Source organism: Promicromonospora sp. NPDC059942, from assembly GCF_042731755.1.
Lineage (GTDB): Bacteria > Actinomycetota > Actinomycetes > Actinomycetales > Cellulomonadaceae > Promicromonospora.
On sequence record NZ_JBHWLR010000027.1, the window covers coordinates 1 to 57,671 of the forward strand.

The window sequence follows — 57,671 nt, forward strand, 5'->3', positions numbered from 1 at the left end:
TCCTCCCCCAAGCGGGCCGCATCCCGGGTGGGCGAGGGGCAGTGGGGTGTGGGGGGTTTGCCCTTTGGGACCCTCCAGAAGCGCAAATACCCAGCACTCAACGTTGCCGGCCGGGTTAGCGGCGGGCGGTCAGCCACGCCTCCGCGGCGGCCCAGTGCTCCTTGAGCAGGATGTACCGGTCCTCGTGCCAGGGCTTGACCGGGCCGGCCCAGTGGATCAGCCCGGGCTCGGCGACGAGCTCCTGCGTGGGCCACGCGTTCCACCGGGCGTCCAGGACGCGGTAGCGCGACCCGGCGTAGGCGTTGAGCACGTCCTGGTCGTTGAGCCCGTACCGCTCCGCGTACGGCACGAACTCCGCGGTGAAGCCGTCGGCGCGCATCACGGCCAGGTCGAGCACCAGGATGCCCGCGTTGAAGCCCTGGTAGCCGTGCCGGTGCCGCTGCATCATCGCCCGCACCAGGTCGCGCGCGGCACCCGGGTCGTGCTGGAGCAGGCGCGTGGACCGGATGACGTTCCCGACGCCGTGCCGGTAGTTGTACGAGATCGACGGGCGGGCCGCCAGCGGCGCACCGCCGAGCTCGGTGTCGTACAGCTCGGCCACGTCCACCACGCACAGCGCGTCCAGGTCGTGGTAGAGCACACGGTCGAGGTGCGGCAGCAGGTCGGGCAGCAGCAGGCGGTCCATCGTGGCGACGGTGATGTGCTTGAGCATGCCGAGCACGGGCCCGTAGTCGGTCCCGTCGCAGGCGTACCACTCGAACGTGACCTCGGGGAACAGGGCCGCGAGCCGGACGTGGTCGGCTGTTGTGTGGTCGCGCGTGAGCGCCACGACCCGCACCGGACGGTCGGTGTGCCGCACCACCCCGGCCACGACCACCTCCATCTGGGAGCGCAGGTTGCCGTCGAGCGCCACGGCGACGTTGAGCGCCGGGCCCGTCCCGGTCCGGGGCGAGACGGCCTCGACGACGGTCCGCGTGGCGCGCACCCCGGCGACGACGCCGGCCACGTCGCAGGTGCCTGAGGGCACCGTCACGGGCGCGGCGTGCGCCGCCCGCGCCAGCTCGACCTCGGGAGCCACGGTGGCGGCCCAGGTCGCGTAGACCTCGTCGCGCGTGGCGCCCGCGAGGATCTTGGCCATCGCCGGGGCGACGACGTCCCGGATCCGGCGCTGCATGGCGCGCCGGCCGGCCTCGTCGGCGTCGAGCAGGCCCGCGAACCGGATGTCGGCGTCGTTCCGGGGCCGGAAGTCGACGTCGGCCCCGATGGCCCACGCGGGCAGGAAGGCGTGCAGACGCGAGGTGACCACGCGCGAGTACCGGCTGCGGTAGCCGTCGAGCAGGTCGACGGCGTCGTACACGTTGCGGGCGAACGCGTGCCGGCGCACCTCGGGGTAGAGGTGCGTGACGGACTCGCCCGCGACGTCGTGCTCCGGGACGGGAGCGTCCACGTACACGGTCGGTGCCCCGGCGGGTGCGGGCGTGAAGCCGGCCGGGAACACGGTGTCGACGGTGGTGGTGAGGCAGCCGCTGAAGAACGCCGGGACGCCCGCGTTGAGCAGCAGGTGCACCGTGGTCCAGTCCCGGCAGCCGATCGGCCCGTGGGCCCGGAGGTAGTCGACGGCGGTGGGCGTGAGCACGGCGTGCTTGTTGATGTGGAACGACACGAACAACGGCTGCAGGTTCTCGTGGAACGGGAAGTCGAACCGCAGGTCGAACTGGCTGTGCATGTACCAGCCGTACGCCAGCATCCACGTGTTCTCGGGCACGGCGTCCAGCCGCGACATGTCCCGCTGGACCAGCGTCAGGTCGACGTCGGCGCCGGGGCCTGGCACGACGTGCTCGGGCCGCACGCGGTCGGCGAGGAGCCGCACGGGTTCGGTGACGGCGGCGTCGCCGTGCAGGCGCAGGCCCTCGTGCCGCAGCAGGTGGCCGAGGCTCGCGACGGTCTGGATGGTGTCGCCGATGTTGGTGGACGCCACGTTCTCGTCGGGCGCCTTGTAGTCGAGCACGGCGAACGACACGTGCCCGGCGGGCACCCGGGCCGGCGCGGCCGGCCGGTGCGCCTTCTCGATCCAGGGCGCCAGGTGGTCGATCGAGGCCTGGACCTGGTCGGTCAGGCCCGTCGCACGACGGGCGGCGTCGAGGGCCTCGGCGGCCAGCGCGGCCTCGTCGGCGATGAACAGCAGCCGCGCGAGGTCGAGCAGCACGGGGGCGTCGGACACGATCCCGTGCCGCACCCACGTCGCGGCGGTGCGGGCGACGTCGGGGCTGGCCATGGCGATGCCCGCCCGGAGGTACTCCGCCGGGGCGAGGCGGGCGGCGTCGTCCGGCCCGAGCTGGCGGAGCAGGTCCCAGGCGAGCTCGCGCAGGCCCACGCGCTGCGCGATCAGCGCGGCTCCGGCGACGCCGGCCCGGCGCGTCTCGGGGTGCGCCATGAGCGAGTGGCAGAGCGACCGCCACTGGGCGGTGTCCAGGCTGCCGGCGGTGCGGACGGAGGTGGTGACGGCCTCGTCGATCGGCAGGCCGCGGCGCAGGGCGGCGGTGACGACGGCGTCACCGGAGAGCGGTTCGGGACGCTCCTGGAACGGGCGGTCCGCGGCGCGGTCCGGGGCGGACCACACCTCCCGCGGCTGGCGGCTGGGCTCCTTGGCCTGGGTCCAGGACTCCTGGTCGGGAGTCGGCACGGGCCGGGCCTCGGGTAACGGGCCCGGATTGTCGGGATGCGGGTTGTACAGGGTCTCGGCGGTGGCGGTGAGCAGCGCCTCGGCGATCATCTCGTCGGCGGCCGGGACCTGGTGCGCAGTCTCACCGGACGCGGCGAGACGGCGGCTTGCAGGGGACATGAAGACTCCTCGTGGGGTCGACGGTTGAGCAGGAGAACCGTCGTCCCGGCGTGTGCACGGCGCCGACGGTGGCCAGAGCGTAGTGCCCTCCGGTTACGCCCCGGCGACGACTGGGTAGGCTCCCGGACATGTCTGCGCAACAACCTGCTGACCAGGCCTTTTCGTCGTCGCGGCCGACGGAGCCGGGCACCCTCGTGGGCTGCCGCATGCGCAAGTGGGACGGCACGCCGCACTGGCGGTTCGACGCCGTGCACCTCGGCCAGGACGAGCACGGCGTGTGGCTGGGCTACCCCGCCGGGACGCGCTTCAGCAGGCCCGGCCGGGAGTACCGGACGCGGTATCCCGGCGTCGTGCTCTTCGGCGAGGTCGGCTGGGTCGCGGACATCTACCGCGACCACCCGCGGGGCGTGCGCCTCTACATCGACCTCACGACCGTCCCGGAGTGGCGCGCCGTGCCCGACGGCGGGGACGGCCGGGGCCCGGCGTTCGAGGTCTCGGGCATCGACATGGACCTCGACGTGCTCGCCGTGCAGCCGGGCAGCGAACGGGCCAGGGCGCACGGCGAGTTCTACATCGACGACGAGGACGAGTTCGCGGAGCACTCGGTGCGGTACAACTATCCGCCGTCGGTCGTGGCCCAGGTACGGGCGGATGCCGACGCGCTCCTCGCCGCGGTGCGGGCCGGCGAGGCGCCCTACGACGGCCCGACGGCGGACCGCTGGTTCGCGGTGCTCGACGGGCTGTAGGGCCCGCCGGGCGCGCTCTCAGGAAGGGCCGCGCTCAGTGCGCGGCGAGCACCAGGTCGTCCTGCTCGACGGCGGCCCGCCAGTCGGCCTTCTCCGCGCGCCAGCGCTCGTCGTCACGGCCGAGCCGCCAGTAGCCCGACGCGGAGAGCAGCTCGCGCGGCACGCCCAGCGTCCCGCGCGCCCAGCGGCGCAGGTCGCGCACGCAGCCGGCCTCGCCGTGCAGGAACGTGTGCGGGGTGCCGTCCGGCAGCTCGGCGGCCTGCACGACGTCGGCCAGGCTCGCCCCCGTGGACCGGTGGACCCAGGTGAGGCGCAGGTTCGCGGCGCTGGTGATCTGCTGCTCCTCCGACGCGTCGGCGACCTCGACGAAGACGTGCGCCACGGCGCCGTCGGGCAGTGCCTCGCACGCGGCCGCGATGGCCGGGAGGGCGGACTCGTCGCCGGCCAGGAGGTGCCACGGGGCCTCGGGGGACGGCGCGTAGTCGCCGCCCGGGCCCACGAAGGAGACCTCGTCGCCCGGCTGGACCCGCTGGGCCCAGGGCCCGCCGTGGCCCACGTCGCCGTGCGTGACGACGTCGATGTCCCACCCGGACTCCGTCACGGCGCGGATCGTGTAGGTGCGCAGGACGGGGCGGCCCTCGGGCTCGGTGGGCTCCGCCATGACCAGCTTCACGTAGCGGTCGGGGAACGGCGTGGGGTCGACGTCGGCCAGGGCCTCGCCGCCGAGCGTCACCCGGATCATGTGCGGCGTCAGCTGCCGGACCGCCGTGACGGTCGCCGTGGTGCGGGTGCCCTTGCGGGGCCGGTCGGTGGGGGCGCTGGAGGTCTGAGACATGGTGAGGCAAGCCTAACCTCGGGCGCGCTCGGTCGCCGGTGTGGCGTGCGTCACTGGATGAAGCGCTTCTCGGGCGCTCCGGCGCCGGACCTGCGGACCGCGCGGCGCGCCTACCATGGGCCCGTTGTCGAACTCTTCCTGTCAGGAGCCTGGTCGTGAAGATCGCTGTTGTCGGTACGGGGTATGTCGGGCTGTCGAACGCGGTGCTGCTCGCGCAGAAGCACGAGGTGTGGGCGCTGGACGTGGACCCGGTCAAGGTGGCCCAGGTCAACGACCGGGTCTCGCCGATCGTGGACCCCGAGCTGGAGGAGTACCTGGCCGGCCGGGAGCTGGCGCTGACCGCGACCCTGGACAAGGAACAGGCGTACGCGGAGGCCGGCGTCGTGGTGATCGCGACGCCGACCAACTACGACGAGGTCACCAACTTCTTCGACACGTCCTCGGTCGAGACCGTGATCGACGACGTCCTGGAGCGGGTGCCCGACGCGACGATCGTGATCAAGTCGACGATCCCGGTCGGGTTCACCGAGCGCATGCGGGCCGAGCACCCGGGGGCCGCGATCGTCTTCTCCCCGGAGTTCCTGCGCGAGGGCCGGGCGCTGTACGACAACCTGCACCCCTCGCGCATCGTGGTCGGGGACCGCGGTGACCGCGGCAGGCAGTTCGCCGACCTCCTGCTGGAGGGCGCGCTGGACGAGACCACCCCGGTGCTGCTGACCCACCCGACCGAGGCCGAGGCGATCAAGCTGTTCGCCAACACCTACCTGGCGCTGCGGGTGGCGTACTTCAACGAGCTGGACACCTACGCGGCCACCCACGGCCTGGACACTGCGCAGATCATCGAGGGCGTGGGCCTGGACCCGCGGATCGGGACGCACTACAACAACCCGTCCTTCGGCTACGGCGGGTACTGCCTGCCCAAGGACACCAAGCAGCTGCTGGCCAACTACGCCACCGTGCCGCAGAACCTGATCAACGCGGTCGTGGACGCCAACACCACCCGCAAGGACTTCGTGGCCGCGGACATCCTGCGCCGGGAGCCGAGGACCGTGGGCGTGTACCGGCTGGTGATGAAGGCCGGGTCGGACAACTTCCGGGACTCCAGCGTCCAGGGCATCATGAAGCGGATCAAGGCCAAGGGCATCGAGGTCATCGTCTACGAACCCACCCTCGAGCAGGACGACTTCTTCTCCTCGGAGGTCGTGCGCGACCTGGACCAGTTCAAGTCGCGCGCCGACGTCATCATCGCCAACCGGCGCACCGACGTGCTCGACGACGTCGCGGACAAGGTCTACACCCGCGACATCTACGGACGGGACTGACCGATGCGCGTCCTGGTCACCGGCGGCGCGGGTTTCATCGGCGCGAACTTCGTGCACCAGACCGTGCGCGAGCGGCCCGACGCGCGGGTCACCGTGCTCGACGCCCTGACCTACGCGGGCGACCGCACCTCGCTCGCCCCGGTCGCGGACCGGGTGGAGCTGGTCGAGGGCTCGATCACGGACGCGCCGCTGGTCGACCGGCTCGTCGGGGACGCGGACCTCGTCGTGCACTTCGCGGCGGAGTCGCACAACGACAACTCCCTGAACGACCCGTCGCCGTTCGTGCAGACGAACCTGGTGGGCACGTTCACGCTGCTGGAGGCGGTGCGCAGGCACGACGTGCGGTTCCACCACATCTCGACGGACGAGGTGTACGGGGACCTGCCGCTCGACACCCCCGACCGGTTCACGCCGGAGACGCCGTACAACCCGTCGTCGCCGTACTCGTCGACCAAGGCGGGCTCCGACCTGCTGGTCCGGGCCTGGGTCCGGTCCTTCGGCGTGCAGGCGACCATCTCGAACTGCTCGAACAATTACGGCCCCTACCAGCACATCGAGAAGTTCATCCCGCGCCAGGTCACCAACCTGATCGACGGCGTGCGCCCCCGGCTGTACGGCGCGGGGCTCAACGTGCGCGACTGGATCCACGTCGAGGACCACAACGCGGCCGTGTGGACCATCATCGAGCGGGGCACCATCGGCGAGACGTACCTGATCGGCGCCGACGGCGAGACCAGCAACCTCGACGTGGTGCGCACGCTCCTGGAGATCTTCGGGCGGGACGCCGACGACTTCGACCACGTGACCGACCGGCCCGGGCACGACCTGCGGTACGCGATCGACGCGAGCCGGCTCCGGGACGAGCTGGGGTGGGTGCCGAGGTACACGGACTTCCGGGCGGGGCTGGAGGCGACCGTGGGGTGGTATCGGGAGAACGAGCCGTGGTGGAGAGGCGCGAAGGCTCTGACGGAGGCCAAGTACGCGGCTTCGGGGCAGTAGCTTTTTCTTGGGTCCCGGCTCGTGGCTGGGTCCGGTCCGGGCGAACGTGAGGGGTGCGCCGCCTCGCTCACGGGCCCCAGGGGGCCCTCCGCTACGGTTTTACGGCGGCGCACCCCTCACGTTCGCCCGGACCTCTGGCGCTCGGGTCGCCCTTGGTTGCTGGCCGGGTGGTTGCGTACTTGGCCTCCGTCAGCGACTGGTCGCTTGGGTGGCTTGGTCAGAGGCTGGCGAGGTAGGTGTTGACCGCTTCCATCGTCGGGAGGAGGCCCTGTTCCTTTGCTTCTTTCAGGGTGGGGGCTGCCTCGTCCTTGTCGCTGAGGAGGGGCTTGAGGGGGGTGCCGTCTCTGGCAGTGGTGGGCCAGCTGATGGCCAGGTCCTCGTCGAGGGGGTGGATGCCGTGCTCGCGGCCCGGGGCGTAGCCGGCCGAGCACAGGTACAGGACCGTTGAGGCGTCCTCCAGGGACATGAAGGCGTGGCCCAGGCCCTCGGACAGGTAGACGGCGCGTCGGTCGACGTCGTCCAGGAGCACCGTGTCCCAGGTGCCGAAGGTGGGGGAGCCCACGCGGAGGTCCACGACGACGTCGAGCACCGCGCCGTTCACGCACATGACGTACTTGGCCTGGCTCGGCGGCACGTCGGCGAAGTGGACGCCGCGGACCACTCCGGCGGCCGACACCGAGCAGTTGGCCTGCTGGAGGTCGAACGCGTGCCCGACGGCGTCGGCGAACGGGCCCGCCTTGAACGCCTCCAGGAAGAGTCCGCGCGGATCCCCGAACTGCTTCGGGGTGATCTCGAAGGCGCCGGGCACGGTCAGCTCGCGGTACTCCATGGAACTCCTCGCGTGGTTCGTCGACGGTCCTGCGGCCCTGGATAGGATCCTAGGGTGACCAGCGGACACAGCACGGCACAGCAGTGGGTGGTCTTCGGCGCGGCCGGCATGCTCGGCCAGGACCTGGTCGCCGCCGCCCGCGCTGCGGGCCACGAGGTGGCCGGGATCCGCCGGTCCGACGTCGACATCACCGACGCGTCGGCCGTGCTCGACGCCGTGGCGGGCCACGACGTCGTCGTCAACTGCGCGGGCTGGACCGCCGTCGACGACGCCGAGACCCACGAGGCCGAGGCCTTCGCCGCCAACGCGACCGGGCCGGCACACCTCGCGCGTGCCGCCGCGGCGTCCGGGGCGCGCCTGGTCCACGTGTCCACGGACTACGTGTTCGACGGCGGCGCGACGCGGCCCTACGCCGAGGACGCGCCGGTGGATCCCCGGTCGGCCTACGGGCGCACCAAGGCCGCCGGCGAGTGGGCCGTGCGGGCGTACGCGCCGGACGCCCTCGTCGTCCGGACCGCGTGGCTCTACGGCGCGGGCGGGAAGTGTTTCCCGCAGACCATCGCGCGCGTGGCGGGGGAGCGGGACCGGCTGAGCGTCGTGGACGACCAGGTCGGCCAGCCCACCTGGACCGCGGACCTCGCGGACCTGATCGTGCGGCTCGTGGCGGCGCGGGCGCCCGGCGGGCTGTACCACGGGACGGCGTCGGGCCAGGTGACGTGGCACGGCTTCGCCCGCGAGGTGGTCGCGGCCGCCGGGCTCACGACGCCGGTGGACCCGACCACGAGCGCCGCCTACCAGCTCCCGGCGCCCCGTCCCGCGTACTCGGTGCTGGGGCACGACCGGCTCCGGGAGGCCGGCGTGGAGCCGATCGGCGACTGGGCCGACCGCTGGAAGGCGGCGGCACCGACGGTGCTGGGGACCCGCTGAGCGCGTGGCGCTCGCGGTCAGGAGTCCAGCAGGCTCAGCAGGTACGTGCCGTAGCCCGACTTGGTGAGCTTCTCCGCGCGGGCGCGCAGGTCGTCGTCGGACAGGAAGCCGCGACGCCACGCGACCTCCTCCGGGGCGCCGATCTTGAGGCCCTGGCGGCGCTCGATGGTGCGGACGTAGTCCGAGGCCTCCAGCAGGGAGTCGAAGGTCCCCGTGTCGAGCCAGGCGGTGCCGCGAGGCAGCACCTCGACCTGGAGCCGGTCCTGACGCAGGTACTCGGCGTTGATGTCGGTGATCTCGTACTCGCCGCGCGCCGAGGGTTCGAGCCCCTTCGCGATGGCCACGACGTCGTTGTCGTAGAAGTACAGGCCGGGCACGGCGTAGCTCGACTTGGGCCGGGCGGGCTTCTCCTCCAGGGAGAGCGCCTTGCCGTGCTCGTCGAACTCGACCACGCCGTAGGCGGTGGGGTCGGCGACGCGGTAGGCGAAGACCGCGCCCCCGTCGAGGTCGGCGAACCTGGTGAGCTGATGGCCCAGGCCGGGGCCGTAGAAGATGTTGTCGCCCAGCACGAGCGCGGCCGACTCGGCGCCGAGGAAGTCCTCGCCGAGCACGAACGCCTGGGCGAGGCCGTCGGGCGACGCCTGTGTCGTGTAGGTGATCGAGATGCCGAACTGCGCGCCGTCGCCGAGCAGCCGCTGGAACTGGTCGGCGTCGTGCGGGGTGGTGATGACCAGGATGTCGCGGATCCCGGCCAGGATCAGCGTGGACAGCGGATAGTAGATCATCGGCTTGTCGTAGACGGGCACGAGCTGCTTGCTGATGCCCTGGGTGATCGGGTGCAGCCGTGTCCCTGAACCGCCGGCGAGAATGATTCCGCGCATGAGCCGGATCTTCCCACGCGACGGCCGGTCACCGAAGGGTGGAAGCGGGTGGTCGGAGGGTGTTCTCCTGCTCTTCCTCCGCCGTCTTTCTCTCATCAGGAAATACCCGTGGAGAATTCACCCGGATGAAATCCCGTTCTCGCACACGGGCCGTCATCGTGCAGGTCAGAGGCCGGGTGAACCACGGGTGATCTCTTTCCCAGGGTGATGCGGCGCCGGTCGTCCGAGCGGTACTCAGATGGGTATGCATGGACCTGATGGAGTCGGCGACCTCCTTACCGCGCCGCCCCCCGCCGAACCCGAGGCGGCTCCCGGGCGACGTCGTCGCCGGGGCAGGGGCTTCGTCGCGCTCGTGATCGTCGGCGCCCTGGTGCTCGTCTGCGCCAGCGGCGCCATGGCGTACTACGGCTACAAGATCTCGCTCGACGAGAAGATCGAGCGCATCGAGGACCCGTTCGCCGACATCGACGAGGCCGCCCGCCCCGAGCCGGCGCCCGTCGAGGGCACCGCGGCGCCCGTGAACATCCTGGCGCTCGGCTCCGACAGCCGGATCTCCGCCGGCGACCCCTCCGCCTGGGAGCTCGGCGCGCAGCGCACCGACGCGATCCTGCTCCTGCACCTGTCGGGGGACCGCAAGTCGGCCGCGGTGATCTCGATCCCGCGGGACTCCTGGGTGGACATCCCCGGCTTCGGCGAGGGGAAGATCAACTCGGCGTTCTCCTTCGGCGGCCCGGGCCTGATGGTCCAGACGGTCGAGGCCCTGACCGGGGTGCGCATCGACCACTTCGCGGTGAGCGACTTCGAGTCGTTCACGACGCTCACCGACACCCTCGGCGGCGTGGAGATCACGGTGCCCGACGGCGCGGGCGGCTCGGTGGAGCAGACGATGACGGGCCAGGAGGCGCTGGAGTTCACGCGCGAGCGGTACGCGCTGGCCAACGGCGACTTCGGTCGCGTGCAGCGGCAGCAGGCCTGGATGCGGGCGATCGCCTCGAAGGCCACCGAGAACAAGAGCGACCTGCTGAAGATGTCCAAGTTCCTGGAGGCGGCGGTCCGGGCCGTGGCGGTCGACCCGGACCTCACGATCGACCGGATGCTGGAGCTGGCCGTCAGCGCCAAGGATCTCTCCACCAGCGACATCACGTTCCTGACCGCCCCCTACTCGGGTACCGGCCGCAGCGACGACGGGCAGTCGATCGTGCTGCTCGACCGGGACGCGCTCGACCCGCTCATGGCGGCCGTGGCGCGGGACGAGCTGCCCGTCTACCTGGCGGAGCAGCCCGGCGGGATCGACACGCTGCCCGCCGTCGTGGAGTAGTCGGGGCCACGAGCGGTCGAGGTCCCGGCGCCGCGGAAAGTTGACCGGCCGAAATATTGCCCGGGTGAATCTCTGCCCCTTTCACCCGCTATCGCAATTGGGGGACATGTGCCGCTTGTAGCATCAGTTCACCAATGGCGCATCCTGGACCTCCGGCACCTTCTCTTTTCGCGCCTGGCGGGGTGCCCTTATCGCTGAATGCCCTCGGGCAGACAAGGACATTCTTGCCGTGAAGGATCGTGCGCCGGGCGTGGTGCGAGGGCTCCGTCGCGCGGTGTGGCACCTGCGGCAGGGCGGCATCGAGCAGCTTCGGACGCATCTGCGCAGGCAGCAGGTGCCGCTCGCCGGGCAGGTCGGCGGTTCGCGCCTGACGAAGGACGGCCTGGTCTTCGACCCGTGGCCGGCCCGTCCGACGTCGGGCCTGGCGGCGCGCGGGACCGTGGTCGACGGCGCAGCGGCCGGGCGCGACCCGGTCGGCGGGCCGCGCGACCTGCGGGTCGGCGTCATCCTGGACGACTTCTCGCGGCTCGCGTTCGCGCCCGAGTGGGACCAGGTGGCGCTGACCCCCACGACCTGGCGCGACGAGCTGACGGCGGGCCTGGACCTGCTGTTCGTGGAGTCCGCGTGGAACGGCAACGACGGCGCGTGGCAGTACCACCTGACGGGAACGTCGGCCCCGCGGCCGGCCTTCGCCGACCTCGTCGCGGCGTGCCGTGCGGCGGGCGTGCCGACCGTGTTCTGGAACAAGGAGGACCCGGTCCACTTCGCGGACTTCCTCGACGCCGCCCGCCTGTTCGACCGGGTCTACACCACCGACGTCGACCGCGTGCCCGCCTACGTCGAGGCCCTGGGCCACGACCGGGTGGGTGTGCTGGAGTTCGCCGCGCAGCCCGCCGTCCACAACCCGGTGCGGCTGCACGGCCGCGGTCCGGAGCGCGACGTCGCGTTCGCCGGCATGTACTTCGCGCACAAGTACCCGGAGCGGCGCGAGCAGATGGACCTGCTGCTCGGTGCGGCCCTGGACGTGTCGCCCCGGATGCGGCACGGCCTGGAGATCTTCAGCCGGTTCCGCGGCAAGGACGAGAAGTACCAGTTCCCGGCGCCGCTGGACGGGCGCGTCGTCGGCTCGCTCGACTACGACCGGATGCTGACCGCCTACCGCGAGTACAAGGTCTTCCTGAACGTGAACTCGGTGGTCGGCTCGCCGTCGATGTGCGCGCGCCGGATCTTCGAGATCACCGCCAGCGGCACGCCCGTCGTCTCGACGCCGAGCGCGGCCGTGGGCGAGTACTTCCCCGGCGACGAGGTCTTCGTCGCCGAGACCCGCGAGGCCGGCGCGCACGCGATCCGGGCGCTCGTGCGCTCGCCCGAGCTGCGCGACCGCGCGGTGCACAAGGGCCAGCGCCGCATCTGGCGCGAGCACACCTACGCCGCCCGGTCGCAGAAGGTGCTGGCCGACGTGGGCCTGGCCGGCTCGGCCGTCGTCGCGCGGCCGACCGTGACCGCCCTCGTCTCCACGAACCGCCCGCACCAGCTCGACCACGTGCTCGGCGTGCTCGGCGCCCAGGAGGGCGTGGACCTGCAGGTCGCGCTGCTCACGCACGGCTTCGAGGCGGACGACGCCGACCTGCGCGCCCGCGCCAAGGAGGCCGGCGTCGGCTCGCTGGAGCTGCTGACGGCGACGGCGGACGTGCCGCTGGGCACGTGCCTGAACCTGCTGCTGGACGCGGCCGACGGCGACGTCGTGGCCAAGATCGACGACGACGACCTGTACGGGCCGCAGTACCTGTCCGACCAGCTGTACGCGCTGGCGTACTCGGGCGCGGACGTGGTGGGCAAGCAGGCGCACTACATGTACCTCGAGGGCGCGGACGCGACGATCCTGCGGTTCGCGGAGCGGGAGCACCGGTACACGGACTTCGTGATGGGGCCGACGATCGTGGCGCGGCGCGCCGTGGCGGCCGAGGTGCAGTTCAAGGCCGTGAGCCGCGGCGAGGACTCGCGGTTCCTCAAGGGTGTGGTGCGCGGCGGCGGCACGGTGTTCTCGGCCGACCGGTTCAACTTCGTCCAGGTGCGGTCTGCCGCGGGTGGCCACTCCTGGGACGTCGCCGACGCCGAGCTGCTCGCGAGCGGCCAGGTCAAGTTCTACGGGCGTGCGACATCGCACGTGATCTTCTGAGAGTGCGGGGAACGAGAAACATGGGCATCAGCAGCGTCGGAGTCGTCGGCCTCGGGTACATCGGGCTGCCGACGGCGGCGATCCTCGCTGCCAACGGGATGTCCGTCACGGGCATCGACGTCAACCCGAGCACGGTCGACGCCGTGAACCGTGGCGAGGTCCCGTTCGTGGAGCCGGACCTGGCCGCCTACGTGAGTGGGAGCGTTGCCAGCGGCAAGCTGCGGGCCGTCACGAGCCCCGAGCCGGCGGACTGCTTCATCGTCGCGGTGCCCACCCCGTTCCAGGGCGACCACGAGCCGGACCTGTCGTACGTACGGGCTGCGGCCCAGGCGATCGCGCCGCAGCTGCGCGGCGGTGAGCTCATCATCCTGGAGTCGACCTCGCCTCCCGGGACCACGAGGAAGCTGGCCGACTGGATCATCGAGGCGCGTCCGGACCTGAGCCTGGACGGCGCCGACGGGCGACCCACGTTCCATGCGGCGCACTGCCCCGAGCGCGTGCTCCCCGGACGGGTGATGGTCGAGCTGGTCACCAACGACCGGATCGTCGGCGGGCTCACGCACGAGGCGGCGGAGCGGGCGCGTGACCTGTACCGGGCGTTCTGCCACGGCGAGATCCTGCTGACCGACGCGAAGACCGCCGAGATGGCCAAGCTCGTCGAGAACTCGTTCCGGGACGTGAACATCGCCTTCGCCAACGAGCTCTCGGTCATCGCGGACCGCCTCGACATCGACGTCTGGGAGCTCGTCCGGCTCGCGAACCATCACCCGCGGGTCAACATCCTCCAGCCAGGGCCCGGCGTGGGCGGGCACTGCATCGCGGTGGACCCGTGGTTCATCGTGGACGCCGCGCCCGAGGAGTCGCGGCTCATCCGGACGGCGCGGGAGGTCAACGACACGAAGCCGGGCTGGGTGCTCGACAAGGTGCGCGCCGCCGTGGACGGTACCGAGAAGCCCGTGATCGCGGCGCTCGGCCTCGCGTTCAAGCCGGACATCGACGACCTGCGCGAGTCGCCGGCTCGGCGGATCGTCGGGGAGCTGGCGGACGAGTACCCGCAGGCCGAGATCCTCGTCGTGGAGCCGCATGTCGACGAGCTGCCGAAGGAGCTGGCGAACCGGCGCAACGTCGTCCTGAGCACCGTCGAGGACGCCGTCGCGCGTGCGGACGTCATCGCGCTCCTCGTCGGGCACTCGGCGTTCTCGGAGATCAGGGACGGATCGCTCGCCGACGCGAAGCGGGTGCTGAGCTTCGTCGGTCCGGTCGTGGCGTCGCCGGCATGATCGCGGCCCCCTTCCGACGGTTCCTCGGCGGCGTCGTGCGCCGGGCCCGGCGGCCGCGCTTGTCGGTCGTCATGCCCTGCAGGGACGGCGGAGAGTACCTGGAGCCGGCGATTCGCAGCGTGCTCAACCAGGACTTCCGCGATCTTGAGGTGATCGTCGTCGACGACGGGTCCACCGACGGGTCCCGAGAGCTGGTGGCGCGCCTGCGAGCCCGCGACCGTCGGTTGCGCGCGACCCGGACCCGCGGCGACCAGGGTCCGGGCGCCGCGCGGAACCTCGGTGTGGAGCTCGCCCGGGGCCGCTACCTCGCGTTCGTCGACGCGGACGACGTCGTCCTTCCCGGGGCGTACGACGACATGGTCCGCCGGCTGCGGCGGCCGCGCACCGACATGGTGATGGGCGGGTATCTGCGGCACGGTGCGACCGGGAGCCATCGCCCCAAGGTGGTGGCCAGGGTGCACCGCGCCGACGTGCTCGGCACCACCGCGGCCCGGACGCCGGAGGCCGCGGACGAACCGGTCGTCTGGAACCGCATGTACCGCACGGCCTTCTGGCGACGCGCGGTGGGACCCTTCCCCGAGGCGGGCAACTACGAGGACCGCGAGCCCGCACTGCGTGCGACGCTGCGCGCACGCCGGTTCGACCTGCTGGAGCGCGACGTGTACTCGTGGCGTCTGCCCGAGGGCCGGGGCTCGCGCTCGCAGCACAAGGAGGAGCTCTCGGACCTCGAGGACCGCGTCGCGGTCATCGAGCGCAAGATCCCCCTGCTTGCCGAGGCCCCGACGCAGGTCCGCGACCGGGTCTGGGCCCGTTGGCTCGGTACGGACCTCGGGATGTTCGCCGCCCATGTGCCCCAGTGCGACGACGCCTACTGGGCCGTGCTGCAGCGGACGGCGGCCCGGTTGACGGACGGCGCCTCGCCGGAGGTGTGGGCGCGGATCCCGGTGTCGGACCGGCTCCTGAGCTATGTGATCAGCGAAGGTGCCCGGGACGACGCCGAGGAGCTGCTGGGCACCCGTGCGGAGGACACCACCGCGGTGCCGCTCGTGGTGGACGGCGGGACGCTTCGAGCCGTGCCGGAGGTGCTCGGGCGGCTGAAGACGCGGATCCCGGCGAACCTGCTCACCGTCGACCCCGCGTTGCTCGAGCTGGGGGTCGGGGTCCTGCGCACCGTGTGGGTCGCCCCAGGGCTGCTGTCGGTGACCGGGTGGGCGTTCGTTCCTGGCCTGGATCCGGCGACGGAGGGTCTCGTGACCTCGGTCGGCCGCCGTAACGGGTTGGACGAGGAGACCGGGTGCGAGCTGCATCCGGTTACCGACCCCGAGATCGACGTCGAGAGCGGCGACCCCTGGCGGTCGTACGCGCGGTCCGGGTTCGAGGCGCTGGTGAAGACCGACGGGCCGCAGGACCGGGACGTCACGCTCGTCGTCGCGCTCGAGCTGGGGGGACAGCGCTGGACCGCCGACCTCGCGGTGAGCCTCCCCGAAGGTGAGGTCGCGGGTCCGGTGCCGGCGGAGCCGCGCGGCAGCGGTTTCGGTCCGACGCGCGTGCGCATGGACGGGGTGCGGGTCGACGGGCCGCGCGTCGTGGTCGTGGGCAGCGTGTCGCCGGTGGTGCCCCGGCTCCGGGTCGGCATCTCCACCTCGCGTCTGTCGTTCGAGACCTCGGTGACCCCCGCTCCGGACGGCTCGTTCGAGGCCATGATCGCGCCCGTCGGCGCGGCGTTCCCGGGCGACGGTTACTTCGTGCGGTGGTCGACCAAGGACGACGGGCCGTTGGTGGGTTGGGCACGGCCGGGGCACACCCTCACGGAGGGCCCGGTCGCCGTTGACGGTGAGCTCCAGCGAGCAGCCATGAAGCGGCACGGCGAGAACGCCGTGAGCCTGACCGTGAGCGCCCCGCTGACCGCCGAGGAACGGTCTCGTGCCGGACAGCGGAGGCTGCGCGATGCGGCGCCGACAGGCGCCCTCATCCGGGCGATCGTGTTCGAGACCTTCAACGGCAAGTCGTGCGAGGGCAGCCCCCGCGCCGTGTTCGCCGCGCTGCGCGCGGCCGGCGTCGACGCCGCCATGTACTGGTCCGTGCGGGACCTCTCGGTGCCGGTCCCCGACGGTGGCAAGGCCCTGATCATCGGTTCGGCCGAGTGGCACCGCGTGCTGGGGACGGCCAGTGTGCTGGTGAGCAACAACAACTTTCCGCACTGGTTCGTCAAGCGGCCGGGCCAGTTCTTCGTCCAGACCTGGCACGGCACGCCGATCAAGCGACTGCTGTTCGACCTGCCGAACTCCGCGTCGCCACTGACCTACCGGCGGATGATGCGACGCCAGGTCCCGATGTGGGACCTGCTGCTGGCGCAGACGCCGGCAGCCGAGCAGAACCTGCGGACGGGCCTCGGGTACGACGGCGAGGCCTGGGTCGTGGAGCAGCCGTCCAACGGCGTGCTGTACGAGAGCGCGGGTGTCCGCGAGCGAGCTCGCGAGCGGCTGGGGATCGGTGCGGACGAGCGGGTGGTGCTCTATGCCCCGACGTGGCGCGAGGCGCACCGGAACCGGTCCCGGGCGGGGAGCTGGGCCGAGACGCTCGACCCGGCCGGGCTCGCGGCGGCCGTCGGCGCGCGGGTGCTGGTCCGCAGCCACCACGTCTCGGCCCGGGCCGCCGCCACCGGTGCGGGGGTGCTCGACGTCAGTGAGTACCCGTCGGTCGAGGAGCTGATGCTCGCGGCCGACCTGCTGGTCAGCGACTACTCGTCGGTGCTGCACGACTGGTCGGTCACCCGGCGCCCCGCGATCGTCTACGCGCCGGACCTCGAGTGGTACCGCGACGTCGAACGCGGTTTCTACGGGGACTGGCCCGCCACCTCGCCCTGGCCCCTCACCGCGACGCCGGACGAGCTGGCCGCCGCCGTACGCGCGGCGTTCGAGAGCGGGGCGGCAGGTGCGGCACCGCCCCTGGACGGGACACACGTCCGCGACGAGCGGCGTCGGCTCGTCGAGAAGATCTCCCGCCACCTGGACCTCGAGGTCGTAGGCGAGGCGGAACACATCGGTACCAAGGAGATTCGATGAAGCGCGTCATCACGTACGGAACGTTCGACATGCTGCACTACGGGCACATCGAGCTGCTGCGGCGAGCGCGTGCGCTCGGTGACTACCTGATCGTCGCCCTGTCCAGCGACGAGTTCAACGCGGGCAAGGGCAAGAAGGCCTACTTCTCGTACGAGGACCGCAAGCGCATGCTCGAGGCGATCCGCCACGTGGACCTGGTGATCCCCGAGCACACCTGGGAGCAGAAGGCCTCGGACATCGGCCTCTACCAGGTGGACACCTTCGTGATCGGCGACGACTGGGCCGGCAAGTTCAACGAGCTCAAGACGCAGTGCGAGGTCGTGTACCTGGCTCGGACACCGGAGATCTCCACCACGCAGATCAAGGCAGAGCTGACGAAGGCGTCTTGAGCGACCTGGTCAGGAAGACGGAGAAGATGGGGCGTCAGGTGAAGACGGGGGTATCCCAGCAGGTTCGCGAGGTCGGCCTGAAGGTGGCAGCCGGTGGTCAGGGTTCCGCCGCGGCCGCGGCGCACTACCGCCTCGCAGTGCTCGACATCGCCGCCGACCGGCTCGCCGGCGCTCAGACGAGGCTCGAACGTGCCCTGGCGATCGACGACAGCCAGGCGGTGTGGCACCACCGGCTCGGGTTCGTCCAGGAGCGCCGCAAGCTTTACGCCGACGCACTTGCGTCCTACGAGCGGGCGCTCGCGATCGACCCCACGGTGGCGGAGCGCCACTACCGCGCCGGCCGCTGCCTCCAGGCGCTCCGCAACCGCGGCCAGGCCATGCAGCGGTTCGAGACGGCCGTCGTTCTCGACCCGAAGCACGTCAGGGCTGCCGCGGCGCTGTTCGAGATGCTGGACAACAGCGTCCCGCTGTGGCGCAAGCACGAGATCCTCGACCTCGTGGCGCCGATCCTGGACAGCCCGGACGGATACACGCAGCAGGTGCAGGTCGCGCACGACCTGGGCCGGGACGAGGACGTGCTGCGGGTCGTGGCCCGACTGGAGCAGTCCCACCAGGCCGACTCCCCGACCTACCTCCTCGCCGGGCTCGCGGCCGAGAAGCTCGGTCGGACGGCGCAGGCCAGGCGCGAGCTGGAGAAGGCGTGCCGCCTGGACAACGACCCCCGCACGATGATCGTGGGGCCGGGCATCTTCTTCGAGCGTCAGGGGGACTGGCGCGAGGCGGCGGCCCGGTTCGTCGCCCGCTGGGACGAGGGCGTCCGTGACGCGGAGCTGGCGTTCAAGGCGGGTTACGCGTTCGAGCGGCAGTACCTCTGGGAGGAGGCGGTCCGGTGGTTCGACATCGCGCTCGGGCTCGACGCGCGTCTTCCGTACCGGCACTACAAGAGGGCCCTCGCCCTGGAACGGGGCGGACACCGCTCCGCCGCCATCGACGGGTACGCGGCCGCGCTCGAGCTCGGCGGGCGCTCGCAGCGTGACTGGTTCTACCGGCTCGGCCGGTGCCTGCTCGACGACGGACGTCCGGCGGAGGCGCTCGACGCGCTGCTGCGGTTCGCCGGTGCGGACGACCTCGCCGTGGAGCTGCTCCCGAAGCACCACCCGGACGACGAGCCGGCCGAGGACGGGCCTGAGGTCCGAGACCTGATCCAGGACCGTTCCGCAGCGGCTCAGCTGACCTACGCCCGATCGGGCGTCGACATCCTTCCCACCGATCCGGCGCTGTGGCTGCGGCTCGCGGAGACGCTGTCGACGGCGGGAGACCTCGGTGCGGCCGACGAGGCCTACTGCGAGTACGAACGGCGTGCACCGGAGATCGACCTGCGCAACCGTGCTCAGCACGCACTCGTGCTGGCGGGTCTCGGACGGGAGGAGACTGCCGCTCGCCTGCTGCTCGACGGCCGCGAGTTCGCCCTGCCCGACGGGCTCCCGCTCGGGACGATCACCGGGACGGACCACGCCCGGCGCCGCGCCCTGTACGTCGAGTACTCCGAGCGGTACGAGGTCGCCGAGGGGACGGTGCTCTTCGAGTCGTACTGGGGCGACAAGGTCGCCTGCAACCCTCTGGCCATCTACCGGGCCATGCTGCGCGACGCCCGTTTCCGGGACCACACGTTCGTCTGGGTGGTCAAGGCGGACACCGACGTCCCCGTCGACGTCCGGTCCGATCGCCGGACCGTCCTCGCGACGTACGGCAGCGAGCTGCACGTCCGGACTCTCGCGACGGCGGGCACGCTGGTGAACAACACGTCCTTCGTGGACTACGTCACCCGTCGCGACGGCCAGCTCTACCTCAACACCTGGCACGGCACGCCGCTCAAGACCCTCGGCAAGCGCATCGGTACGGGTGTGGCCGAGTACGCCAACGTCGCGCGCAACCTGCGCAACACGACGCACGTCGTCGCTCCCAACGCGCACACCCGGGACGTGCTCGTCCACGACTACGATCTCGACGTCACCTATCGAGGGGTCGCGGACGCGCTCGGGTCGCCACGTCTGGACGCGCTGGTCGTCGCGGGCGACGAGGAGCGCCAGGCAGCGCTGGACCGGCTGGGCCTGCGGGTCGGCGCAGGCGAACGGGTGGTGTTCTACGCCCCGACGTGGCGCGGCGGCGGCGAGAACCGCACCATCGACGCGGAGTCGGTCGTCCAGGACCTCACGGAGATGGGTTCGGTGCCCGGCACGATCGTCCTCTACCGGGTGCACCACATGGTCGAGGCGGTCGTGGGCGACATCGAGGTGCCGGCGATCAAGGTCCCTGCCGACATCGACACGTACGACGTTCTTCCCTGCGTCGACGTGATGGTCACGGACTACTCGAGCCTGATGTTCGACTTCCTCGTCACCGGGCGTCAGGTGGTCCTGTACACGCCCGACCTCGACGAGTACGTCGCGGAACGTGGCGTGTACTTTCGGCCCGACGAGGTCTTCGACGACGTCGTCCGGACCCGGTCCGAGCTCCGGGCGGAGCTCGGCCGGACCGCGCCCTTCGAGCCGGGCCCCCGGTACCTGGAGTCGCGACGGCGTTTCACCGCCGCGGAGGACGGGAAGGCGGCGGCCCGCTGCCTCGACCTGATCGTCCGTGGCCACGACGACGTGCTGGCGACCCCCGGGGCCGGGGCGGAGGACAGGGCCGAAGCGGTCGTCTTCTTCTCCTCGCTCATCCCCAACGGGATCTCGACGTCGCTGCTGAACCTGCTCGCGAATCTCGACCGGTCGCGGTACCAGCCCGCGCTCCTCATGGAGCCGGCAATCGTGGAGCGGTACCCGGACCGGCTGGAGACGTTGGCGAAGGTACCGTCCGACGTCTCACTGATCACAAGGAACGGCGCGATGGTGGTGTCGGTCGAGGAGCGTTGGCTCATCGACCGGTTCACGAAGCACTCCTACCTGTCGGAACCGCAGTGGCAGCTCGTTCGCAAGGGCTATCAGCGCGAGCTCCGACGGCTCCTCGGTACGACCCGTCCGGTCACGCTCGTCGAGTTCGAGGGGTACTCGACGTTCTGGATGTCGCTCCTCGCCGCCGCCGAAGGTTCTGGACACCGGTCCTACGCCTTCCTCCACAACGAGATGCTCGCGGAGAAGGAGACCAAGTACCCGTCCCTGGAGGCGGTCTTCCAGCAGTACCGGGACTTCACAGGTCTCGCCAGCGTCTCCGGCGCGACGGCCGAGCTGAACGGGTCGGAGCTCGAGGCGGCGGGCTATCTGCGCGGCAAGCCGATGGCCGCCGTGCACAACGCCCTCGACCACGAGCAGGTGGTCGCCCGCGCCGCGCAGGCGGCCGATCTCCCGGCAGGGCTCGAGACGCACGAGGGACCGCTCGTGGTCGTCGTGGGGCGCTTCTCGCGGGAGAAGAACCAGGTCGACGCCATCCGGGCGATGAAGCGCGTCCTGGGGCAGCGACCCGACGCCAAGCTCGTCGTCGTCGGTTCAGGCCCCCTGGAAGGGTTCCTCAAGACTGCGGTCGTTGAGGCGGGGATCGCGCCCTCCGTCGTGTTCACGGGGCAGCTGGCCAATCCGATGCCGCTGATGAGGCGTGCCGACGTCTTCGTGATGACCTCGACGCACGAGGGACAGCCGCAGGTGCTGTTCGAGGCGATGATCCTCGGCACCCCGATCGTCACCTATCCGACCCCTGGCATCAGGGAGGCGGTCGAGCTCGGGTACGGCCGTGTTGTCGAACCCTTCCCGGAGGCCTTGGCGGAGGCGGTGCTTGAGACCCTGGACGGCACGGGCGAAGCCGTCGGCGTGTTCGACGCAGAAGCCTTCAACAGGCGGGCGCGGGCCGAGTTCGACGGCTTGGTCGGCCCCGCGCTCCGGCCCTAGGAGGGCCGGAGCGGCCGTCAGACGACCTGGTGCATCCCGGCGGGGAGGCTGAATCCCGAGAGCAGCAGGTTGATCGACGTGACCTGGTGCTGCAGCGTCTGCTTCGGCACGTCGGGATGGTCCTTGATCAGAGGGTTGTCGGAGTCGAGCAACGTGATCCAGCTCGAGAGCGGGCTGAGCGCCTTGCCGATGACGTCGAACTGGGGTGACCGGTGGGAGCACACGACGACGGGCGTCATCCAGGACGGGTATGCGTGCCCGCTCGCTTCGTGCACGGCGCGCTCGAAGACCTGTTCCTTGGTCTCCGGGAAGATCCCGCCGGTAGTGAAGTGGATGTCCCCGTGCTTCTCGACATAGAGGGCGTCGCCGAGTACCGGATCGGCCGCGACGAAGTTCCAGCCGCCCCGGAGGCCGTGGTAGACGGCCCCGGTCGCTCCCTTGGACGGTCCGTAGAGGACGACCCGGTGATCCCCGATCTCCTGCTTGCGCACGAAGTCCTTGATGAAGCGCGTGATCCGGTCCGCGTTGTCCGGCAGGAACGTCGTGTTCAGGTAGAACGCGCCCTTGGCGCCACCCAGGTCCGCGATCCGCAGCACGCCCGTCCCCGGGACGAGCTGCTTCTGCAGACTGGGGTACGTCTGCGTGAAGTGGCGGTTGATGCTGGTCTCGAGGGGGTTGGCCGCCATCGGGGAGAAGACCACGACGATCTGCGTCGTCGCGCCGCTTGCCGCGGGCGTATAGGTGTAGACGATGTTGTCGTCAGTGATCTTGTACTTGCCGTCCTTGACCGCCTGCCACAGGCGTCGTACCTCGTCGTGCTGGACGAGACGGGTCTCCGTGCCACCGGTCTTGTAGATGTAGAAGCCGTGGTTGACCAGATAGTTCAGCGTGTCCCGGGCACGCGGGTCCTTTCGCGCCGCCACCATCAGGTTCTTGTCCTTGGGCGCCGCGTCCAGCGTGTCGATGTGGATGAACTTCGGCAGCGCCCCGTTGCGCTCGATCTCCGCGGCGACGCCCGCCGCGCCGTCGGCGATGGTCGCCTTGACCACGGCCGTGCTCTTCGGCTTCGCTGCCGCGCCAGGTCCACCCGCACCGTTGGCGGTGTGCGCCGGGACGACGTTGCGGGAGCCGGTCTGCGGGCCGGCCGGGTTCATGACACGCGGCACGTCCGCGCTCGGCATGCGGTGGCCGCCGGTGACGGGCTGTGCCCCCGGCCCCCACACCACGCGCCCCTCGATGCCGGTCAGCTGACGGACGACGTCCAGGTACACGTGCTCCGCGTAGTGGAACGGCGCATCGCCCCACGGGTGGTGCGGGCCGGACACCACGGTGGCGGGGTCGACGGTCACGACGTGGGCGCCGAGGGCTTGTGCCGCGGCCTCCACGTACGGCCGGAACACCGGGTTGGCCTGTGCGGCGGAGACGCCGAACGAGTCAGGCGTGGGCTGCCCGCTCTCCGACCACTCCGCCCAGGGGATGTCCAGCAGGGCGATGCCCACGTGCGGCATGACGCCGCGGATCGACTCGCCGAGTGCGCGGATGGCCCCCTGCCAGTACTCGAAGTGCTGCTGGGTGCCGAAGGCGAGGTGACGGGTGCCCTGGGGCAGGTGGTTCTCGGCGCCGGACTGGATGAGCTCCACCGAGCGCGTCAGCACGGTGCCGTCGGGCAGCAGGTAGACGCCCAGGCGCTCGTCGGTGAGGTCGACCAGGAGCACGTCGACGTGCTCGGCGAAGTCGGGCAGCATCCTCCGCAGGCTCGACCCGAAGTCGCCGGCGATCATCCGCTGCTGGAACCGCGACTCCAGCGTGGGCGGGGCCATCAGCTCGACCGGCCGGGTCGTCGCGCTCAGGGCGGACTGCCGTGCCACGTACTGGACCAGCTCGAACTGCTCCGGATCGAAGTGCTCGAACGTGTCTCGTGACACGCACGAACCATAGATAAAGACCCTGGTCTTGCTCATGCTCCACCCTCTGCAGTAACGGCAGTGAATTCTTCGTCCAGCACGAGGTCCGGCAGCAGGCCGGGCAGCTCGGGCGCGAGCATGCGCCACGTTGCGTCCAGCACGCGGCCCGCGCTGCGGCCGTCGCCGTACGGGTTGATGGCCTGCGCCATGAGCTCGTAGGCGGCGTCGTCTGTCATCAACCGGTGCACCTCGGCCACGATGCGGTCCTCGGCGGTGCCGATCAGGCGCGCGGTGCCGGCCTCGACCGCCTCGGGGCGCTCCGTGTTGTCGCGCATGACGAGTACCGGCTTGCCCAGGCTCGGCGCCTCCTCCTGGAGCCCGCCCGAGTCGGTGAGCACCACCGTGGAGAGGGACAGCAGGTGCGTGAACTCGCCGTAGCCGAGCGGCTCGGTCACGGTGACGTTGGCCAGCCCGTCGAGATGTGGCAGGACGGCGTCGCGCACCACGGGGTTGCGGTGCACCGGCAGCACGATCGCGGACTCGGGGAACCGCCGCGCGATCCGAGCCAGCGCGCGGCCGACGCCTTCCATCGCCGCGCCCCAGTTCTCCCGGCGGTGCGTCGTCACGAGCACGATCCGGCGGCCCGACGCCGCGACGCGCGCGAGGGCCGGGTCGGCGAACGCCGTCCGGCGCTCCACGGCCAGGTAGAGGGCGTCGATCACGGTGTTGCCGGTCACGACGATGTCCTCCAGCGGAACGCCCTCGGCCACCAGGTTCGCCAGGCTGCGCAGGGTCGGCGCGAGGTGCAGTGACGCGATCTGGGACGTGATCTTGCGGTTCGCCTCCTCAGGGAACGGCGACGTGATGTCGCCGCTGCGCAGGCCCGCCTCCAGGTGGACCACCGGGATCTGGCGGTAGAACGCGGCCAGTGCGGCCGCCGTCGACGTCGAGGTGTCGCCCTGCACCACGACGACGTCGGGCCGGCGGGCCTCCAGGATCGGGTCGAGCCGCGCGATGACGCGCGCGAAGATCTCTCCGAGCGTCTGGCCGTGGCTCATGATGTCGAGGTCGTGGTCGGGCACGATGCCGAAGACCTCGTTGACCTGATCGAGCATCTCCCGGTGCTGGCCGGTCACGACCGTCACCGAGTCGAACCGGTCGTCGGCCTCCAGGGCCGCGACCACCGGGGCCACCTTGATGGCCTCCGGACGCGTCCCGTAGACCGTCATGACGAGGGGTCTGCTCACAGGTCGCTCCTCTCCGCACGGATGGCCGCGGCGCGCTCGGCCGCGGCCCTGGCCTGCTTGGCGTCGCGGCCGGTCGGTCGTGCGTGCCGTTCCCGCACCCGCCCCTTGGGCGGTTCCGGCGCGTCGATCCGAACCTGCGTCTCGCGGCGCTCGGCGAACGCCTCCTCGAGGATCCGCCTGGCCTCCTCGGGCTTGTCCTTGGCGAAGGCCCAGGCCCACTTGCGGTACCGGACGGCGACGTCCTGCGCCTCGCCGTCGAGCACCAGGCGGCCGTGGTGCAGCCAGATGGCGCGGGTGCAGGACTCCTCGATGGTCTGCGCCGCGTGGCTCACCAGGAACACCGTGCCCGCCTCCTCCCGGAGCCTGGTCATCCGGGCCTCGCTGCGTTCCTTGAACGCGGCGTCGCCGGTGGCCAGGGCCTCGTCGATGAGCAGGATGTGGGGGCGCGCCGCCGTCGCGATGGCGAAGCGCAGGCGCGCCGCCATGCCCGAGGAGTACGTGCGCATGGGCAGGTAGATGGACTTGCCCAGGCCGGCCAGCTCGATGACGTCCGGGATCGCGGCCTCGGCCTCGGCCGGGGAGAGCCCCATGGCCAGGCAGCCCAGCCGCACGTTCTCCCCGCCGGGCAGGTCGGGCACCAGGGCGGCGTTCACGCCGATCAGCACGGGTGTGCTCTCGGCGAGCACCTGCCCCTTGGTGGGCTTCTCCAGGCCGGCGATGATCCGCAGCAGCGTGCTCTTGCCGGAGCCGTTCTGCCCCACGAGGCCGATCTGCTCGCCGGAGTTCGCGACGAACGAGATGTCCGTCAGGGCGCGCACAGTCACCTTGGGCTCCTGGCCCAGCACGTTGAGCACCGCGCGCTTCACCTTGGCGCGCCGGCCGTGCGTCGTGTCCGTGGACGGCGTCCGGTAGAACATCCGCAGGCCCTGCACGGCCACGGTGGGCCACAGCACGGGAGTGCTCCCGGACCTCGGCCCGACGGCGGCGAACTGTCCGGTGTGCGGCGGGGCCTGCACCGACATCGGGATGGCGCCGGTGAGCGGCCGCTGGGCGGCCTGGGCCGGCAGCGGCATGGACGCCGGGCCGTTCTGGCCCAGCGGCGGGGGCATGGGGTAGTCGAGGTCAGCGGCCATAGCTCTCCTCCGCCCGCCAGAAGACGACGAACCCGACCACGAGCAGCCCCACGCTCCAGGCGCCGAGCACGGCCCAGCGCATGGGGTCGGGCGTCGTCGCGTACAGGACGCAGTCCCGCACGATGTCGAGCACGATGAACATCGGGTTCGCCTCGAGCCACGCCTTCAGGTCGGGGTTGTCGGACAGCAGGTGGTCGAACGAGAAGAACACCGCAGACCCGTAGAGCCAGACCCGCATCACCATGCCGATGAGGTTGGTGATGTCCGGCAGCGCGGCGGCCCACCGGGCCACCAGGAGCGACAGGCCCGTGGTGAACATGACCTGGAGCGCCAGGGCGGCCGGCACCAGCGCGAGGCGCCAGGTGTACTCCTCGGCCGGGGGCGTGAAGTAGATCAGCACGCCGAGCGTCAGCAGCGTCGGGCCCAGGTTGAGCAGGTTGCGCAGCACCACGGAGATCGGCAGCGCCGCGCGCGGGAACGTGAACGCCCGGATCAGGTTCTTGCCCTGCTGCACGGAGCGCGCGCCGCCGTTGATGGACTGGGTGGTGAACTGGAACAGGAACACGCCGATCAGCAGGTACCCGACGAAGTTGTCGATGCCCCGCGCGTTCTTCATGAGCAGCCCGAACACGAGGTAGTAGACGCCACCGTCGATCAGCGGGTTCAGCACCAGCCACGCCTTGCCCAGCAGGCTCTGCCGGGTCCCGCTGGCGACCTTCGCCCGCGCGTCCGCCCACAGGAAGTGCCGGCGCGCCCACAGCAGCCGCACGTACTGCCCCAGCGGCGGTCGCGCTCCCACGCGCGACAGGTTGCCGAGCGTGACCAGCTTCGTCGTCGTCGGTGAGGCGTCGAACAGGGCCGCGTACGACCCGGTCTCGGGACCCGCGCTCATGCCTTCACCCCCAGGCAGTTCCGGTAGACGCCCAGGTAGGTCTCCGCGTTACGCACCCATGTCCTCTCCGTAGCCACCCCGTGGCCCAGCTCCACCAGCTCGGCCCGCCGTCCGGCGTCGTCCAGGAGCGAGCCGACGGCGTCGGCCCAGCCCTCCAGGTCGCCGGCGTCGACGTGCAGTCCCGCACCGCCCACCGCCTCGACGAGCGCGGGCAGCGCGCTCGCCACCACCGGCCGTCCCACCGCCATGGCCTCGACCGGCTTGAGCGGCGTGACCAGGCGCGTCACCTCGTGGTCGCGCCGGGGCACCAGCACGACGTCGAGCGCGGCCAGCCACGTCAGCGCGACGGCGGGCGGCACCCGGCCCGGGAGCACGACGTGGTCGGCCACGCCGAGCTCGCGCGCCAGCCGCGCCAGGCCGGGCCGCGAGACGCCGTCGCCGACCAGCAGGCCCGTCACGTCGTGGCCCCGCGCGCGGAGCGTCGCGACCGTGCGGACCACGGTCTCCAGGCCCTCGTAGTCGACCAGGCTGCTCACGGTCCCGATGGCGGGGCCGGCGGGCAGACCGAGGGCCGCGCGCGCCGCCTCCGGCGTGGGGTGGTGCGCGGTGAGCAGCGCGTCCGGCACGGCGTTCGGCACCACCGTGATGTGCCCGGCGGGCACGCCCCGCGCCACGAGCGCGTCGCGCATCGTGCCGCTGAGCGTCACCACGGCGTCCGCGGCCAGCGCCAGCTCGGTCTCCTTAGCCTGCATCAGTGCCCGACGGCGGGACGCCGCGGCCCGCGCCCGGGCCTCCGGGGTGCCGTGCGCCGCCACCCAGGTCTCCTCGGGCAGCCCGCGGACCTCGTAGACCCACGGGATCCCGGCGCGGCGCGCCGCGGCCCGGGCCAGCGACCCGACGGCCGACGGCGTGGTGGTGTGCAGCACGTCCGCCCCGACCTCGCGTGCGGCCGCGACCAGCAGGTCCGTCTCCTGCGCGGCGCGGTGGGCGGCGTCGGGCTCGGCGCGCCCCGGGACCAGCCGGCGGTAGGCGACGCCGTCCACGACGTCGGTCCCGCGCGCCGCGAGCGAGCCGATGGTCAGGGGGTAGCCCGGCCGCGTCGTGGCCGACGCCGCGAGCCCGTGGGCCTGCTGCGCCACGAGGATCGCGTGCGAGCGCAGCGTGTAGCCGCTCTGGGTGTGCGGCAGGGAGTTGGTCAGGTGGTGCAGCACGGTGACGGGGCGCTCGCCGCGGGCGGCCCCGGCCGTCCGGGGCTCGGCCGCCCGGGGGTCCTCCTGCGGGCCCGGCTGCAGCTCGGCCACCTGCGCGCGGAGCCCGGCGGGCGCGTCCGGCCCGATCGATTCGACGTCGCCCAGCAGCCAGGCCGCGCGGTAGCGCGCTGGGCCCGCCGCGGCGACGCCGTCGACCAGCTCGGGGCGGCCCACCGCCACCGCGACCTCCGCCGCGACTCGGCGGCTGCGGCCCGCGGGGCGGGCCAGCAACGCCTCCGCCTCGCCGGCGGCACCCGTGCCGTCGCCCGCGAGCATGCTCCCGAGGGCGTGCCGTGCGGACGGCGTCGGCGCCAGGCGCAGGGCGCCGACCAGCGGGCGGCGCACCCGCTCGGGCGCCCGCCGGGCGGCCTGGACGGCGAGCCACAGCGGGTCCTCGACCACGGTGCGGGCCACGAAGGACGTGGTGAAGCGCAGGTTGCGCGCGAGCTCGCCCGCGCGCCGGAACGGTCGTGCCATCAGAACCGGGCCCCTCGGTCGGCGGGCTCGGGCCGCAGCGGGTGGGGGAGCAGCTCGTCGAGCAGCTCCGCGTAGCGGTGGCCCAGCACCTCGTCGCTCGCGTGCTCGGCGACCCACGCGGCGGCGTCGGGCGAGGCGGCGGGCACCACGCCGTCGGACAGCCAGCCGCACCACAGGTCGGCGAGGCCCTCGACGTCGCCGGGGCGCACGACGGCGCCCGCGCCGTTCGCCGAGACGAGGCTCGCAGCCTCGCCCGCGAGGCACGCCGACGCGACGACGCCCGACGCCATGACCTCGTACAGCTTGGACGGGACGGTCCACTCGAACGGGGCCCAGTCCCGCAGGGAGACGACCGTGGTGTCGGCCCAGGCGTACAGCTCGCGCACCTGGGTGGACGGCACGGACGGCTCCACGCGCACGGGGGCGCCGAGCTCGGCGGCCAGTCGGCGCAGCGGCTCCAGCTCGTTGCCGTGCCCCACGATCCGCACGTCCAGCGCGTACCCGCGCTCCTGGACCAGGGCGGCGGCGCGGACCGCGACGTCCAGGCCCTGCGACCGGCCGACGGTGCCCGCGTACACGACGCGCAGGGGGCGGTCGCCGAGGACGACGGCCGCGTGCTCCCGGACCGGCTCGAACGCCGTGCCGTTGCGCACCACCGCGACGTTCCGGACGCCGCGGGAGCGCAGCACCTCGGCGAACGCGGCGGTCGTGGTGACCACGAGGTCCGCCCGGGCCTGCAGCCGGGTCACGGTGCGGTGCACCACGCGCGCCGCGAGGTCGCGGGCCACGCGGCGCAGGTCGCCCGTCCGGCCCCGGCGCAGCAGGATGCCGCTGGGCTCGATCAGGTCGGGCCAGGCGTCGCGCATCTCCACGACCAGCCGGGCCCGGTGCCAGCGGGCGAGGGCCCAGCCGGCCACGACGCTCGGGATGCCCGGCACGGTGGCGATCACGACCGCAGGCCGGCCCGCGGACGGGCGGACCCCGCGCAGCACCGAGCTGACGGCGGCGACGAGCTGGTCCCCGACGCGCGAACCGAGCCCGTGGGAATGCTCGCGGAAATTCACCCGGATGATCTTCTCGCCATGAGTGCCGGTGGTTACCGAACCAGGCAGGAAAGCGGGTGAATAATGGGTGATCTTTCCCGAGGGGTAGTGGGGCGGGGGCGTCAGTACCGTCACCGGATAACCCGCCGGGACCAGGTGCCCGGCGAGGGCGCCCCAGCGCCTCTGCGGGGCTCCCGACTCGGGTGCGTAGTGGTGTGTGACGAGGAGAATCGCGCGGTTCTGCGGGCGTCGGGCGCGTGCGACCACGCGGACTCTCCTCTCTGTTCGGCGGCTGGCCGGGGTTTATCGAAATTCACCCGCAAGCGCTTTCTCAGGTTGCGGGGCACGCATAAGAGTAGTAGCCGAATTCGCGACTAAGATCATCGGCCATGGCCGCACCCGATCGAATGAACGACTTTCTCTCCGCACCGAACCCCGTGGACGGGGGTCTGCGTCACGCGCGGCGCAGCCGGCGGGGCAAGGGTTTCGTGGCCGGGATCGTCGTCGGCGCCCTGCTGCTGGTGGGCGGCGGCGCGACCGCAGCCTGGTTCGGCTACCGCGCCTCGCTCGACGGCAACGTGGAGCGGCTCGACGCGTTCGAGGGCCTCGACGAGTCGACGCGTCCCAGCGCCGCGCCCGCGGAGGGGCCCACCGGCCCCGTGAACATCCTGGTGCTCGGCTCGGACAGCCGGATCTCCGCCGGCGACCCCTCCGCCTGGGAGGCCGGCGCCCAGCGCACCGACGCGATCATGCTCGTGCATCTGTCGGCCGACCGGCAGAGCGCCGCGGCCATCTCCATCCCGCGCGACTCCTGGGTGCCCATCCCCGGCTACGGCGAGGCCAAGATCAACGCCGCGTTCTCCTACGGCGGCCCGAGCCTGATGATCCAGACCGTCGAGGACCTCACGGGCGTGCGCATCGACCACTTCGCGGTGACCGACTTCGAGTCCTTCACCACGCTCACCGACTCCCTGGACGGCGTCGAGATCACGGTGCCCGACGGCGCGGGCGGCTCGGTGCGTCAGGCCATGACGGGCGAGGAGGCGCTCGCCTTCGCGCGGGAGCGGCACGCCCTGGCGAACGGCGACTTCGGCCGGGTGCAGCGCCAGCAGGCCTGGATGCGGGCCATCGTGGCCAAGGCCAACAACAACCGGAGCGACCCGCTGAAGATGGCCTCGTTCCTCGGGGCCGTCACCAGCTCCGTGGCCGTGGACGAGGGGTTCACCTTCGACCGGATGCAGGAGCTGTTCAACAGCGCGAAGGACATCTCGACGAACGACATCACGTTCATGACCGCCCCCTACTCTGGGACGGGGCGCAGCGCCGACGGGCAGTCGATCGTGGTGCTCGACCGCGCCTCGTTCGACCCGCTCATGAAGGCCGTGGCCGCGGACGAGCTGCCGGACTTCATGGCCGCCAACGCGGGCAGCATGGACGTGCTGCCCGCCGTCGTGAAGTAGGGCGGTCTACGGGCCCGTCAGAGGCCCAGGATCGAGCGGAGGTCCGCCTGCACCAGGGCAAGGCGCCGGCGGGCCGCCACACGTGCCGTGGACAGCTCCTCGGCGGACGCCGCGGGGTCGATCGGCGCCACCACCTCGATGTAGCACTTGATCTTGGGCTCGGTGCCGCTGGGGCGCACGATCACCCGGGTGTCGTCGACGGTCAGCAGCACCACGCCGTCCGTCGGCGGCAGGCCGTTCAGGCCCTCGGCGAGGTCCCGGACGGAGTTCACGGGCGAGCCCGCCAGCTCGGACGGCGGCGCGTTGCGCAGCCACGTCATGGTCGTCTCGATCCGGGCGAGGTCCTCGAACCGCGCCGCCACCTGTCCGGTGACGTGCAGCCCGCAGGCGCGCGCGACGTCGTCGAGCTGGTCCAGGAGGGTGCGGCCCTCGTTCGCCAGCCGGTTGGCCAGCTGGGCGACGGCGACCGCCGCGGACAGCCCGTCCTTGTCCCGCACGTGCACGGGGTCGACGCAGTAGCCCAGCGCCTCCTCGTACCCGAACACGAGGCCCGGGCTGCGCGAGATCCACTTGAACCCGGTGAGCGTCGTGGCGTGCTGCAGGCCGTGGTGGTTCGAGATGGCGGCCAGCGCCCGCGACGACACGATCGAGCAGGCCAGCGTGCCGCCGGTGCCGGCGCGCACGGCGCGTTCGGCCGCGTCCCAGCCCAGCAGCATGCCGACCTCGTCGCCGTGCAGCATGCGCCAGCCCTGCGACCCTGCCGTCTCGGCGCCCTGGTAGGTGCCGTACTGCGGGTCGAACACCGCGACGGCGCAGCGGTCGGCGTCCGGGTCGTTGGCGATGACGAGGTTCGCGTGGGCGTCCTGCGCCAGGGCCAGCGCCATGTCGATCGCGCCCGGCTCCTCCGGGTTGGGGAAGGCGACCGTGGGGAAGTCCGGGTCGGGCGCGACCTGCTCCTCCACCGGCACGACGTCGTCGAAGCCCGCCTCCGCGAGCACGCGGGCGATCGCGACGCCGCCCACGCCGTGCAGCGAGGTGGTGACGATGCGGAGCTTGGTGCGCGGCTCGCCGTCGTGCAGCGTGGCCACCGCCCGGTGGTACTCGTCGGTGATCTCCGGGCCGAGCACGGTCCAGCCGGACCCGGCGCGCGGTACGTCCTTGGCGGCGCCCACACGGGCGATCTCGCCCGCGATCCGGGCGTCGTACGGCGGGACGATCTGCGCGCCCTGCCCGGGCCCCGCGACGACCCGTCCGCCCAGGTAGACCTTGTAGCCGTTGTCGGCGGCGGGGTTGTGGCTCGCGGTGACCATGACGCCGGCGTCGGAGGCCAGGTGGCGGACGGCGAACGCGAGCACCGGGGTGGGCCCGGGCGCCGGCATGAGCAGCACCTCCGCCCCGGCCGCGACCAGCACGGCCGCGGTGTCGCGGGCGAAGTCGGCGGAGCGGTAGCGGGCGTCGTAGCCCACCACGACGCGCGGCGGCACGCCGGCCGCCTCCGCCCGGAGGAACGCGCCGAGCCCCGCCGCGGCGGCGATCACCACGGCGCGGTTCATGCGGTTCGGCCCGGCGGCCATCGCGCCGCGCAGGCCCGCCGTCCCGAACTGGAGGGGGCCGGAGAACCGGTCGGCGAGCTCGGCGACGGCCAGGTGGCCCATGTTCTCGTCGCCGGTCCGGGCGACGAGGGCGCGCAGCTCCTCGACGTCGGACTCGTCGACGTCGGCGGCCATCCAGGCCTCGGCGCGCGCGACGAGATCGGGGGCCGAGGGGGCCCCGGTGGCGGTCGGCAGGTCGGTGGCCACGGGCGTCAGATCTGCTTGATCACTCGGGCGAGCAGGTCGCTGATGCGCGGTCCTGCCTCCTTGCCCGCCTCCAGCACCTCCTCGTGCGAGAGCGGGTGGGGGCTGATCCCTGCGGCCAGGTTGGTGGCCAGGGAGATGCCGAGCACGTCCATCCGGCAGTGCCGGGCGGCGATGGCCTCCAGCGCCGTGGACATGCCGACCAGGTCGGCGCCCATCAGGGAGGCCATCTTCACCTCGGCCGGCGTCTCGTACTGCGGGCCGTGGAACTGCGCGTACACGCCCTCGGGCAGGTCCGGGTCGACGGTCCGGGCGACGTCGCGCAGGCGGGGCGTGTACACGTCCGTCATGTCGGCGAACTTGGCGCCCTCCAGCGACGTCTGCCCCGTGAGGTTCAGGTGGTCCTTGATCAGGACCGGCTGGCCGGGCCGCCAGCCGATGTGCACGCTGCCGCAGCCGTTGGTGAGGATGACCGTCTCGCAGCCGGCGGCCGCGGCGGTGCGGACGCCGTGCACCACGCGGCGCGGGCCGAGGCCCTCGTAGAGGTGCGTGCGCGAGCCGAGCACGAGCGCGTGCCGGACGGCGCCGTCGGGCCGCTCGACACGGATCGAACGCGTGGTGGACCGGTGGCCCTGGACCGCGGGGTGCACGAAGCCGGGGATCTCCGCGGTGGGGATCTCCGCGACGACGTCGCCGATCAGCTCGGCCGCACCGCCCCACCCGGACCCGAGCACGACGGCGATGTCGTGTCCCGGCACTCCGGTCTTGGCCGCGATGTACTCGGCTGCTGCGGCGGCGACGTCGAACGGGTCGGTCGTGGGGTCGTCCAGATCTGGCTCCGTACTCATGGTCCGAGGTTATCGCCACTTTCCCCCCGGCACGCGCCCACGGGGTCGGCGGATCCGGGGTACCTCCCGGCGATGCGAGAATGGACCCCGTGACCCCCCTCGATCCCGCAGCTGTCCCGCACCGTGTCGTCGTCGTGGGAGGTGGCCCCGGTGGTTACGAGGCGGCGCTCGTGGCCCGCAGCCTGGGCGCTCAGGTCACGGTCGTGGAGCAGCAGGGTCTGGGCGGCGCGGCGGTCCTGACCGACGTCGTCCCGTCGAAGACGCTCATCGCGACCGCCGAGTGGATGACCATCGCCGACCGGGCCCCCGAGCTCGGCATCCGCATGCCCGACGACGTCGTGGACCCGCTGTCCGACGTCGACGTCTCGCTGGCCACCGGCGGCATCCCCGTCGTCTCCGCCTACGCCGCCCCCGCGCTGAGCGGGGCGGGCGTGCAGGCAGCGGCGTCCGCGGCCGCGACCGCGGAGAAGCGCAAGCACTTCGTGGACCTGCAGGCCGTGAACAAGCGCGTGCTGGCGCTGGCGCGGGCGCAGAGCGCCGACATCCGCGGCCGCCTGGAGCGCGAGGGCATCCGCATCGTCGCGGCCAAGGGGCGGCTGGACGGCCCGGCGCGCGTGGTCGCCGAGCTCGCGGACGGCGCGACCGAGGTGCTGGAGGCCGACTCCGTGCTCCTCGCGCTCGGCGCCACCCCGCGCACGCTGCCCACCGCGGTGCCGGACGGCGAGCGCATCCTCACGTGGACGCAGATGTACAACCTGCGCGAGCTCCCCGAGCGGCTGATCGTGGTCGGCTCGGGCGTCACGGGCGCCGAGTTCGCGGGCGCGTACAACGCGCTGGGCTCGGACGTGGTGCTCGTCTCCAGCCGCGACCGCGTGCTGCCGGGCGAGGACGAGGACGCCGCCGAGCTGCTGGAGGGCGTGTTCCGCTCCCGCGGCATGACGGTGCTGTCCCGCTCGCGCGCGGCGTCCGCGGTGCGTACCGACGACGGCGTCGAGGTCACGCTGTCCGACGGGCGCGTGGTGCACGGCTCGCACGTGCTCGTCGCGGTCGGCGGCGTGCCGGCGACGTCGGGCATCGGGCTGGAGGAGGCGGGCGTCCGGCTCTCGGAGGGCGGCCACGTCGTGGTCGACCGGGTCTCGCGGACCTCGGTCCGCGGCGTGTACGCGTCCGGCGACTGCACCGGCGTGCTCCCGCTCGCCTCGGTGGCCGCCATGCAGGGCCGGATCGCGATGGCGCACGCCCTGGGCGACGCCGTCCAGCCGCTGGCGCTGCGCACGGTCGCGTCCAACATCTTCACGGCCCCCGAGATCGCGACCGTGGGCTACAGCGAGGAGAAGCTGCGCGCGCAGAACTCCCGCTACATCACCACCACGCTGCCGCTCGCGCGCAACCCGCGCGCCAAGATGCTCGGCGTCAAGGACGGGTTCGTGAAGCTGTTCGCGCACCCCGAGGCCGGCGTGGTGCTCGGCGGCGTGGTCGTGGCGCCGCGGGCGTCCGAGCTGATCTTCCCGATCACGCTGGCGGTGCAGCACCGGCTCACGGTGGACAACGTGGCCTCCGCGTTCACGATCTACCCGTCGCTGTCCGGGTCCATCGCGGAGGGCGCGCGGGTGCTGGACGCGCGGGTCGGCAAGTAGGCCCGGGGCCCTACGCGATCGAAGCGTCCAGGACGATCTGGCCGCCCTCGACCTTCGCCCCCGTGACGGTCACGCCCGGGAACTTGGCCTCCAGCAGGCGCTCGACGTCGACGGCGATCCGCGCGTCCGGCTGGACGTCCACGACGCCCGGCGGCAGGCCCTGCTTGGCGACCTCCTGCTCGATCGGCGCCGCGGCCAGGCTGAGCAGCCGGTGCGCCGGGAGACCCGCCGCGTTCACCTCGACGGCGAGCGTGGCGACCCCGCGCTCGAACGAGGCGAGCTTGACGTCGCCCCGCACGATCGGCGCGATCTTGACGGCCAGCTTGAGCGGGCCGGGCAGCGTCTCGAGGCGGCGCAGGTCCGCGACCACACGAATCACGTCGCCGTCTCCGACGACGGAGCTGATGACGGGCGGAGCCTGCTTGGCGATCCTCGCCAGGCCGAGCGCCTCTTCGGGAGCGATCCTGATATGCACGATTCGACCCTAACCCAGCAACGCGAGCAGGCGAGGCAGAGCGTGACCGAACGCGGGCAGCAGGTTCAGCCCGTCCAGCTCGTCGAGGCCGACCCAGCGCACCTCCAGGCTCTCGGGATCGGCGGCGCGCGGTTCGACGGCGTGGCCGGGGGCGACGTCGGCCACGACCGTCGTGTACGTCCAGGCCGGGTGCTCCAGCACGTGCGTGCCCACCACGTGCACCGCGGCGGGTTCGATCGCCGCCTCCTCGGCGGCCTCGCGCAGGGCGCCGTCCTCCGGCTTCTCGTCCGGGGCGAGGGCGCCGCCGGGGATGCCCCAGGTGCCGCCCATGTGGGACCACAGGGCGCGGTGCTGGAGCACCATGGCGGACGGCGCCCCCGTGACGTCCCGGCGCACGAGGAACAGCCCCGCCGCGCCGAACAGGCCCCAGTGCCGGTGGTCCCCGCAGGTCACCCAACCGTCGCCGTCGTGCCGGTGGAGGTCTGCGGGAGGCACTGTCGGGTTCGGCACGGCGTCAGTCTCTCAGGTCCGGACGCGGGCTGTCAGTGACCGGCGTGGTCAGTCCTCCGCGGGGACACCCTCGACGACGACCTTGCCGCCCTCGAACCGGAAGCCCGTCACCTCGGTGAACTGGCCGCGCATCAGCGCGAGCAGGTCGAGCGAGACCGTGCCGTCCTTGCGGAGCTGCACGGCGTTCTCGGGCAGGCCGCTCTTGCGCGCCATCTTCTCGATGGTGCCGGAGGCGAGCGGGAGCAGCTTGGTGGCGGGCAGGCCGGCGGCGTCGGCCTCGACCTTGAGCACCGCGATGTTCTGCCACACCGACGTGATCTGCGCCGACGCGTGCATGACCGGGACGGCCTTGGCCGCGATCTTGACGGGCAGCGGGGCATACGTCAGGCGGCGCAGGTCCGCGGTGACGGCGATGACGCCGTCCTCGCAGGTCAGCTCGCTGACGAACGACGGAAGGGACTTCCGGGGGCGGACGAGGGCGATGGCCTCTTCGGGGCTGAGAACTACGACGCGTGTCACGTCGCAGAACCTAGCCGATCAGACGAGGCCTGATGGGCACGGGTGGCGCCTATCAGGCCTCGTAGGGCACTTTTCACCCCGTTTGATGCCGGAAATCACCCGATGAGTTCCGGTGACAGCCAAGGTCAGTCGACGATCTCGCACAGCGGGGCGCCCGCCGTCACGCCTGCCCCCGTCGTCGCCGACAGGGAGCGGACCGTCCCCGCGCGGTGGGCCAGGATCGGCTGCTCCATCTTCATGGCCTCCAGCACGACGATCAGGTCGCCCTCGGCCACCTGCGCGCCGTCCTCGACCGCGACCTTGACGATGGTGCCCTGCATGGGCGAGGCGAGCGTGTTGCCCGTCGAGGCGCTCGACGCCTTGCCACCACCGGCGCGTCGCGCGGGGCGCCGGGCGGCGTTGGCGGTGCGTGCCCGGCCGGCGGCCACACCGAGGCCCGCGGGCAGCACGACCTCCAGGCGGCGTCCGCCCACCTCGACGACGACGCGCTCGGCCGTGACCTCCTCGACCTCGTCCTCGGGGGCGGGCGCGGGCGCCGGGGCGAGGGCCTTGAGCTCGTCGGCGAACTCCGTCTCGATCCAGCGGGTGTGCACGCTGAACGGCTTGCCGTCCGTCGGGACGAACGCCTCGGCGTCGAGCACCGCCTTGTGGAACGGGACCACCGTGGGGATGCCCTCGACCACGAGCTCGCGCAGGGCGCGGCGGGCGCGCTCGACGGCCTGGGTGCGCGTGGCGCCCGTGACGATGAGCTTGGCGATCATGGAGTCGAACGCGCCGGAGACCGTGTCGCCCGCGACGACACCCGTGTCGACGCGCACGCCCGGGCCCGACGGCCACGTGATCGTGTTCAGGCGGCCCGGCGCCGGCAGGAAGCCCGCCGCCGGGTCCTCGCCGTTGATGCGGAACTCGAGAGAGTGCCCGCGGATCGCGGGGGAGTCGTAGCCGAGCGGCTCGCCGGCGGCGATGCGCAGCTGCTCGCGGACCAGGTCGATCCCCGTGACCTCCTCGGTCACCGGGTGCTCGACCTGGAGGCGGGTGTTCACCTCGAGGAAGGAGATGGTGCCGTCGAGGCCCACCAGGAACTCACAGGTGCCGGCACCGACGTACCCGGCCTCGCGCAGGATGGCCTCGGAGGCCATGTACAGGGACTTCTCCTGCTCCGGCGTGAGGAACGGCGCGGGCGCCTCCTCGACGAGCTTCTGGTGGCGGCGCTGCAGGGAGCAGTCGCGCGTGGACACCACGACGACGTTGCCGTGGGTGTCCGCGAGGCACTGGGTCTCGACGTGGCGCGGCTTGTCCAGGTAGCGCTCCACGAAGCACTCGCCGCGACCGAACGCCGCCGTCGCCTCGCGGACCGCCGAGTCGAAGAGCTCGTCGATCTCGTCGAAGGTGCGCGCGACCTTCAGGCCGCGGCCGCCGCCGCCGAACGCCGCCTTGATGGCGATGGGCAGGCCGAACTCCTCGGCGAAGGCCCGCACCTCGCTGCTGTCCTTGACCGGGTCGGCCGTGCCGGGGACCAGGGGTGCGCCGGCGCGCTGCGCGATGTGCCGCGCGCTCACCTTGTCGCCGAGCGCGTCGATGGCGGACGGCGGCGGGCCGATCCAGACGAGCCCGGCGTCGAGGACGGCCTGGGCGAACGCCGCGTTCTCCGACAGGAAGCCGTAGCCCGGGTGCACGGCGTCGGCGCCGGACCGGCGGGCGACGTCGAGCAGCTTGGCGGGGTCGAGGTAGGTGTCGGCGGCGCGGGCGCCGCCGAGGGCGAACGCCTCGTCGGCGATCCGCACGTGCATGGCCTCGCGGTCCTGGTCGGCGTAGACGGCGACGGACGCCAGCCCCGCATCGGCGCATCCGCGGGCCACGCGGACGGCGATCTCACCACGGTTGGCGATGAGCACCTTCGAGATGGTTCGGGGCAGGCTGGAACTAGGCACGGCTCACCGTAACCCGGGTATCCAGGACCTATGTACCGGCTCCGGGCACCGGGGAGAAAGTCTGGAGCCCAGACCAACCCCGGAGCGGGCCGTTTGTGGGGTTCAGACATGGCGTCGGCACTGTGCAGTCCACTGAGCCGCCCGGGCTTGTGGGTATCAGGTAAACGACGGCCTGCCTGCGTGCGGCCGTCGCCAGTGACCGCGGGTGTAGTTGCGGAATAGCCGCCCGGAGTGCAACCCGGCCCGCGTTCATCCGCGGGGGTGAGAAGTCAGCATCGACCCGGGTGGGCGGTCGGGGAGCCGGGAGAGGGGGTTGAGTGCGACCACAGGGGGTCGTTTCGGGTGGTTGTGCACAGGGTGGCTCAGGCGGGGCCCGTGGGGCCGTCGGCCGGTGTGGGATCGGCAGCATGCGACCACCACGGAAGATCCCGCTGCGTCTGCTGTCGGACGCCGTCACGCAGGAAGGGCTGGTGAACAAGGCCCAGTGCGACGCCGCAGGGCTGGACAAGTACGCCGTCGGACGCCTGGTCAAGGCAGGTACCTGGTCCCGCGTCACCCGGTGCGTCTACGACACGGACCCTGACCCCGTCGAGCGGCGTCGGCGGGACGACTACTTCGAGCACGTCCGCCGGCGTGCCGCATGGGCCGGGATGCTCGCTGTCCCGGACGGGATCGCTGTCGGGGCCTGTGCGCTCGCGCTCCACCGGGTGGCCGGCCTGCCTGCGCGGCTCGTGCCGGAGGTGGCACGGCCCGACGGCGAGGCAGCGAGGCTCGGATCCGAGGTCGTCCTCCGCCGATACCGCTCCTTCCCGACGGTGCGGTACCGGGGCAGGCGGATCGCGGCCCTGGTCCCGGCGCTGGCGCAGGCGCTCCCGAATCTGGCACGGGACGAGGGCGTGGCGGTGCTCGGCAGTGTGCTGCACCAGGGCTTCCTCGATGTGTCGGCGCTCGGCCAGGTGCGCGAGATGATGGGGCACCGGCGCGGCTCGGTGCAGGCTCTCGGCTGGTTCCCCCTGGCGTCCGCCCTGGACGGGTCGCCCGCCGAGACGGCTGCGCGGCTCTCGTGCCTGGACCATGGCGTCCCGCCCGACGGTCAGCAGGTGACCTTCACTCTTGCCGGCGTCTTTCTGGCCCGGGTCGATCTGGTCTGGCGGCTGCCGGGCGGGCGGTATCTCGTGGTCGAGATCGACGGGCGTGCGTTTCACTCGGGCCAGTCGATGCTTGCCGACGACTCGGTGCGGCAGAACGGCCTGGTCGGCACGGACCGTCTGGTCATGCTCCGCTACCCGGCAGCCGAGGCGCTGGGAGCCGAGGGCATCGGTCAGGACGTCGCCACCCGCCTGACCGCCCTGCACTGGACCCCCGCTGCCGGGCTGCGGGGGCAGGTCGAGCTCGGCAGGTGAACGCGGGGGCAGTGGCGGAATGAGTACTCAGAGTGCAACCCGCTCCGCGCTCACCTGCGGTTACGCGTTCCGGAGCTGGCGCCAGGGGATGTTCAGGTCGGTCAGGAGCTCGCGGAGGAGGGGGAGGCTGATGCCGACCACGCCGTGGTGGTCGCCCTCGATGCGCTCGACGTACGGGCCGCCGAGGCCGTCGATGGTGAACGCGCCGGCCACGTGCAGCGGCTCGTCGGTGGCGACGTAGGCGTCGATCTCGTCGTCGTCGATGTCGGCGAACCAGACCGTGGTCGAGCTGGTCGAGCCGAGGGTGCCGCCGGTGCCGCCCGCGGCGTCGTCGCGCAGGTCGACCACCCAGTGGCCCGTGTGCAGCACGCCCTTGGTTCCGCGCATGGCGCGCCAGCGCTCGCGCGCTGTGGCGGCGTCCGCGGGCTTGCCCACGATCGTGCCGTCGATCTCCAGCATCGAGTCGCAGCCGACGACGATCACGTCGGCGGGCACGTCGGCGGGAGAGCCGTCGGCCGGGGCCTCGGCGTCGGCCCAGGACTCCTCCAGCCGGGACGCCACCTCCTCGGCCTTGGCCTGAGCCAGGACGAGCACGGCGTCGGCGGGATCGAGCTCGCCGAACCGTTCCGTGGCGTCGGCGAGGACCTTGTCCTCGTCCACGCCGGACACGACGACTTCCGGCGTGACTCCGGCGGACTTCAGCGTCGCGAGTCGGGCGGGGGACTGGGAGGCGAGGACCAGGCGTGGCACGCGCGCCACAGTAACGAGAATGCGGCCGGACGAAACAGCAAATACGAGATCTGTCGAAAGTGACCCCGGTCACGTGTCGGACGTGCAGGTCCCCCGAGGGACCTGCACGTCTGACACGCGGCGGCCCGAGAACTCAGGCCAGCGCCTCGCGGAGGGTGTCCAGGCCCACGGAACCGAGGTTCAGCGCGCGGGCGTGGAACGCCTTGGCGTCGAACTCCTGGCCCGCCGGCACGGCCGCCTTCGCGGCGTCGCGCGTCTGCTCCCAGAGGCGCTGCCCCACCTTGTACGACGGCGCCTGCCCCGGCCAGCCGAGGTACCGGTTGAACTCGAACCGCACGAACTGCTCGGGCATGTTCACGTTGGCCAGCAGGAACGGCCAGCCCTTCTCGGCGGTCCAGGTGCCGCCGCCCCACTGCTCGGGGGCGGGCTTGCCGAGGTGCACGCCGATGTCGAACACCACGCGGGCCGCGCGCAGGCGCTGCGCGTCGAGCATGCCGAGGCGGTCGCCCGGGTCGTCCATGTAGCCGAGGTCGGCCATGAGGCGCTCCGCGTACAGGGCCCAGCCCTCGCCGTGGCCGGAGACCCAGCAGGCCAGCCGCCGCCAGGTGTTCAGCGTCTCGCGCGCGAACACCGCCTGGCCGCACTGGAGGTGGTGCCCCGGGACGCCCTCGTGGTAGACGGTCGTCTTCTCGCGCCAGGTGTTGAACTCCGTGACGCCGGCCGGCACGGCCCACCACATGCGGCCCGGCCGGGACCAGTCGTCGCTCGGCGGGGTGTAGTAGATGCCGCCCGACTGGGTCGGCGCGATCATGCACTCCAGGTCGAGCACGGGCTCGGGGACGTCGAAGTGGGTGCCGTTCAGCGCGGTGATCGCGGCGTCCGACGTCTCCTGCATCCAGGCCTTGAGGGCGTCGGTGCCCAGCAGCTTGCGGGCGGGGTCGGCGTCGAGCACGGCCACCGCTTCCTCGACCGTGGCGCCGGGACCGGCGATCTGCGCGGCGACCTGCTCCTGCTCGGCCACGATGGACGCGAGCTCCTCCAGGCCCCACTGGTACGTCTCGTCGAGGTCCACCTGCGCGCCCAGGAAGTGGCGCGAGAACAGGGCGTAGCGGTCGCGGCCCACGGCGTCGGCCTCGGGCGCCTGCGGCGCCAGGTCGCGCTCCAGGAACTCCGCCAGCCTGCCGTAGGCCTCGCGGGCGGCCGTGGCGCCGTGCTCCAGCTCCTTGCGCACCAGGCTGCACGCGGCCGACTCGTCCAGCACCGCGTCGACGGCGGGGCCGCGCGTGAACGACGTGAAGAAGGAGTCGCCCGCGGCCAGCTCGCGCGCCTGGTCGACGCACTCGCGCACCTGGCGGATCGCGGCGACGTTCCCCTGCGCGGCCGCCGCCGTCAGCGACTCGATGTACCCGTCGACGGCGCCCGGCAGGCCGTTGAGGCGCGACGCGATGTTCTCCCAGGCCTCGACCGAGTCGGTGGCCATGATGTCGAAGACGTCGCGCAGGCCCTGCACGGGTGAGGCGATGTTGTTCAGGTCGCGCAGGCCCTCGCCGGCCGCGTGGAGCTCCAGGTCGAGCCCGACCCGCTCGCGCATCGCGGACAGCGTGACCCGGTCGACGTCGTCGGCGGGCTGCACGCCGTCGAGCCGCGCCAGGACATCCCGCCCGGCCTGGGCCAGCGCGTCGTGTCCGGCGGGCGAGAGATCGCCGATCTCGTGGTCGTGTCCGGGCAGGCCCATGGCTGTGGCGGACAAAGGGGCGAGTTCAGTGAGACGCTTGACGTAGTCATCGGCGATGACGTCGATCTGCGTGGATGTGCGCACAGGGCTGGTCATTCGACCGAGCCTACGTGCCCGCGCCGATGGCGAACGAGAAGTTTACGTGGCATGTGGCGCCTGTGGGACCTCAGGATCGGCCTGGACGGTACGATCGTCCCCGGCTTGAGCGCCCAGCTCGCCGACCCCGAGAAAGGTATATGGATGAACGTTCGAGGCCGGAGCCTGCGCCGTCGCGCACTTCGCAAAATCGCCAGGACGGCTGATCGCTGGGCCGGCACCAGCGCGCCGCAACCCAAGAAGTCCGCCGAGGCAGCTGCGAAGGCACCGTCCTCGGGGTCGTCGGCCAAGCCGACGGTCAACGAGAAGGCCGCCGCGCGCCTGCGCGGCTCGTACCGCCAGATGACCGAGGTCGTCCTCGGCCTCGAGCCCGGCAGCCTGCCCGAGGAGGAGGTGCGGGCGAAGCGCCAGTACGTCCACGCCGCCAAGCGCCTGGCCGCCGACGCCGAGCTCACGCGCAGCCTGCGGTCCGGCGTCCCGCTGACCGACGCCGTGGTCAAGCTGATCCGCGGCCGGTTCACGCGCAAGCTGAACGCCGAGGTCCTCGTGGGCGCCCGCGCGCTGTGCCACTCGCTGCACAGCCAGCCCGAGACCCGCGTCGCCGGCGCGCTCGGTGGGGCGCTCGTCGCCCGCCACGCCGGGACCTACGACCTCGCCTGGGACCTGTTCTCCGAGGTGCCGCGCGACGCCGTGGCCCGGAACGCGCCGGTCGAGTTCCTCCGCACCGCCGCCCAGGTGGGCCAGCTCGGTGTCGTGGACGAGGTCGTCAAGTGGATCGACCAGGGCGTGGTGCAGGGCGCCAAGCCCCTGTACAACATGGCGTCCATCTTCTTCGCCGTGAAGGAGTACACGGCCGCCTCCCGCGCGATCGACGCGGCCCGCGAGGCCGGCGACGCCGACGAGGCGCTGACCCGCCGCATCGAGCTGCTGGCCGACTTCACGTCGCGCGCGATCACGCCGCAGACCGCCACTGTCCCGCAGGGGCGCGTGTCGTTCGGCGTCATCGACTACAAGCAGCCGGACGAGGGCACGACGTCGTCCAACGTGGGCGACTACGTCCAGACCATCGCGAGCCTCGGCCACCTGGTCCGCCACGCGAACCTGCGCCTGCACGGCGACGACGAGCTCGTCGGCGTGGTCTCCGAGCTCCAGGGCCGGGTGCGCCCCGAGCTGCAGATCGACGGCCCCGGCGCCGACGTCCAGCTCATGGCCCTCAACCGTGACTCGTCGAGCTACGACGCCGTCCCGGAGAACACGTGGGCCATCGCCTTCGGCTGGTACATGCAGGACATCTTCGGGCTGGCCTACGACTTCCCGTTCAACCCGAACGTGAACCCGCTGTTCATCTCGTTCCACGTGAACCGCCCGAACATGCTCACGCCCGAGGCGATCGAGTACCTCAAGGCGCACGGCCCGATCGGCTGCCGTGACTGGAACACGGTCTACCTGCTGCTCGCCCGCGGCGTGCCGGCCTTCTTCTCGGGCTGCCTCACCACGACGATCAGCACGGTGTTCCCGGACGCCGCCACGCCGGTCCCGGTCGGCGGCCCCACCGCCTACGTGGACACCCCGGCGCCGACGGACGACGCCATCCAGATCACGCAGGTGCACGAGGACGTCCGCTGGACCTCGATGGGCCCGAACGTCCGCGAGGCGCTGGGGCTCCTGGAGAGCTACCGCACGGAGTTCGGCCAGGTCGTCACCTCGCGCCTGCACTGCTACCTGCCGTCGTGGTCGATCGGCGCGAACGTGCAGTTCACCCCGAAGAACCGCGCCGACGTGCGGTTCGCCGGCCTGCTCGACGCCGACGAGAACGACCTGAACGAGATGCGCGAGCGCATCCGTCGCCTGCTCGCGCCGGCGATGGCCCTCGTGCTCCAGGGCGCGTCGCGCGAGGAGGTCTACGCCGAGTGGCTCAAGACCGTCGCGCCGGAGGTCGCCCTGGCCGAGGAGCGGTTCGCCGCCCCGATCATGAAGCTGACCGCGTCCTTCGACGTCGACGAGGCGTGCCGGACGGCGCGCGCGTCGCGCGTGCTGACGCCGGCCACCGCGCCGCGCACCGGTGAGGTCGTCAACGTGGCGGTCGCGCTGGACGGCAACCTCAAGCAGGAGATGGAGATCGTCATCGGCGGTCTGGTCCAGCACTCGGACCGTCCGCTGCACGTCGTCGCCCTGACGCGCGACCACACCACGGAGGACCACGACCGGCTCGCCGGCCTGTTCCCCGAGGTCAGCTTCGAGTGGATCGCGTGCGACGACATCGACTACGGGCCGGTGCTCGGCATGCTCAAGCACATCACGGTCTCCACGATGGACCGCCTGCTGCTGCCGGAGCTGCTCCCGGACCTCGACCGCGTGGTCTACCACGACATCGACGCGCTGACCGTCAAGGACATCGCGACGCTGCACGACATCGAGCTCGGCGGCTCCCCGCTCGCCGCCCGCCCGTCCGTCGGGCACGGCGTGCGCAGCGGCCTCGGCAACATCCTGAAGCAGGGCCGCCGCCTGACGGAGGAGCCCGTCGTCGCCAACGAGTTCTTCCGCGCGATGTACCAGCGGCACCCGAACGACTTCGACGGCTTCAACGCGGGCATCCTGCTCATGGACCTCGCGCAGATGCGGTCGGAGGGCTTCACCGCCGACTACGTGGCGTACGTGGAGACCTACGGTCTCAACGACCAGGAGATCCTGAACTGCTACGCCGGTTCCCGGTACCGGAAGATCGAGCCGGCCTGGAACAACTGGCCCACGCAGGAGACGGTGACCGACCCGAGCATCGTCCACTGGGCGGGCTGGCTCAAGCCCTGGAACCAGGAGCTGTACGTCAAGTACCGCGAGCTCTGGGACAAGGGCAGCGCGTTCGTCGAGTCGCGGCGCGCCGCGGCCTGACGATGAGCCCGGGCCCGGACGAGGCAACGCACCGCGAGGTGCGAGGCCCCGTCCGGGCCCTTCGCGTTCCCGCCGACGGCACCGACCTGCCGACGGCGAGGCGCCGGGCGCGCGATCTCGTGGCGGCGGGGGCGCCCGCGCCCGAGGTGGACGACGCCTACGGCCAGGTGCTGCTCCTCGACCCGACGAGCGCCCAGGCCTGGGCCGAGTGGCGGGACGCGCCCCGCGCGGCAGACGACGTGCCGCTCCCCGAACGGCTCTCCGCGCTCCAGGCGCACTCGCCCCGGCCGCTTCCCGTGGTGCTGCTCGCCCTGCTCGGCGGGCCCACGGCGGACACGGCGCGGCACGAGCACGCCGCGCACCTCGCGGCGTTCCTCGAGACCGACGACGCCGCCGCGTGCGCCCGAGCCTGGGCGGCCTACTCCGCCCTGCGTCCCCTGCCCGAGGCGGACGCCGCGCGCGTCGGCGCGCTGCAGCCCGCCGTGATCAAGCTGTACTTCACCGCCACGCGGCCCCGCGTGCTGACGTTCGAGGAGGCTGCCGAGGCCGGGGAACCGCTGTCCGCCGACGCGGTCGCGTGGTGGCAGGACGAGTTCCTCCGCCCGGATGTGCCGCGGGCGCACGACCGGGAGTTCGTGACGCCGGCGCAGCGGCGGATCCACGAGGCCGCGGACCCGTACCTGGGCCACCAGTCGCGGGCCGTCCGCGACCGGCGGCTGGTGCTCCGCGACCCGGTGACCGGCGCCGAGTGCGCACCGTTCGACGCGGTGGTGACGGCCGGCAAGGCCGTCTACTCCTTCGGCGACACCGAGCACACCATGCTCGTGAGCGTCCTCGGCGGCTTCAAGGCCGCCTACCTGTTCCTGCCTGCCCGCGGGCTCGTGCTGAACCTCGGCGCGTTCAAGGGAGCGGTGCTCGCACCGGGCAGGATCACCAACCTGGCGGCGGACCTGCTCCGCCGGGTCGTGGCCCGGCGCGACCAGTACGCCCGCGCGGTCGCCACCCGCCCGGACCCCCGCGCCCGGCGCCGGGTGGTGCTCCAGATGACGGTCGCGGAGAACTTCGCGCACCACGTTTGGAACTTCTACCCCGGCGTGGAGCGGCTGATCGACCACGGGCTGGCCGGCAACGTGGCCGAGGTGCGCACGGCGGGCACCGGGTTCTTCGGGGCGTTCGAGGAGCTGTTCCCGGAGTTCTCGGCGGCCCGCGTCGTCGACGAGCCCCGGCGGCCCCTGCGCGACCCCTACCCCTTCTCCCGCGAGCACCTGGTGCTCTCGGTCGGCGGGTACTTCATCCGGCGCTCGCTGGTGGACCGGATCCGGCGGCGGATGGTGCAGGCCGAGCCGGCGCCCGGGTACCCGCAGCCGCCGCCGGCCACGGACGGCCCGGTGGTCTGGGTCGGGCTGCGCGTCCGCAGCCGCGCGTGGGCGGACCAGGAGCGCGAGGCCGCCCGGTTCGTCGACGCGCTGCACCGGCGCTACCCGCGGGCGCTGGTGCTCCTGGACGGCTACTCGTACCCCGTCGGCACCGACCTCGTCTCGGACCGGTGGCGCGCCAGCATCGAGGAGCTGCACGCGGTGGCGCGCGCGATCCGGGGCGACGTGCGGCGCCCGGACCAGGTGGTCGACCTGGTCGGCAGCACGCTGCGGGAGGCCGTGCTGTGGGCCGAGGCCACCGACGTGTACGTCGCGCCGAACGGCACCAGCCAGCACAAGGTGGGCTGGTTCAGCGACGCCCCGGGCGTGGTCTACGCGCCGCCGAGCCTGGGCGACGTCCTGCCGGAGCTACGGCCGGGCGCGCGCGAGGCGGAGGGGCGGCCGGTGCCCGTGACCCTGCTGGGCGAGCCGGTGGGTGAGGGCGAGCGCCGTCGGCACGACGACGTCCGCCCCCACCTGGACAACCTCCGGATCGACCGGCGTCAGCTGCTGGCGACGGTGTGCGAGCTGCTCGACTCGCGGCTCGCGACGTGGCCCAGCAGGTCCCGCCAGGCGTCCCTGTACCGGCGCGGCGAGAAGCTCGTGGTGACGCGCTTCGCCTCCCGGCCGAGCCGGCGGGCCAGCCGGTCGTCCTGGAGCACCTGAACCAGGCGGTCGGCCAGCGCCGGCACGTCGTCCCGGGTCACCAGGAACCCGTTCTCGCCGTCCCGGATCACCTCGGCCGGGCCGTAGTTGCAGTCGTACGCCACGAAGGGCGTGCCCACCGACATGGCCTCGGTAAGGGTGAGCGGCAACCCCTCGTGGAAGGACGTCATGGCCGCGACCCGGGCGCCGGCGAACGCGTGCAGGGCCTGCGACGTCGCGCCGTGGAACCGGACGGTGGTGCCGAGGTCCAGGCCGAGCTCGGTGGCGAGCTTCTTGAGCGACTCCTCCTCGACACCGTGCCCGTACACGTCGAGGTGCGCGTCCGGGACCTGCTCGTGCACCAGCACGAACGCCCGCAGCAGATGGTCGAGCTGCTTCTGCGGCGCGAGCCGGCCCACGAACACCACGGAGTCGCCGTCGCGCCGCACGCCGCGCACCTTGGGCTTGGGTGCCGCGTGCCGGAGCACGTGCAGCGGCAGCCCCGGGTACCGCTCCAGCAGGTCGGTGCGCTGCCGCTCGGTGAGGCAGACCATGGCGTCCACGTTGGTCGTGTCCGAGAAGAAGCCGGCCCAGTGCGGCTTGGTGGGCGCCGCGGCGTCGTAGGGCGCCGCGAGGTGCGAGTTGTGCAGCACCGACACGCCCCGCAGGTGCTGGTGGCGCATGAGGCGCAGGCTGCGCTGCCACACGTTCTCGCCGTCGGCGAAGACCACGAGGTGCTGCGCGGAGGCGAAGGTGGTGTCGAGCCAGCGGGCGATCGCGCCCGCGTAGTCCCCGACCTCCTCCTCGCGGAGGCGCAGGTGGGCCTCGCCCGTGCCGACGTGCCCGTCGACCTCGGCCTCCAGCCAGACGGCGCGTCCGTCGACGACGAGCTCGCGGCGGCGGCCGCCGCCCTGCGGGAGGTGGTCGATCGCGATGAGCTCGCCGTGCGCGAAGGCCCACAGCGACTCCCGCGAGCCGTCCTCGCGCAGCACGATGAGCTGCCGCGTGGTCTCGGTGCCCTGGTCGAGCAGCTCGATGGTGCGCAGCTTGTCGTCCACCAGCGTGCGCACCTGGAGCACGTCGCCCACGGTCCGCCGACGGCGCTTCACGCCCGGCCCGTCGGCGATGCGGGGCACCGTGACGGGCTCCACCTCGCGGGCGCGCGCCCGGTCGACGGCGTCGGGCCCGTCGCGCCACAGGACCAGCAGGCGCACGTCGGGGCGCAGCAGGCCGTGCTCACGGACCCAGTCGCCGTCGTCGTCCAGCAGGCCCGTGACCACGAGCGTGGTGCGGTACCCGAGGCCGGCGTAGAGGTTGGCGCGGGCCAGGACGGCGCGGGTGCCACCCGCGATGCGCTGGCCGAGCGAACGGACGAACAGGACGACGTCGGTGTCCCCGGGACGGGGCGCCTTGGTCATGAGCGCAGGCTCCAGCGCCACGCGTCGGCGTTGTGCCGCCCGGAGCGTCCGCCGAAGTTCTTGGCGGTCGCGGCGCCGTTCCCGCGAAGCACGCGCGAGTGGTTGGTCCACTCGTCGAGCGGCGCGGCGTCGTCGGGCTCCGTGCCGGCCGCCGCGACCGCGGCGAGGCCGGCGACCAGGGCCGCCACCTCGACGTCGTCGGGCTCGCCACGGACCACCCGGACCTCGGGGCTCACTCGTCGTCCTCCTCGTAGAAGCCGAAGCCGGGGGCCTCGCCGCGCGAGGCCGCCCACTCGGCGATGTCGTAACCGCCCTCGGTGAGCTGCGTCGCGACGGACTCGCCGGCGGCGTCGAGCAGGTCGATCACGCCGTCCAGCGAGGCGTCCCCGCCCCGCGCGCCCACGACGAAGCCGAGGTAGAACGACTCGCCCTCCTCCGGCGTCTCGGACTCGAGGATCTCGTCCTCCTCGCCCTCGTGCTCCGGCTCCCACACGGACGACGTGAGGTCGGGGTGCATGCCCAGCGCGCCGTGCAGCACGTCGAACAGCGAGGCGTTCAGGTGCCCCACCTTCGACTCGAGGGCCAGCACGCGCGGGTCCTCGTCGGCCTCGGCGGCGCCGAACTCGGCGCGTACGCCCACGGCGGTCCCCACGTAGTCGTGCAGCGCGGCCGCCAGGGCGTCGACGGCGCGGTGCATCGGCTCCGTGTCGACGCGGCCCATCGGCGCCGGGCCGTGGGTGGCGTCTTCGTGGCTCATGCGGTCTCCTCCAGGTCTGGACCGGCTCGACATCCCGCTCAGAGCGGGATGTTGCCGTGCTTCTTCGGAGGAAGCGTAGATCGCTTGGTGCGCAGCGCGCGCAGGGCACGCACGACCTGCACCCGGGTCTCGGACGGGCGGATGACCGCGTCGACGTAGCCGCGCTCGGCGGCGTCCCACGGGTTGACGATGGCGTCCTCGTACTCGGCGGTCAGCCGGGCGCGCTCCGCCTCGACGTCCCCGCCGGCCTCCTGGACGGTGCGCAGCGCGCCGCGCTGCAGGATGTTCACCGCGCCGCTCGCGCCCATGACGGCGATCTGGGCGGTCGGCCACGCCAGGTTGACGTCGGCGCCGAGCTGCTTGGAGCCCATCACGATGTACGCGCCGCCGTAGGCCTTGCGCGTGATGATCGTGACCAGCGGCACCGTGGCCTCGGCGTACGCGTAGATCAGCTTGGCGCCGCGGCGGATGATGCCCTGGTGCTCCTGCCCCACGCCGGGCAGGAAGCCCGGCACGTCCACGAACGTCAGCACGGGGATGTTGAACGCGTCGCACGTGCGCACGAACCGCGCGGCCTTCTCGGCGGCGTCGATGTCGAGCGTGCCCGCCATCGACTGCGGCTGGTTGGCGATGATGCCGACCGACTGGCCCTCCACGTGCCCGAACCCGATCAGCACGTTCGTGGCGAACATGGGCTGGACCTCCAGGAACGACTCCGGGTCCAGCACCGCCTCGACGGCGTCACGCATGTCGTACGGCTGGTTGTCGCTGTCCGGGATCAGCGTGTCGAGCGCCTCGTCCTCGGCCGTGACCTCCAGCACCGTGTCGTCCTCGGGCGGGAACGCCGGGGCGTCCGACAGGTTGTTCTGCGGCAGGTAGCTCACGAGGTGGCGCACGTAGTCGAGCGCGTCGTCCTCGTCGCTGCCCATGTAGTGCGCCACGCCCGACCTCGAGTTGTGCGTGCGGGCGCCGCCCAGCGTCTCGAAGTCGACGTCCTCGCCCGTCACGGTGCGGATCACGTCCGGGCCGGTGATGAACATGTTGGACGTCTGGTCGGCCATGACGATGAAGTCGGTCAGGGCGGGGGAGTACACCGCGCCGCCCGCGCTCGGGCCGAGGATGAGGGAGATCTGCGGGATCACGCCCGACGCTGCGACGTTGCGCCGGAACATCTCCGCGAACTGCGTCAGGGCCGCGACGCCCTCCTGGATGCGCGCGCCGCCGCCGTCGCTGATGCCGATCAGCGGCACGCCCGTGCGCAGCGCGAGGTCCTGCACCTTGGTGATCTTCTGGCCGTGCACCTCGCCGAGGCTCCCGCCGAACACCGTGAAGTCCTGGGAGAAGATGCACACCTGGCGGCCGTCGATCGTGCCGTAGCCGGTCACGACGCCGTCACCCGCGATGCGCTTCTTGTCCAGGCCGAAGTTGCGGCTGCGGTGCTTGGCCAGCGCGTCCAGCTCGGTGAAGCTGCCCTCGTCCAGCAGCGCGTCGATGCGCTCGCGGGCGGTCTTCTTGCCCCGCTTGTGCTGCTTCTCCTGGGCCGTCACCTCCGGCTCGTCGATGGCGGCGGCCCGGCGTGCGTCGAGGTCGTCGAGCTTGGCGCGCGTGCCGGCGAGGGTCGTCGTGGAGTCGTTCACATCTCCGAGGGTAGTTGTCGGATGCCTCCCGCTCGATGCGGGAGCGTCCAGCGGGTCGCGCCGCCGACTTGTGGGTTTCCTCCAAGGGCGGTCGCGCGGCCCAGGAGAGAGGATGAAGACGTGCACCCCGCCTTGTCCCGCGACCGGCTCACCGTCCCCGGGTTCGCCCGGGTCGAGGTGGTCGAGACCTCGCCCTCCACCAACGCCCAGCTCGCCGCCGCCGTCCGGGACGACCCGGCCGCCTGGCCCGCGCCGTCGGCCCTGGTCGCGGAAGAGCAGACCGCCGGCCGCGGCCGCGCCGGGCGCTCCTGGGAGACGCCGCCGCGCGCGAGCCTGACCGTCTCCGTGCTGCTCCGGCCCCGCGTCCCCGCGCAGAGCCTCGGCTGGCTCCCGCTCCTGGCCGGCCTCGCGGTGGTCCGCGCGGTGTCCGACGGCGTGGTCACCGCCGCCGTGAAGTGGCCCAACGACGTGCTGCTGCCCGCCGCCGACGCCGTCGCCGGGCTGGGCCCGTACCGCAAGGTCGCCGGGATCCTCGCCGAGGTGGTGCCCGAGGCGCCGGACGCCTCGCGGGCCGTGCCGGGCGCCGCCCCCGCCGTCGTGCTCGGGATCGGTCTCAACGTGTCGCAGTCCGCCGAGGAGCTCCCCGTGCCGACGGCGACGTCGCTGGCGCTCGCGGGCCACCCCCGGCCCGACCGCACCGACGTGCTGGTGCGGATGCTCGGCGAGGTGCACGCCGTCGTCCGGCGCTGGGAGGAGGCGGGCGGCGACGTGGTCGCGGCCGGCCTGCTGGCGGAGTACACGGCCGTGTCCGCGACGCTGGGCACCCGCGTGCGGGCCGAGCTCGCCGGGGACGCCGGGGTGGTGGAGGGCGAGGCCGTGGGCCTCGACGGCACGGGTGCGCTGACGATCCGCACGGACGCGGGCGAGGAGCGCACGGTGACCGCGGGCGACGTCTGGCACCTGAGGTAACGCGGTCTCCCGCCCCGCGTCGTCGCCCCTCCCGCCCCGTCCGGCGCCGCCGGCCGGGCGCGGGTGAACTCGTGCGCGGCGCCGGGTGAACTCGACGGCAGCCCCTGCCGCAGAGCCCCTGACCTGCGGTAATCTCCGCCACAAGCGAGGACGGACAGCACGGGCGGGTGACGGTCAGGAGACGCCATGGAGGCAGGTCGAGCCACGGTAGGGGTGGCCAAGGGAATCGTGTGCGCCGCGGCGGTGGTCGCGGTCTATCTGATCAGCACGGTCCGGCTGGACCGGGGCATCGTCCAGACGGAGGGGACGCCGACGGCGGGCCTCATCGCGGCGGGGATCTCCTGGCTCCTGGTGGTCTGGGTGCTGCTCTACCGGGACGACGGCGTCCCGGGCGTGCGGCTCGGCCTCTGGAACGTCGTGACCGTGGTCGGGATGCTCCTGGTGCTCACGGGGATCCCCCTCGTACTGACGTTCTGGAGCTGAGCTCTCCGGAGCCCTGACCGCGGTGTGCCCCACTGATGCATGCGGTTGCATGAGGTGCGCCCGCCTACAGTGGTGACGTGCTCCACAACTCCGAGACGTCCCCCACGAACCACGAGACCCCCGGCGCCGACACCGCGGCCCGGCTCGACGAGACCCTGCTCGGCGGCGCCCGCCGCTACACCCTGTCGCAGGTCGTGGAGCTCACCGGGCTCGACAAGCAGTTCGTGACCCGCTACTGGCGCTGGATCGGCCTGCCCGTCACGCACCCCACCGAGACCTGGTTCACCGACGCCGACGTCGAGGCGCTCAAGGACGCGGCCGGCCTGTTCGAGGCGGAGCAGATGGACGAGCGCGCCCAGATGACCTTCATCCGGTCCGTGGGCCACACGACCGAGCGACTGGCGCTGTGGCAGGTCGAGGCGCTCGTCGAGCACCTCGCCCGGCGGTACGAGCTCGACGAGACGTCGGCCCGGCTGCTCGCGCTGGACAAGCTCCCGGAGATGTCCGAGATGCTCAGCCGCCAGCTCGAGCACGCCTGGCGGCGTCAGCTCGCGGCGCTCACGGGGCGTACGGCCATCGAGTTCGCCGGAGCGCGCGGGGACGAGAGCAACGACGGCCACCAGCTCCCGCTGCTGCGGGCGGTCGGGTTCGCCGACATCGTCTCGTTCACCAAGCGGACGGCGGGGCTCGGCTCGGAGGAGCTGGCGGAGTTCGTGCAGCGGTTCGAGGCCGGCGCGCGCGACGTCATCGTCAACGCGGGCGGCCGCGTGGTGAAGACCATCGGCGACGCTGTCCTGTTCGTCACCGACGACGTGGCCACCGGTGCGGAGGTGGCCCTCGGCCTGGCCGAGACCTCCGGGGCGCAGCTCGGCACCGCCGCGCCGGGCGACCCCGAGATCCCGGTGCGCGTCGGGTTCGTCTGGGGGCGGGTGCTCTCGCGGTTCGGCGACATCTTCGGCCCCACGGTCAACCTCGCGTCGCGGCTGACCGAGCAGTCCGACCCGTCGACCGTGCTAGTCGACAAGGAGACCGCCGCGCTGCTCGCCACGAGCTCGCGCTACGCGCTCACCGCGCAGCCCGAGCGCGACGTCCCGGGCATCGGCCCGCTGGCGCCGGTGCGGCTGCAGCGGGCGTACCGGGGCTGACCCGGGTCAGCCCGCCCGGCCGCCCTTCATCCGCTGGAGCGCGCGCATCGCGCCCGGCAGCAGCCGGAGCTGCTCGCGGCGCTCGGCCGCGAACGTGCGCCGGTCGCCCGACGACCAGTGCCGGTCGAAGAGCCGCTTGGCCGCCGCCACGGCCTCGGGCCGCCGCTCCGCGATGCGGCCGGCGAGCGCGAACGCCTCGTCCAGGGGCGTGTCGGTGACGGTGCCCGCCAGGCCGAGCCGCCCGGCGTCGGCGCCGGTGAACTCCTCGGCGGTGAAGGTGAGGCGCTTCGCCGTCTCGATGCCCACGAGCTGCGTCAGGGTGTGGATCCCGGACATGTCGGGGATCAGGCCGCGCTCGACCTCCTTGACGGACCAGCGCGCGTCCGGCGTGGTCAGGCGCAGGTCGGCGGCGAGGGCGATCTGCACGCCCGCGCCGATGACGTGCCCGTGCACGGCCGCGATCACCGGTACGGGCAGGCGGCGCCAGGCCCAGCAGGCCTCCTGGAACAGGTTGGTGCCCCGCGGCGTCGGCACGAAGGCCCGGGCGACCGCCGCCGGGTTCCGCGCCGCCGAGCCGAGGTCGAGCCCCGCGCAGAACGAGCGGCCGTTGCCGGAGACGACGACCGCACGCAGCCCGGGTTCGCGCCCCAGGCGGCGTGCGGTGGACCTCAGCTCGCCGAGCATGCCCAGCGACAGCGCGTTGAGCTTGTCGGGCCGGTCGAGGCGGACGTCGGCGATCCCGTCCGAGAGGGTGCAGGAGACACCGCTCCCGGACGGGATGCCGGTCGTGCTGCTGGCGTTCATGGGCCGCAGCCTACGGTTCGGTCGTGGACCAGTCGTACTGGTCCACGACCTCCGTCTAGTTGACGATCTCCGTGTCGACGCCCTCGTACGGCGGCACCGTCACCGTGCGCTTGCCGGGCTTGCCGCCCAGCACGACGGTCCGATAGCTGACGTTGTTGTCCGTCGTCAGCTCGTGCAGGGAGCCGTTCGGGTTCACGGTGATCTTGATCTGGTAGGTGCCGTTCTTGACGCCCGTCAGCTTGAACGCCTGCGTCTGGGTCTGGTTGTAGGTGTCGCCCCAGCCCACGGGCAGGACCTCACGCAGCCAGAGCGCCGACCGGTCGCCGCAGGTGCTGTCGAGGCCGGTGGCCTCCGGCCGCCAGGTCGCGCCGGGCACCGACAGGTCGACGGCGTTGGTCGGCGCGAGGCACCAGGACTGCTTGCCGCTCGTGGTCACCAGGGTGCCGTCGGGCTTGACCAGCTCGTAGCTCGCGAAGTCCAGGAAGTGCCAGTGGTCGTGCTCGGGGGCGGCGTGGTACTTCATCTTGCCGGTCTTGGTGCTGCCCACCTCCTTGCCGTCCCGGTAGAAGAACTGGTAGGCGTCCATGACCTCCGCGGCGCCCTTGCGGTAGCCCTCGACCACCAGGGGCGCCGGGCCGGCGTTCCACTCGTTGGCGTTGAAGGTGAGCCGGTCGGCGCCGGAGGACCGCTCGATCCCGATCTGCCACGCGGGCAGGGACTGGAGGTCCGGGAGCGTGTCCTCGGCGGGGGCCTTGTTCGACGGCTTCGACCCCGGCTGGCCGAGCGCGGGGTGGTCGCCGCCGTGCTCCTGGCTCCCGCCCTGCAGGGTGAAGAGGTTCGCGCGGTGCGAGGAACCGGCGCCGTCGCCCGCGCCATGGGTCCCGTGGGCGCCGCTGGCCATCGCTCGCACCTGGTCGGCGTGGGTGGCCGCGGCGTCACCCTCGGCCAGGGTGCTGAAGCCCTCGGCGGGCGCCCCGAGGAGCGCGTCCCCGACCTCCCCGCAGTCCACGACGGTGCACTCGTCGATCACCTTGACGCGCTGCGACACCGAGCGGCCCGTGGCAGGGAGGCCCAGGAAGTCCGCGACGGGGTCGCTGATGGTCACCGTCATCCGGAGGTTCTTGCGCGTGGTCTTCAGCTCGAAGTACGTGTCCAGCTTGGTGGCCCAGCCCTGCTCGATCCCGGAGACGCTGGACTTGGTGAACCAGTCGCCGCCGCAGAACATGGGGTAGATCGGCTCGGTGTTGCCGGTCGGCTCGACGCGCTGGCGCTCCATGCCGCTGAGGCACAGGCTGCGCGACTTCTTGATCAGCACCTTGCCCGTCGAGTCCGTGACCTGGACCGTGAGGCCCTTCTTGAAGCCGCCCAGCCCGTCGACGATCGCGGCGGGTGCCTTCGTGGTGGTGCGCTCGTCGCCGCGGATCACCGTCTTGGTGAGCGTCGCGCGGGCGGAGGGCTTGGCCTTCTTCGCCCAGAACTCGTAGCCCTCGCCGTAGGCGGCCATCCAGACGCCCGAGTCGAAGTACACAAAGCCGTCGTAGTTGTAGGCCTCGACGGTGCTCGCCGCCGGGGCGAAGCGCAGGCCGCGCTGCGCGGCGGTCGGCGCGGCGTCCGCCGGGGCGGTCGCGATCGGCGCGGCTGAGGCGGTGGCGTTGGTCGCGCCGCCCTCGCCGAGCAGGCCGAGGGCCAGCACGACGGCGACGCCCATGGTGAGCAGGCGCGGCGACGGCCGGGACAAACGTAGTGCGGTCATGGATCCCCCAGATCGGTGAGGACAGGAACCTGTCACCGCTAGGGACGCACGAGAGGGCCAGTTCGTTGGCAGGCGCGCCGAATTCACCCGCCGAATTTGTCCGGGCAGGTCAGACGGCGCGCAGCGCGCCCGGCCGGCGCCCGGCGAGCCGGTCCAGCGCGTCCGACGTCGCCGCGTCCGCGGGCAGGAACGCCAGGAGGCGCTGGCCGTCGGCGTCGGGCAGGGCCAGGGTCTCGACGTCGAGCCGCAGGTCGCCCGCCTCGGGGTGCCGCATCCGCTCGGTGCCGGTGCGGTAGCGGGCCGAGAGCGGCGCCCTGAACCGGTCGCTGAACGCGGCGCCGGCCAGGACGGCCAGCGCCTCGGCGAGCTCCGCGACGTGCGGGTCGCCCGGCACCGACTCCATCCGGAGCGCGGCGACCTGCCGGTCGGCGACGTGCTCCCAGTCCGGGTAGGCCGCGCGGGCGCGGGGCTCGGTCAGCACGAACCGGAGCAGGTTGGGGTGGTCGTCGTCGAACAGGCCGAACGGGGCGAGCAGCGAGCGGTAGCCGCTCGTGGCGGCCAGCACGTCGCCCAGCCGGTTGAGCAGCACCGCGGGCGACGGCTCCAGCCGCTCCAGGAGTGCCCGGACGGGCGGCCGCACCGAGTCCGCGGGCGGGTCGACGGCGCACGCGCCGCCCGAGCCCTTGGTGGCGCGGAGCAGCAGGAAGCGCTCGTCCGCGGGCAGCCGCAGCGCGTCGGCCAGCGCGCCCAGGATCTCGGGCGACGGGTGCTGGTCGCGCCCCTGCTCCAGGCGCGTCAGGTACTCGACGCTCACCTCGGCCAGCGTGGCGAGCTCCGACCGGCGCAGCCCCGGCGTCCGGCGCCGGGCGCCGCGTGGCAGGCCCACCTCCTCCGGGGAGAGGGCCTCGCGGTGGGCGCGCAGGAGGGTGCCGAGCTCGCTGGTCATGCACCTCAGCGTAGAGCGGACGCGCGGTCGGAGGGTGGCCCGTTCAGGGCCAGTCTCGGGCCGGTCTGGTTGCCCGGTCGCGCCGCGAGCACGGTGGGGCCATGGACATCGGACTTCAGGGACGGACAGTCATCGTGACCGGCGCGTCGGGCGGCGTCGGCAGGCACATCGCCACCGCCTTCGCGGCGGAGGGGGCGAACGTCGTGCTCAC

43 protein-coding genes (1 of these 43 running past the window's edge) are annotated in these 57,671 nt (G+C 72.5%); 18 read left to right on the forward strand and 25 right to left on the reverse strand.

Translation table 11 applies throughout. The features are described from left to right. Positions 1-115: 115 nt before the first annotated feature. Positions 116-2,842: a glycosyltransferase gene (locus ACFV9Q_RS26580; protein WP_377236918.1), complete on the reverse strand. Its 2,727-nt coding sequence runs from the start codon at positions 2,840-2,842 to the stop codon at positions 116-118. Positions 2,843-2,970: 128 nt separating this feature from the next. Between ACFV9Q_RS26580 and ACFV9Q_RS26585 the strand changes: the two genes are divergently transcribed. Continuing rightward, entirely contained in the window at positions 2,971-3,588 is a 618-nt protein-coding gene (locus tag ACFV9Q_RS26585) for a DUF402 domain-containing protein (RefSeq protein ID WP_377236919.1), read from the forward strand. 34 nt (positions 3,589-3,622) lie between these two features. On the opposite strand, the gene ACFV9Q_RS26590 is transcribed toward ACFV9Q_RS26585, so the two are convergent. Continuing rightward, the gene (locus ACFV9Q_RS26590) at positions 3,623-4,423 is read right to left on the reverse strand and encodes a siderophore-interacting protein (protein WP_377236920.1); all 801 of its coding nucleotides are present in this window, start codon (positions 4,421-4,423) and stop codon (positions 3,623-3,625) included. Between the two features lie 155 nt (positions 4,424-4,578). Here ACFV9Q_RS26590 and ACFV9Q_RS26595 point away from each other — a divergent pair, with 155 nt between their 5' ends. Together ACFV9Q_RS26595 and rfbB are read left to right on the forward strand one after the other, a co-directional pair. After that, positions 4,579-5,745 carry a nucleotide sugar dehydrogenase gene (locus ACFV9Q_RS26595; protein WP_377236921.1) on the forward strand — a complete coding sequence of 389 codons (1,167 nt, stop codon included), beginning with the start codon at positions 4,579-4,581 and terminating at the stop codon, positions 5,743-5,745. A 3-nt stretch (positions 5,746-5,748) separates the two neighbouring features. Beyond that, entirely contained in the window at positions 5,749-6,744 is a 996-nt protein-coding gene (gene rfbB, locus ACFV9Q_RS26600) for a dTDP-glucose 4,6-dehydratase (RefSeq protein ID WP_377236922.1), read from the forward strand. A 217-nt stretch (positions 6,745-6,961) separates the two neighbouring features. Here the strand turns inward: rfbB and ACFV9Q_RS26605 are convergent, their stop codons facing one another. After that, positions 6,962-7,573: a dTDP-4-dehydrorhamnose 3,5-epimerase family protein gene (locus ACFV9Q_RS26605; protein WP_377236923.1), complete on the reverse strand. Its 612-nt coding sequence runs from the start codon at positions 7,571-7,573 to the stop codon at positions 6,962-6,964. 54 nt (positions 7,574-7,627) lie between these two features. Between ACFV9Q_RS26605 and rfbD the strand changes: the two genes are divergently transcribed. Next, positions 7,628-8,500, forward strand: coding sequence for a dTDP-4-dehydrorhamnose reductase (rfbD, locus tag ACFV9Q_RS26610; RefSeq protein WP_377236924.1), 873 nt, complete (start codon positions 7,628-7,630; stop codon positions 8,498-8,500). A gap of 17 nt (positions 8,501-8,517) precedes the next feature. Here the strand turns inward: rfbD and rfbA are convergent, their stop codons facing one another. Then, positions 8,518-9,381, reverse strand: a complete 864-nt coding sequence (rfbA, locus tag ACFV9Q_RS26615) for a glucose-1-phosphate thymidylyltransferase RfbA (RefSeq protein WP_377228448.1) — start codon at positions 9,379-9,381, stop codon at positions 8,518-8,520. 244 nt (positions 9,382-9,625) lie between these two features. Here rfbA and ACFV9Q_RS26620 point away from each other — a divergent pair, with 244 nt between their 5' ends. The 6 genes from ACFV9Q_RS26620 (at position 9,626) to ACFV9Q_RS26645 (ending at position 21,493) form a co-directional block, all read left to right on the forward strand. Further along, complete coding sequence (locus ACFV9Q_RS26620) at positions 9,626-10,699, forward strand: LCP family protein (protein ID WP_377236925.1); 1,074 nt, start codon at positions 9,626-9,628, stop codon at positions 10,697-10,699. Positions 10,700-10,949: 250 nt separating this feature from the next. Then, positions 10,950-12,878, forward strand: a complete 1,929-nt coding sequence (locus ACFV9Q_RS26625; RefSeq protein WP_377236926.1) for a glycosyltransferase — start codon at positions 10,950-10,952, stop codon at positions 12,876-12,878. A gap of 20 nt (positions 12,879-12,898) precedes the next feature. After that, complete coding sequence (gene wecC, locus ACFV9Q_RS26630; protein ID WP_377236927.1) at positions 12,899-14,158, forward strand: UDP-N-acetyl-D-mannosamine dehydrogenase; 1,260 nt, start codon at positions 12,899-12,901, stop codon at positions 14,156-14,158. After that, entirely contained in the window at positions 14,155-17,223 is a 3,069-nt protein-coding gene (locus ACFV9Q_RS26635) for a CDP-glycerol glycerophosphotransferase family protein (RefSeq protein ID WP_377236928.1), read from the forward strand. Before wecC ends, ACFV9Q_RS26635 begins: the two co-directional genes overlap by 4 nt. After that, positions 17,220-17,612, forward strand: coding sequence for a glycerol-3-phosphate cytidylyltransferase (tagD, locus tag ACFV9Q_RS26640; RefSeq protein WP_377236929.1), 393 nt, complete (start codon positions 17,220-17,222; stop codon positions 17,610-17,612). The genes ACFV9Q_RS26635 and tagD overlap by 4 nt, the downstream gene beginning before the upstream one ends. Positions 17,613-17,650: 38 nt before the next feature. Further along, complete coding sequence (locus ACFV9Q_RS26645; RefSeq protein WP_377236930.1) at positions 17,651-21,493, forward strand: CDP-glycerol glycerophosphotransferase family protein; 3,843 nt, start codon at positions 17,651-17,653, stop codon at positions 21,491-21,493. 17 nt (positions 21,494-21,510) lie between these two features. On the opposite strand, the gene ACFV9Q_RS26650 is transcribed toward ACFV9Q_RS26645, so the two are convergent. The 6 genes from ACFV9Q_RS26650 to ACFV9Q_RS26675 are packed head-to-tail and all read right to left on the reverse strand — an operon-like array spanning position 21,511 to position 29,706. Continuing rightward, positions 21,511-23,454: an XcbB/CpsF family capsular polysaccharide biosynthesis protein gene (locus tag ACFV9Q_RS26650; RefSeq protein WP_377236931.1), complete on the reverse strand. Its 1,944-nt coding sequence runs from the start codon at positions 23,452-23,454 to the stop codon at positions 21,511-21,513. Beyond that, a complete protein-coding gene (gene wecB, locus ACFV9Q_RS26655) occupies positions 23,451-24,626 on the reverse strand; it encodes a non-hydrolyzing UDP-N-acetylglucosamine 2-epimerase (RefSeq protein ID WP_377236951.1) in 1,176 nt (391 codons plus the stop codon). The genes ACFV9Q_RS26650 and wecB overlap by 4 nt, the downstream gene beginning before the upstream one ends. Positions 24,627-24,640: 14 nt before the next feature. Then, a complete protein-coding gene (locus ACFV9Q_RS26660; protein ID WP_377236932.1) occupies positions 24,641-25,777 on the reverse strand; it encodes an ABC transporter ATP-binding protein in 1,137 nt (378 codons plus the stop codon). Next, positions 25,767-26,669, reverse strand: coding sequence for an ABC transporter permease (locus tag ACFV9Q_RS26665; protein WP_377236933.1), 903 nt, complete (start codon positions 26,667-26,669; stop codon positions 25,767-25,769). Before ACFV9Q_RS26665 ends, ACFV9Q_RS26660 begins: the two co-directional genes overlap by 11 nt. Then, positions 26,666-28,396, reverse strand: a complete 1,731-nt coding sequence (locus ACFV9Q_RS26670) for a glycosyltransferase (RefSeq protein ID WP_377236934.1) — start codon at positions 28,394-28,396, stop codon at positions 26,666-26,668. Before ACFV9Q_RS26670 ends, ACFV9Q_RS26665 begins: the two co-directional genes overlap by 4 nt. Beyond that, positions 28,396-29,706: a glycosyltransferase family 4 protein gene (locus ACFV9Q_RS26675; RefSeq protein WP_377236935.1), complete on the reverse strand. Its 1,311-nt coding sequence runs from the start codon at positions 29,704-29,706 to the stop codon at positions 28,396-28,398. Before ACFV9Q_RS26675 ends, ACFV9Q_RS26670 begins: the two co-directional genes overlap by 1 nt. Positions 29,707-29,828: 122 nt before the next feature. Between ACFV9Q_RS26675 and ACFV9Q_RS26680 the strand changes: the two genes are divergently transcribed. Then, complete coding sequence (locus tag ACFV9Q_RS26680; RefSeq protein ID WP_377228436.1) at positions 29,829-30,899, forward strand: LCP family protein; 1,071 nt, start codon at positions 29,829-29,831, stop codon at positions 30,897-30,899. Positions 30,900-30,916: 17 nt separating this feature from the next. Here the strand turns inward: ACFV9Q_RS26680 and ACFV9Q_RS26685 are convergent, their stop codons facing one another. Then, positions 30,917-32,626 carry a phospho-sugar mutase gene (locus ACFV9Q_RS26685; RefSeq protein ID WP_377236952.1) on the reverse strand — a complete coding sequence of 570 codons (1,710 nt, stop codon included), beginning with the start codon at positions 32,624-32,626 and terminating at the stop codon, positions 30,917-30,919. 77 nt (positions 32,627-32,703) lie between these two features. Continuing rightward, positions 32,704-33,543 (reverse strand): purine-nucleoside phosphorylase, encoded by an 840-nt coding sequence (locus ACFV9Q_RS26690; protein ID WP_377236936.1) that lies wholly within the window; start codon positions 33,541-33,543, stop codon positions 32,704-32,706. A gap of 80 nt (positions 33,544-33,623) precedes the next feature. Here ACFV9Q_RS26690 and ACFV9Q_RS26695 point away from each other — a divergent pair, with 80 nt between their 5' ends. Further along, a complete protein-coding gene (locus tag ACFV9Q_RS26695) occupies positions 33,624-35,180 on the forward strand; it encodes an NAD(P)H-quinone dehydrogenase (protein WP_377236937.1) in 1,557 nt (518 codons plus the stop codon). Positions 35,181-35,190: 10 nt separating this feature from the next. Here the strand turns inward: ACFV9Q_RS26695 and ACFV9Q_RS26700 are convergent, their stop codons facing one another. The 4 genes from ACFV9Q_RS26700 to ACFV9Q_RS26715 all read right to left on the reverse strand — a co-directional run bounded on the left by ACFV9Q_RS26700 (position 35,191) and on the right by ACFV9Q_RS26715 (position 38,615). Continuing rightward, positions 35,191-35,655 (reverse strand): hypothetical protein, encoded by a 465-nt coding sequence (locus ACFV9Q_RS26700; protein WP_377228434.1) that lies wholly within the window; start codon positions 35,653-35,655, stop codon positions 35,191-35,193. Positions 35,656-35,664: 9 nt separating this feature from the next. Next, the gene (locus tag ACFV9Q_RS26705; protein ID WP_377228433.1) at positions 35,665-36,165 is read right to left on the reverse strand and encodes an NUDIX domain-containing protein; all 501 of its coding nucleotides are present in this window, start codon (positions 36,163-36,165) and stop codon (positions 35,665-35,667) included. A 48-nt stretch (positions 36,166-36,213) separates the two neighbouring features. Continuing rightward, positions 36,214-36,684 (reverse strand): hypothetical protein, encoded by a 471-nt coding sequence (locus tag ACFV9Q_RS26710; protein ID WP_377228432.1) that lies wholly within the window; start codon positions 36,682-36,684, stop codon positions 36,214-36,216. 125 nt (positions 36,685-36,809) lie between these two features. Next, entirely contained in the window at positions 36,810-38,615 is a 1,806-nt protein-coding gene (locus ACFV9Q_RS26715) for an acetyl/propionyl/methylcrotonyl-CoA carboxylase subunit alpha (protein ID WP_377236938.1), read from the reverse strand. 407 nt (positions 38,616-39,022) lie between these two features. Here ACFV9Q_RS26715 and ACFV9Q_RS26720 point away from each other — a divergent pair, with 407 nt between their 5' ends. Next, a complete protein-coding gene (locus ACFV9Q_RS26720; RefSeq protein ID WP_377236939.1) occupies positions 39,023-40,018 on the forward strand; it encodes a hypothetical protein in 996 nt (331 codons plus the stop codon). A gap of 60 nt (positions 40,019-40,078) precedes the next feature. Here the strand turns inward: ACFV9Q_RS26720 and ACFV9Q_RS26725 are convergent, their stop codons facing one another. Both ACFV9Q_RS26725 and ACFV9Q_RS26730 read right to left on the reverse strand, forming a co-directional pair. Then, the gene (locus ACFV9Q_RS26725; protein WP_377236940.1) at positions 40,079-40,768 is read right to left on the reverse strand and encodes a Maf family protein; all 690 of its coding nucleotides are present in this window, start codon (positions 40,766-40,768) and stop codon (positions 40,079-40,081) included. A gap of 133 nt (positions 40,769-40,901) precedes the next feature. Beyond that, the gene (locus tag ACFV9Q_RS26730; RefSeq protein ID WP_377236941.1) at positions 40,902-42,599 is read right to left on the reverse strand and encodes a DUF885 domain-containing protein; all 1,698 of its coding nucleotides are present in this window, start codon (positions 42,597-42,599) and stop codon (positions 40,902-40,904) included. Between the two features lie 144 nt (positions 42,600-42,743). Between ACFV9Q_RS26730 and ACFV9Q_RS26735 the strand changes: the two genes are divergently transcribed. After that, complete coding sequence (locus tag ACFV9Q_RS26735) at positions 42,744-45,488, forward strand: glycosyltransferase family 8 protein (protein ID WP_377236942.1); 2,745 nt, start codon at positions 42,744-42,746, stop codon at positions 45,486-45,488. A 1,918-nt stretch (positions 45,489-47,406) separates the two neighbouring features. Here ACFV9Q_RS26735 and ACFV9Q_RS26740 read toward each other — a convergent pair. The 4 genes from ACFV9Q_RS26740 to ACFV9Q_RS26755 are packed head-to-tail and all read right to left on the reverse strand — an operon-like array spanning position 47,407 to position 51,360. Next, positions 47,407-48,966, reverse strand: coding sequence for a glycosyltransferase (locus tag ACFV9Q_RS26740; RefSeq protein ID WP_377236943.1), 1,560 nt, complete (start codon positions 48,964-48,966; stop codon positions 47,407-47,409). Then, on the reverse strand, positions 48,963-49,202 hold the full coding sequence (locus ACFV9Q_RS26745; protein ID WP_377227914.1) for an acyl-CoA carboxylase epsilon subunit: 240 nt from the start codon (positions 49,200-49,202) through the stop codon (positions 48,963-48,965). The genes ACFV9Q_RS26740 and ACFV9Q_RS26745 overlap by 4 nt, the downstream gene beginning before the upstream one ends. Beyond that, positions 49,199-49,723: a hypothetical protein gene (locus tag ACFV9Q_RS26750; protein WP_377227915.1), complete on the reverse strand. Its 525-nt coding sequence runs from the start codon at positions 49,721-49,723 to the stop codon at positions 49,199-49,201. The genes ACFV9Q_RS26745 and ACFV9Q_RS26750 overlap by 4 nt, the downstream gene beginning before the upstream one ends. Positions 49,724-49,761: 38 nt before the next feature. Continuing rightward, entirely contained in the window at positions 49,762-51,360 is a 1,599-nt protein-coding gene (locus ACFV9Q_RS26755) for an acyl-CoA carboxylase subunit beta (RefSeq protein ID WP_377236944.1), read from the reverse strand. A 120-nt stretch (positions 51,361-51,480) separates the two neighbouring features. Between ACFV9Q_RS26755 and ACFV9Q_RS26760 the strand changes: the two genes are divergently transcribed. The 3 genes from ACFV9Q_RS26760 (at position 51,481) to ACFV9Q_RS26770 (ending at position 53,957) form a co-directional block, all read left to right on the forward strand. Further along, positions 51,481-52,329, forward strand: a complete 849-nt coding sequence (locus ACFV9Q_RS26760) for a biotin--[acetyl-CoA-carboxylase] ligase (RefSeq protein ID WP_377236945.1) — start codon at positions 51,481-51,483, stop codon at positions 52,327-52,329. A gap of 186 nt (positions 52,330-52,515) precedes the next feature. Continuing rightward, positions 52,516-52,812: a hypothetical protein gene (locus ACFV9Q_RS26765; RefSeq protein ID WP_377227918.1), complete on the forward strand. Its 297-nt coding sequence runs from the start codon at positions 52,516-52,518 to the stop codon at positions 52,810-52,812. Positions 52,813-52,889: 77 nt separating this feature from the next. Continuing rightward, positions 52,890-53,957 (forward strand): adenylate/guanylate cyclase domain-containing protein, encoded by a 1,068-nt coding sequence (locus tag ACFV9Q_RS26770; RefSeq protein WP_377227919.1) that lies wholly within the window; start codon positions 52,890-52,892, stop codon positions 53,955-53,957. A 6-nt stretch (positions 53,958-53,963) separates the two neighbouring features. On the opposite strand, the gene ACFV9Q_RS26775 is transcribed toward ACFV9Q_RS26770, so the two are convergent. The 3 genes from ACFV9Q_RS26775 to ACFV9Q_RS26785 all read right to left on the reverse strand — a co-directional run bounded on the left by ACFV9Q_RS26775 (position 53,964) and on the right by ACFV9Q_RS26785 (position 57,460). Further along, entirely contained in the window at positions 53,964-54,761 is a 798-nt protein-coding gene (locus ACFV9Q_RS26775) for a crotonase/enoyl-CoA hydratase family protein (protein ID WP_377236946.1), read from the reverse strand. A gap of 55 nt (positions 54,762-54,816) precedes the next feature. Then, positions 54,817-56,514, reverse strand: coding sequence for a lysyl oxidase family protein (locus ACFV9Q_RS26780; protein WP_377236947.1), 1,698 nt, complete (start codon positions 56,512-56,514; stop codon positions 54,817-54,819). Between the two features lie 109 nt (positions 56,515-56,623). Continuing rightward, entirely contained in the window at positions 56,624-57,460 is an 837-nt protein-coding gene (locus ACFV9Q_RS26785) for a helix-turn-helix domain-containing protein (RefSeq protein WP_377236948.1), read from the reverse strand. 101 nt (positions 57,461-57,561) lie between these two features. On the opposite strand from ACFV9Q_RS26785, the gene ACFV9Q_RS26790 reads away from it, so the two are divergent. Further along, positions 57,562-57,671, forward strand: the start of a protein-coding gene (locus ACFV9Q_RS26790) for an SDR family NAD(P)-dependent oxidoreductase (RefSeq protein ID WP_377236949.1). 631 nt of this gene lie beyond the right edge of the window; only the first 110 of its 741 coding nucleotides appear in the window; it begins with the start codon at positions 57,562-57,564; its stop codon lies beyond the right edge, outside the window.

Coding starts and splice junctions, on each gene's coding strand:
- ACFV9Q_RS26580 (WP_377236918.1), bottom strand. CDS start 2,842: ATGTCCCCTGCAAGCCGCCGTCTCGCCGCGTCCGGTGAGACTGCGCAC.
- ACFV9Q_RS26585 (WP_377236919.1), top strand. CDS start 2,971: ATGTCTGCGCAACAACCTGCTGACCAGGCCTTTTCGTCGTCGCGGCCG.
- ACFV9Q_RS26590 (WP_377236920.1), bottom strand. CDS start 4,423: ATGTCTCAGACCTCCAGCGCCCCCACCGACCGGCCCCGCAAGGGCACC.
- rfbB (WP_377236922.1), top strand. CDS start 5,749: ATGCGCGTCCTGGTCACCGGCGGCGCGGGTTTCATCGGCGCGAACTTC.
- ACFV9Q_RS26605 (WP_377236923.1), bottom strand. CDS start 7,573: ATGGAGTACCGCGAGCTGACCGTGCCCGGCGCCTTCGAGATCACCCCG.
- rfbA (WP_377228448.1), bottom strand. CDS start 9,381: ATGCGCGGAATCATTCTCGCCGGCGGTTCAGGGACACGGCTGCACCCG.
- ACFV9Q_RS26620 (WP_377236925.1), top strand. CDS start 9,626: ATGCATGGACCTGATGGAGTCGGCGACCTCCTTACCGCGCCGCCCCCC.
- wecC (WP_377236927.1), top strand. CDS start 12,899: ATGGGCATCAGCAGCGTCGGAGTCGTCGGCCTCGGGTACATCGGGCTG.
- ACFV9Q_RS26635 (WP_377236928.1), top strand. CDS start 14,155: ATGATCGCGGCCCCCTTCCGACGGTTCCTCGGCGGCGTCGTGCGCCGG.
- tagD (WP_377236929.1), top strand. CDS start 17,220: ATGAAGCGCGTCATCACGTACGGAACGTTCGACATGCTGCACTACGGG.
- ACFV9Q_RS26650 (WP_377236931.1), bottom strand. CDS start 23,454: ATGAGCAAGACCAGGGTCTTTATCTATGGTTCGTGCGTGTCACGAGAC.
- wecB (WP_377236951.1), bottom strand. CDS start 24,626: ATGACGGTCTACGGGACGCGTCCGGAGGCCATCAAGGTGGCCCCGGTG.
- ACFV9Q_RS26660 (WP_377236932.1), bottom strand. CDS start 25,777: ATGGCCGCTGACCTCGACTACCCCATGCCCCCGCCGCTGGGCCAGAAC.
- ACFV9Q_RS26665 (WP_377236933.1), bottom strand. CDS start 26,669: ATGAGCGCGGGTCCCGAGACCGGGTCGTACGCGGCCCTGTTCGACGCC.
- ACFV9Q_RS26670 (WP_377236934.1), bottom strand. CDS start 28,396: ATGGCACGACCGTTCCGGCGCGCGGGCGAGCTCGCGCGCAACCTGCGC.
- ACFV9Q_RS26680 (WP_377228436.1), top strand. CDS start 29,829: ATGGCCGCACCCGATCGAATGAACGACTTTCTCTCCGCACCGAACCCC.
- ACFV9Q_RS26685 (WP_377236952.1), bottom strand. CDS start 32,626: ATGGCCGCCGACGTCGACGAGTCCGACGTCGAGGAGCTGCGCGCCCTC.
- ACFV9Q_RS26690 (WP_377236936.1), bottom strand. CDS start 33,543: ATGAGTACGGAGCCAGATCTGGACGACCCCACGACCGACCCGTTCGAC.
- ACFV9Q_RS26695 (WP_377236937.1), top strand. CDS start 33,624: ATGGACCCCGTGACCCCCCTCGATCCCGCAGCTGTCCCGCACCGTGTC.
- ACFV9Q_RS26720 (WP_377236939.1), top strand. CDS start 39,023: ATGCGACCACCACGGAAGATCCCGCTGCGTCTGCTGTCGGACGCCGTC.
- ACFV9Q_RS26730 (WP_377236941.1), bottom strand. CDS start 42,599: ATGACCAGCCCTGTGCGCACATCCACGCAGATCGACGTCATCGCCGAT.
- ACFV9Q_RS26735 (WP_377236942.1), top strand. CDS start 42,744: ATGAACGTTCGAGGCCGGAGCCTGCGCCGTCGCGCACTTCGCAAAATC.
- ACFV9Q_RS26740 (WP_377236943.1), bottom strand. CDS start 48,966: ATGACCAAGGCGCCCCGTCCCGGGGACACCGACGTCGTCCTGTTCGTC.
- ACFV9Q_RS26750 (WP_377227915.1), bottom strand. CDS start 49,723: ATGAGCCACGAAGACGCCACCCACGGCCCGGCGCCGATGGGCCGCGTC.
- ACFV9Q_RS26765 (WP_377227918.1), top strand. CDS start 52,516: ATGGAGGCAGGTCGAGCCACGGTAGGGGTGGCCAAGGGAATCGTGTGC.
- ACFV9Q_RS26775 (WP_377236946.1), bottom strand. CDS start 54,761: ATGAACGCCAGCAGCACGACCGGCATCCCGTCCGGGAGCGGTGTCTCC.
- ACFV9Q_RS26780 (WP_377236947.1), bottom strand. CDS start 56,514: ATGACCGCACTACGTTTGTCCCGGCCGTCGCCGCGCCTGCTCACCATG.
- ACFV9Q_RS26785 (WP_377236948.1), bottom strand. CDS start 57,460: ATGACCAGCGAGCTCGGCACCCTCCTGCGCGCCCACCGCGAGGCCCTC.